Here is a 55,583-nt window from a genome sequence, read left to right on the forward strand (position 1 = left end):
GAAGGGCGCTGCCTCGAAGCGTGGAGCCAGCGCCGCGAAGAAGGGCGCTGCCTCGAAGCGTGGAGCCAGCGCCGCGAAGAAGGGCACTGCCTCGACGCGCGGGGCCTCCGTCGCGAAGAACGCCGCCGCGAAGAACGCTGCTGCCTCGAAGCGTGGAGCGAGCGCCGCGAAGAAGGGCGCTGCCTCGACGCGCGGGGTCGGCGCCGCGAAGAACGCCGCTGCCTCGACGCGTGGGGCCCCCACCGTGAAGAAGGGCGCCGCCTCGACGCGTGGCGCCGCCACGAAGGGCGCCGCCGCGAAGAAGGCCCCAGGCAAGGCGGCCACCGCGACGAAGGCCGGGGCCCGCAAGCCCACGGTGAAGAAGCCCGCGAGCCGGCGGTCCTGAGCCTCACTGGTGGATGGGAGGAAGCCCACGGGCTCCTCCCTCCACACGCGGTCGGCCACACGCGGCCAGCCCCCTGAAAAAACGGGCGCGTCCCACTCGGGGACGCGCCCTGCTGGAAACCGCCCGGTCGGGGCGGCAGTCATCAAGCTCCGGGCCGGCTACTCCTCGGGGAGCAGATCGGGCGTCTGCGCGCGGGGCCCCGGCTCGTCCGGCTGAGCGGTCAGCTCTCGCTCCTCTTCCTCCTCGCCCCGGCCGAAGCGCTGGATCTGATCCGGCAGGATGTCCCGCGCATCCGCCTCTTCCTCCATCGGTGGGGACAGGGCCATGTCCTGATCCGAGATGTTGATCTCGTCCTCCCCGGTTTCAGGGTTCCGGTGGCGCAGCGAGCTGGACTCGCCCACATCCTCGTCTCCGAGCTTGTTGAACCGCATGGGGGTCTCCTCGACAGGGACGGTTGAGAAAGCTTCCGTGTCCCCTCGAAAATGAGCCCCCCGCGGGGCACCGGCAATCCACGCCGCCCGCCTGCCTGCCGGGCCCTGCTCCGTCAGCGAGGGGCCGTCGGCGGCCGGCTGTCGGGGCTGCCGGGCTTCACGTCCAGCAGCACCATCCCCAGCGCGAGCACGCGGGAAAGCGTCTCGCGCAGCGTGTAGCGCCAGGGGGTCGCGCGGCCCTCGTCCGCCGCCACGCCCCACGCGTCGATGCCCACCGAATTGGCGATGAACAGCGCCCGCGACAGGTGGAAGCGCTGCGTGACGAGCACCGCCCGGGTCGCGCCGAACACCGTGTGGGCCCTCAGGCAGCTGTCATAGGTGGACAGCCCCGCCTCGTCGCCCAGCACCGCCGCCTCCGGCACCCCGCGCTCCAGCAGGTAGCGCCGCATGGCCCGCGTCTCGGCGTGGAAGGGCGCGGAGTTGTCCCCGCTCACCAGCAGCGCCTGCACCTTGCCCTGCCGCCACAGCGCGATGGCCGCGTCCAGCCGCTGCGCCAGCACCGGCGAGGGCACCGCGCCCGGCGCCAGCCCCGCCCCGAACACCAGCGCCAGGGGCGCCTCCGGGGCCACGGCCAGCGGCACGATGCGGCCCTGGTAGCGCAGGCGCACGAAGTGAGACAGCCCCAGCACCACGGCCAGGGCCAGCCCGAGCAGCCCCAGGCCCCTGCGCACCCACACCCTGGTCGTGCCGCCTGCCCTCATGGACCCCACGAAACGCTCGGAAGGAGCCATTCTCTTCCGGCGAGCGACCCACGAAAAGCGCACCGTGCGGCCCGGCGCCGGGAACTGTTCACGCCCGCCCGGCCCCTGGACGGCCGGTGGCCAGGCCCGTTCCGGGCACCCCGCCGTTGACCGGCCTCCGCCCCGCCTATATAGGGGGCCCGCCGTCCCATTAAGGCCAGCCCGGGCCGTTTCCGGGGCGCGCGCCGCACGTCGTCCCAGAGGAGTTTCCGGTCCATGGCGTCCCTTCGCGACATCCGCAAGCGCATCCGCTCGGTGAAGAACACGCGGCAGATCACCAAGGCCATGAAGATGGTCTCCGCCGCGAAGCTGCGGAAGGCGCAGGACGCCATCCTCGCCGCGCGCCCGTACGCGCAGACGCTGGAGCAGATCATCTCCGAGCTGGCCGTCCGCTCCGCCGACCAGGAGCTGGCCCACCCGCTGCTGGCCTCCCGCCCGGTGCGCCGCGTGGAGCTGCTGCTGCTCACCTCCGACCGCGGCCTCGCCGGCGGCTTCAACTCCAACGTCATCCGCCGCGCCAACCGCTTCCTGTACGAGCACAGCGAGCTCCAGGTGCGCGTCTCGACGGTGGGCCGCAAGGGCAACGACTTCTTCCGCAACCGCGGCCAGTCCATCCGCAAGGACTTCGCCGGCCTGTACGCGACGCTCAACTACCGCGCCGCCGCCAACGTCGCGGAGGAGCTGGCCGCCGCCTTCCTCAACGACGAGGTCGACGCGGTCTACGTCGTCTACAACGAGTTCGTCTCCGCCATCACCCAGAACGTCGTCGTGTCGCAGCTGCTGCCCCTGCAGCCCGCCACCACGAAGGCCGCCGAGCCCGCGCCCACCCCGGAGACGGTGACCGCGGAGCCCGCGCTGGTGGACTTCAAGTACGAGCCGTCCCGCCAGGCCGTGCTGGACCGGCTGGTGCCCCAGGCGGTCAACATCAAGCTGTACCGGGCGCTGCTGGAGAGCGTGGCCAGCGAGCAGGGCGCGCGCATGAGCGCCATGGAGAACGCCACCAACAACGCCACGGACATGATCTCCAGCTACACCCTGCTCTACAACCGCACCCGTCAGGCGGTCATCACCAAGGAGCTGATGGAGATCGTCTCCGGCGCGGAAGCCCTCAAGTAGCTCCGCCAGGGGGACGGTCCGCCGCCCCGCCTCAGCCCACGAGGGCCCGCTTCCCGCCTCACGGCGCGGAAGGCGGGCCCTTCGTCGTTCCAGGAGGGCGTCCGGGCAGGCGGAGGGCAAGGATGCACAGGGGGGGCTGGCGCGCCGGACACCGCTCCGCTAAGCGGGACTTACGTGCGCGGACCCGGGAGGCTTGACCCTGCCGGGCCCCCCCCGGTAAAGGGGGCCCGCCCACACCCCTCTTCGGGGTCGATTTCCTGACGGGCGGCGGCGCCCCGGCCGCTCGCCATACGAGACAAGGCAGAGGAGTCCCATGAGCGCTCAAGTCCCGACGACTGGCAAGATCACGCAGGTTCTCGGCCCCGTGGTCGACGTGGAGTTCCCGCCCGGCGGGCTCCCTGAGGTGTACGCCGCCCTCAAGGTGACCAACCCCAACCTGAACGCGGAGAAGGACAACCTCACCGTCGAGGTCGCTCAGCACCTGGGTGAGAACACGGTGCGCTGCATCGCCATGGACTCCACGGAGGGCCTGGGCCGCGGCATGGCGGTGCGCAGCACGGGCGCCCCCATCCAGGTGCCGGTGGGCAAGGCCACCCTGGGCCGCATCATGAACGTCACCGGCGATCCGGTGGACGAGATGGGCCCGGTGAACGCCACCGAGTACTGGCCCATCCACCGCGCGCCCCCGCCGTTCACGGAGCAGGACGTGCGCGTGCAGATGTTCGAGACCGGCATCAAGGTCATCGACCTGCTCGCCCCCTACACCCGTGGCGGCAAGATCGGCCTGTTCGGCGGCGCCGGCGTGGGCAAGACGGTGCTCCTGCAGGAGCTCATCCGCAACGTGGCGGTGGAGCGCGGCGGCTTCTCCGTGTTCGCCGGCGTCGGCGAGCGCACCCGCGAAGGCAACGACCTGTACCACGAGATGCAGGAGACCAAGGTCATCCAGACCGACAACCTGGAGAAGAGCCAGGCGGTCCTCGTGTACGGCCAGATGAACGAGCCGCCCGGCGCCCGCGCCCGCGTGGCCCTCTCCGCGCTCACCATGGCGGAGTACTTCCGCGACGTGGAGGGCCGTGACGTGCTCCTCTTCGTGGACAACATCTTCCGCTTCACCCAGGCCGGCTCGGAAGTGTCCGCCCTCCTGGGCCGCATCCCCAGCGCGGTGGGTTACCAGCCCACGCTCGCCACGGAGATGGGCGGCCTGCAGGAGCGCATCACCTCCACCACCAAGGGCTCCATCACCTCCGTGCAGGCCATCTACGTGCCCGCGGACGACCTGACGGACCCGGCGCCCGCCACCGCGTTCGCCCACCTGGACGCGACCACGGTGCTCAACCGCTCCATCGCGGAGCTCGCCATCTTCCCCGCCGTGGATCCGCTGGACTCCACCAGCCGCATCCTCTCCGCGGACGTGCTGGGCGCGGAGCACTACGCCGTGGCCCGCCGCATCCAGGGCATCCTGCAGCGCTACAAGGAGCTCCAGGACATCATCGCCATCCTCGGCATGGACGAGCTGTCCGAAGAGGACAAGCTGTCCGTGGCGCGCGCCCGCAAGATCCAGCGCTTCCTGTCCCAGCCCTTCTTCGTCGCCAAGGTCTTCACCGGCCTGGACGGCCGCTACGTGTCGCTGAAGGACACCATCCGCAGCTTCAAGGAGATCGCGGAAGGCAAGCACGACGACCTGCCGGAGTCCGCCTTCTACATGGTGGGCGCCATCGAAGAGGCGCAGGAGAAGGCCCGCAAGCTGGCGGCCGCCTAACCCCGCCGTCCGGGAACCCCATGCGCCTGACCGCCGCGCTCGTCCTGCTCGTCTGTGGTGCCGCGCCTTCCGCCCTGGCGGAGGAGCGCGGCAGCCGGGCACGGGTGAGCGCGAACGGCCTCTACAGCGTGCGCACGGTGGACGTGGGCGTGGGGAAGTGCCGGCTGGAGATGCTCAAGGAGAACGGGCCTCTCTGGGCGGCGGACGTGTGCGTGGGGACGGTGGATGACCTGTACTTCGCGTCCAACGACGGGGAGAAGGTCTGGGTGCTCTACCCGCTGGTGGAGAAGGGCAAGCCGCTCCCCAGCAAGAGCAAGAAGAAGAAGCGCGGCGTGGACCTGTCCTGGGCGCGGGTGATGGTGGCGGCCCAGTTCGACCGCACCGGGCAGAAGCTCCAGGAGCGCCGGCTGACGGAGCTGATGACGACCAGGCAGCTCCCGGAGGTGCGGCAGATGGCGCACCACCTCAAGTGGCTGGAAGGCACGCTGGGCATTCCGGGCAAGGGCCCCCGCCTGACGGACGCCGGGATGTTGGAGTTCGAGCCGGTGGGCGTGCAGACCCAGCGGCTGACTTTCTGATGCGGTAGCACGAGGACCTTCATGGCCAAGCTGACTGTCGAGATCGTCACCCCCGAGAAGCGCATCCTGTCCGTGCAGGCCGACGAGGCCATCGTGCCGGGCGGAGAGGGCCTGTTCGGCGTGCGTCCCGGCCACACGCCGTTCCTGTCGCTGGTGGAGCCCGGCACGCTGACCCTCATCGAGGCCGGCCGCCAGGACCGCTACTTCGTGGCCGGTGGCTTCGTGGAGGTGAGCAACGACAAGGTGCTGGTGCTCGCGGACGCCGCCGAGCACGTCACCGGCATCGACGTCTCCGGCGCCCGCCGCCGCATGGCGGAGGCCGAGGCGCGCCTCAAGGACCTGAACAGCGCGGACGCGCGCTACGCGCTGGAGCAGGCCGCGGTGCGCCGCGAGGCCGCGCGCATCGGCGCCGCCGAGTCCCGCTGAGCCCTCCCGCGCCCTCGCGTGAGGGCGCCTGATGGACCGGAAGGGTGGAGCCTGAGGCCCCGTGACACCGGGGCACGGCGCTCCACCCTTTTCGCGTTTCCGGGGGCGCCTGACGTACCGGAAGGGTGGAGCCTGAGGCCCCGTGACACCGGGGCACGGCGCTCCACCCTTTTCGCGTTTCCGGGCGCGCGCGCGCCGCCGCCGCGCCGAAGGCATGATGCGGCGCCGCCATGACCGACTCCGTCTCTCCCGTGCTGGAGCTGTTCCACCGCATCGCGGATCCCCCGTCCGCCACCGCGCGCCGCTTCGTCACCGACCACGCGCTGGAGGACCGCGTGCGCTTCCGCAACCTCACCTACGCGGAGGTGGAGCAGGACTGGCGGGAGCGCGGCGGCCACACGTCCCCCGCGCTGTGGGACGGCACGCGGCTGCACCAGGGCGCGGAGGCCGTGGTGGCGCGGCTGCTCGCGGTGGTCAACCTGGGCCGCGACGGAGGGTGAGCCGCGCGCCGCGCATGCGCCGCGTGGATGGCCTCGCGCTCCCCATGCGCGGCATGGATGGGCGGTGGCTCACGTGGGCAGCGGGAGGGCGCGCGCGTCAAGGTGAACACCTGATCCCGTGTGCGGTGCACGCGCACGGCGCCTTGCGCACCCACGCGCGGCCACCCGTGCGTTCCTTTCGGTCCATGCACAGCTTCCGAAGTTGGACATGGCGGGGAACTCGCGCACGTCATCGGGCTCGCCTGCTTGCTGAAACGCAGCGGGATGCGATAGCTACCGCGCCCCCGGTTGTGCCGCGGTGACGGCGGAGGAGGCGGACAGTGTCGACGCGCGCGGTGCAATTCGGCGGGACCTTTCTTGTCCATCGCTCCACCGCACCCGCTGCCTGCACGTCAAGGCCCCATGATCGAAACGCCGTCGCGTCGCGCGCCCACGCAGCGTTCATCTCGGTGCTCGTCCTTGGCTGAGGCTCGGGTAATCTCAACCCCTCCGATGCCGCTGACTCCCGCAGACCGCCAGGACAGGTTCCATGCGGCGTTTCTCGGGCTCGCCATCGGGGATGCGCTCGGCTTCCCGCTGAGGGGCATCCCCCCGGCGAGCCTGGCGCGGCTGCCAGGGCTCGCGGAGGACTTCGCCCCCCGGCCGCGCGGCAAGTTCGCCAAGGGCCAGTTCAGCGACGACACGCAGCTGCTGCTCGCCGCCGCGGAGAGCGTCATCCGCGAGGGCAAGGTGGACGGCCGCAGCGCGGCGGCGCACCTGGCGTGGCTGTGGCAGGAGGGCATCATCCTCCAGCCGCCGCGCAGCCTCTCCGAGTCGCTCCAGCGGCTCGCGGGCGGCACGCCGTGGATGAGCGCGGGCGCGCCCCTGGGCACGAAGTGCGCGTCGGTGCTCAGCCGCGCGCTGGTGGTGGGCCTCTTCGAGAGCGGCCAGCGCGCGCGCATGCCGCACGACGCGGGCGTGCTCACCGTCATCACGCACAAGGACCCCGTCTGCGCCGCCGCCGCCGCCGCGTTCGCGCAGGCGGTGGCGCTGGGCATGGAGGAGGAGGCCCTCACCCCCGCCGCCTTCTGCGAGGCCCTGTCCCTGGCCGCCGCGGTGCACGACAAGAACCTGGCGGAGGAGATCCGCCACCTGCCGCGCCTGCTCACCTGGGACACCCAGCGCGCCCTCAACCAGCTGCGCAAGGTGGGCGTGCCCCCCAGCGAGCTGAAGGGCGTGGACGGCCTGCCGTGCCACGTGGTGCCGGTGCTGCTCACCTCCCTGTACGCGACGCTGAAGGTGCCGCACGACTTCCGCGAGGCCGTCGTCCTCACGCTGCGCTGCGGCGGCGAGGCGGACGTGGCCGCGGCCCTCACCGGCGCGCTCCTGGGCGCGCACCTGGGCACGCGCGCCATCCCCGCCCGCCTGCGCAAGCAGGTCCTGTACGCGGAGAACCTGCTGGACACCGCGGACCGGCTGTTCCGGGCCCGCCAGGTGCGCGAGACGCTGGCCACCGCGCTCGCCCACCAGCAGCGCCGCCGTTAGCCGCCGCCCAGGCCCCCCGTCCCACGAGGCGGGGGCACCAGGCAGGCAGCCGGACGATGAAGGGGTGTGCGCCGGGACTTCTCCCGCCCACCCTTCCTGACCACCTTGAGGGACAGACCGGGGGCGGCCGGGATGCCTGTCAGGCGTCCGCTGGCCGTTGTCCCTGGCGCCATTCTGTCGGAGGCACGGTCGTGGACCTCGAATCGGAACGCCTGGAGCGCAGCCAGCTGGAGACGCTCTCCACCCCGGAGCTCATCCGGCACGCGCTGTCGGAGACCCGCCTGTTGGTGAGGGCGGAGGTCATGCACGCCAAGAAGGAGCTCAAGCAGGAGCTCCAGGCCGCCAAGATGGCGGGCATCTTCCTGGGCGCGGGGGCGGTGCTGGCCCTCACGTCCCTGGCGGTGCTCCTCGTCGCGCTGGGGCTGGCCATCCCCGTGGTGGCCGCCCTGGGCGTCGCCATCGTGGGCGTGGTGCTGCTGGCGCTGGCCGGCCTCCTCCTGTTCCTGGGCTCGAAGCGGATCCCCAAGAAGCCGCTGGTCCACACCCAGGAGCGCTTGAAGACGGACCTCCAGCTGACCCGGGAGACGCTGCAATGAGCCAGGGACCCGACACGGACGCGCACGCCGAACACGCCATCACCCGCCGCATGGGCGACCGCGAGCAGGTGGAGCAGACCGCGGACCGCATCCGCGACGAGCTGCTCCTCACGCTGGAGGAGCTGGACCGCCGGCGCGCCCGCGCCACCGACCTGCGCTACCACGTCAACCAGCACCGCGACCTGCTCCTCGTCGCGGGCGCCGCCGCGCTGGTGGTGCTGGGCGCGGGCGTGGGCTTCGCCCTCTACCGCGCCCGGCACCACGACGAGCGCGTGCGCCGCCAGCGCCGCAAGGCCCTGGAGCGCGCCTGGGCCCACCCGGACCGGCTGGCCACCAGCATCGAGGACCGGCCGCTGGGCACCGAGCTGGGCCGCAAGCTGGTGATGATCTTCGCCACCACGCTCGCCACCGCCGTGGCCCGCAACTCCATGCAGTCCCTGGTGCCCTCCAGGGCCCTTGCCAAGGCGCCTGTGAACACTGATAAGAAATCGTGAATGCGTGAAATGCGAACATAAAACATACTGATGCGCATGACGGACCTGCTCTATGCGCGTGCGCAGATGGGGCTGTCGCTCGCGTTCCACATCGTGTTCGCGGCGGCGGGCGTGGCGTTGCCGGTCTTGATGGTGTTGAGCGACCTGAAGCACCGGCGCACGCAGGACGCGGACTACCGGAGGCTCAGCGAGAAGCTGGCCAAGGGCACCGCCATCCTGTTCGCGGTGGGGGCGGTGTCGGGGACGGTGCTCTCCTTCGAGCTGGGCCTCCTGTGGCCGGAGTTCATGGGCCGCTACGGCGAGGTCATTGGCCTGCCGTTCAGCCTGGAGGGCGTGGCCTTCTTCACCGAGGCCATCTTCCTGGGCATCTACCTGTACGGGCGCGAGCGGGTGTCGCCGGGCCTGCACCTGTTCAGCGGCGTGATGGTGGCGGTGAGCGGCGCGGCGAGCGCGTTCTTCGTCACGCTGGTGAACACGTTCATGAACAACCCGTCCGGCTTCACGGCCACGGCCGCGGGGCCCACGGACGTGCAGCCGCTGGTGGCGATGTTCAGCCCCGGCTGGCAGTACCAGACGACGCACGTGCTCTTGTCCAGCTACCAGGCCACCGCGTTCGCGATGGCGGGCATCCACGCCTTCATCCTGCTCCGGCACCCCGGCGCGGCGTTCCACAGGAAGGCGCTGTCCGTCGCGCTGCCGCTGGCGTGCCTCACCGCGCTCGCGCAGCCGCTGGTGGGGGACCTGTCCGCGAAGCACGTGGCCCGCGCGCAGCCGGTGAAGCTGGCCGCGATGGAGGGGCAGTTCGACACGGAGGTGGGCGCGCCCCTGCGGTTGGGCGGCCTGCCGGACGTGGAGACGCGCACGGTGAGGGGCGCCATCGACGTGCCCAAGGGGCTGTCCATCCTGGCCTTTGGCGACCCGGACGCGGAGGTGAAGGGCCTGAATGCGTTCCCCCGCGACGTCTGGCCTCCGGTGGCGAAGGTGCACGTGGCCTTCCAGGTGATGGTGGGCACGGGCAGCCTGATGGCGCTGCTCGCGGCGGTGACGCTGTGGCGCCGGTGGCGGGGGCGCGAGTGGCCGCACGGCACGGGGATGATGCGCGCGTGGCTCGCGGCGGGGCCGCTGGGGCTGGTGGCGCTGGAGTCCGGGTGGCTGGTCACCGAGTGGGGCCGGCAGCCCTGGATCGTCCGGGGCGTGATGCGCACGGGCGAGGCGGTGACGCCGGTGCCGCACCTGGCCGCGCCCTTCTTCACCTTCACGGCGGTGTACCTGTTCCTGGGCGTGATGGTGCTCTTCGTGCTCTGGCGGCAGGTGGCGGCCACGCTGCCCAAGCCGCCCGGCGCCGTGGAAGGGGGAGGGGCCCATGCCCACTGAGGACGTGCTGGGGTTCGCGGTGGCGGGCACCTTCGTGCTGTACGCGCTCCTGGGCGGAGCGGACTTCGGCGGCGGGGTGTGGGACCTCCTGGCGGCCGGGCCGCGCAAGGCGGAGCAGCGCGCGCTCATCGCCCGCGCCATCGGGCCGGTGTGGGAGGTGAACCACGTCTGGCTCATCGTCGGGCTGGTGCTGCTCTTCAGCGGCTTTCCGCGCGCCTTCGCGGCGCTGAGCGTGGCCCTGCACGTGCCCCTGACGCTGCTGGTGCTGGGCATCGTGTTCCGAGGCACGGCGTTCACGTTCCGCGCCTACGACACGCGCGGCGACGCGGTGGAGCGGAACTGGGGCGTCGTCTTCAGCGTCGCGAGCGTGGTGGCGCCGCTGCTATTGGGCATGTGCGTGGGCGCGGTGGCCAGCGACGCCATCCGGATGCAGGGGCACGCGGTGGTGAGCGGCTTCTTCGCCTCGTGGCTGTCGCCCTTCGCGCTGTCCGTCGGCGTGCTGACGCTGGGGCTGTTCGCGTTCCTGGCGGCGGTGTACCTCACGCACGAGGCGCCCACGCGCGAGCTGGCGGAGGACTTCCGGCGCCGGGCGCTGGTGACGGGCGGGCTCTTGTTCCCGCTGGCGCTGGCGGCCCTGCTCTTGTCGCGGCAGGGCGCGCCCCGGGTGTGGACGGGCCTGTCCCAGACGCCGTTCGCGCTGGCGCTGCACGCGGGCACGGCCGTGGCGGCGGTGACGGCGTTCGCGCTGCTGTGGACGCGGCGCTTCCGGGCCGCGCGGGTGGCGGCGGCCACCCAGGGCGGGCTCATCGTGCTGGGGTGGGCGGTGTCGCAGGCGCCGTACCTGGTCTATCCGACCCTGACGCTCCAGGCCGCGGCGGCGCCGCCGGCGGTGCAGCGGGTGCTGTTCGTCGCGCTCGCGGTGGGGCTGGTGACGGTGGTGCCGTCGCTGGTGCTGCTGTTCCGCGTCTTCCGTCCCCGAGCCCCGGCCCCCGGCGCGCCTACGTCTTGAGCACGGGGAAGAGGGGCGGGTGCACGACGCGGGGCTTCTCGTCGCCCCGGGCCACCAGCACGCGCGCGCCCTCCAGCAGCTCCTCCGCGTCCAGCGCCTCCACCACCGTGCGGGCGGCCGTCTCCGGGTCCATCACGCGGCAGTGCACGCGCATGACGCCTTCCTCCGTCTCGCCGCCCTCCACCTCGCCGTTGCCCGTCCAGCCGAGCGCGTCCATCAGCAGCTCCTCCACGGCGCTGCGCTGCTCGAAGTCGTGGCCGGTGCCCTTGCCCTGCACGGCGTACTCCACCAGCAGCACGGCCATGGCGTCCGGTTCGGGCTCGTCATAGCCGGCGTCCACCAGGGACTCGGCCTCTTGGGCGATGACCATGTCGGGGTCCTCCTCCGGGGGGACGGGGACGGCCTTCTGCTCGCCGCCGTCGCCCACGGTGCCCCAATGCACGGTGACGACCCCCTCGTGCTCCCAGGCCTCCCAGTAGCGCAGGGTGTCGCCGTCCTTCTTGTAGAGCTTCAGCACTCCGTTGGCCTCATGCGCGCGGACTCTATCGCCTGCGCGGCGGAACGCGGCTCAGAAGGCGCGGCCCTGCCCGCCGTCCACGGGGACGGTGGAGCCCGTGACCCACTTCGCCCGCTCCGAGCACAGGAACGCCACCACGTCCGCCACCTCCTCGGGCGTGCCGAAGCGGCCCCAGGGAATCTGCTCGCGCACCATGCGGGCCACCGCCTCCGGGTCGTGCTGCTGGCGTTTGTCCCAGCTGCCCCCGGGGAAGAGGATGGCGCCCGGCGCCACGGAGTTGACCCGGATGCGGTGGGGGGCCAGGTCCACCGCCATCTCCTTGGTCAGCGCGATGAGGCCCGCCTTGGCGGCGCTGTAGGGCGCGCTGGTGGCGTACTCGCGGCCGAAGATGGAGCTCAGGTGCACGATGCTGCCGCCCCCCCGCGCGCGCATCACGTTCACCGCGCGCTGGCTGCACCACACCGCGGACATCAGGTTGCGCTGGAGCACGTCCGCCCACTGCTGCGAGCTGGCCGCGTCGAAGCCGCCCGCGCCCCCGCTGCCGCCCACGTTGTTCACCAGCATGTCCAGCGAACCGAACGCGCGCACCGCCGAGTCCACCGCCGCGTACGCGCCCTCCTGCGTCGCCACGTCCGCCACCACCGTGGCCACCTGCGCGCCCTCCGAACGCAGGTCCTTCGCGATGGCCTCCACCGGCTCCAGGTTCCGCCCGCACACGCACACCCGCGCGCCCTCGCGTGAGAGCACCGTGGCGATGGCCTTCCCGATGCCCCGGCTGCTGCCGGTGACGAGCGCCGTTTTTCCCGCGATTCCGAGTTCCATTCGCGCGTTCTACCGCCGACCCAGGCCGGGAGGGGCGGTGGATTCACGCGGGGGTCGGGCGCTCGACGGAAGGGCGTGTCAGAGGCGCTCGAAGACGTCCAGGCGCCAGGTGCCCTCCATCTCGCCGCGCAGGTGGCGCAGGGACCTGGGGGAGAGGTGGCGGAAGGCGTCGTGGACCTCATGGCCGTTGAGGCGCATGTCGCGCGTCTGGCCGGTCCAGTGGACCAGCACCAGGTGCCCGCCGGGCTCCAGGTGTTCGAGGATGTGCTCCTGCGCGCGCGCCAGCTCCGCGGGGCTCCAGTAGGCGGCGCGCTCGGAGAGCAGGGTGAGGTCGAAGGTCCCTTCCGGGTAGCTGTCCGGCACGGCCAGCCGCTGGAAGCGCACGTGGGGCAGGTGGCGGCAGCGGTGGATGGCGCGGGCCTGGGCGGACTCGGAGGACTCCAGGGAGAGCAGGGCGTCGCACCGGGCCTGGAGCTTCTCCGTGAAGACGCCGATGGCGCCCCCGATCTCCAGGGCGGAGCGGTAGCGCGCGCGGGGCAGCGCCTCCAGGGTGACGCTGTCGCGGCTGCGCACGCAGCCCAGCGCGTCGAAGCGCCAGGGGTCCTCCTCCGCCAGCAGGGGCGGAGGCGGAGGGGGCTGGAAGTCGGGCGGCGACGGCTTCATCAAGGGGCTCCCGGGATCGCGAGCCCGCACCATGCGTCCGCCGTGGCGCCTCCACATCCCGTCCGTCCGGGGCCGTGCGGGTGTCGGTCCTTCACACGGCGTGGGGGCGGCGTGGCACCCGGGGGCGGGCGGCGCGTCGGGATGCGGACGCGCGGCCACCCTGGGCGCTCAGCCGGCCTGGAAGCGGGCCTCCGCCGGACGCGCCCCGCCGGAGCGCTTCACGCCGTGGTCGCCGTTGGCGGACAGGTGCTCCAGCAGCTTGAACACCGTCTCCACCTCATCCGCCGCGCCGATGTCCTGGGCCAGCTGATCCGCCGAGCGCGCCTCCGCCTGGGCCGCCTGCAGCCGCGCCAGCAGCTTGCCCTGCAGCTCCAGCACGCGGCCCGCGGCCTTCTTGCCCGCCTCCACGCCCGGCTGGTGATAGGCATTGATGTTCACGAGGCTGGCGTAGAGGCCCACCGCCCGCTCGTACAGGGAAATCAGGGCCCCCACCGTGCGCGCGCTCACGTCCTGCACGGTGAGCGTCATGGACTCGCGGCCCTTCTCGAACAGCGCCCGGCGCGTGCCCAGGAGGAAGCCCAGCAGGTAGTCGCCGCTGGTGTTGTCGCCCTCCACCGCCAGCGACTTGCCGTCCCGGTCCTTCAGCACCTCCACGAAGGTGACGAAGAAGTTGTTCACGCCCTCGCGCAGCTGCTGCACGTACGCGTGCTGGTCCGTGGAGCCCTTGTTGCCGTAGACGGCGATGCCCTGGTTCACCACCTTGCCGTCCAGCGACAGCTCCTTGCCCAGCGACTCCATCACCAGCTGCTGGAGGTACTTGGACATCAGCATCAGCCGGTCCTTGTACGGCAGGATGACCATGTCCTTCTGGCCCTTGCCGCCGCCCGCGTGGAACCACATCAGCGCGAGCAGCGCCGCCGGGTTCTGGGCCACGTCATGCACGCGCGTCGCCGCGTCCATGGCCTTCGCGCCCGCGAGGAAGCCGTCCACGTCCAGCCCCTGCAGCCGCGCTGGCACCAGCCCCACCGCGGACATCACCGACGTGCGCCCGCCAACCCAGTCCCACATGGGGAAGGTGCGCAGCCAGTGGTGGGCCTTCGCGTACTGGTCCAGCTCGCTGCCGTCGCCCGTCACCGCCACCGCGTGCGCGCCGAAGTCCAGGCCCCGCTGCGTGTAGGCGGCCTGCGCCTCCAGCATGCCGTTGCGCGTCTCCTTGGTGCCGCCGGACTTGCTGATGACCACGGTCAGCGTCTCCGACAGCCGCTCGCCCAGGGCGCCCAGCACGCGGTCCATGCCGTCCGGATCCGTGTTGTCCAGGAAGTGCACCTGCATCGCGTCGCGGCGGGAGCCCAGCGCGTCCGCGACCAGCTGCGGCCCCAGCGCGGAACCGCCGATGCCCACCAGCAGCACCTGCGTGAACTTCGCCGCCTTCGGGGGCTTCACCTTGCCGGCGTGCACGTCCCGGGCGAACGCGGCCACCTGGGCCTGCATGTCGGTGATGGCCGTCTTCAGCTCCGCGTCCGGCGCCAGCTCCGGGGCGCGCAGCCAGTAGTGGCCCACGCGGCGCTTCTCATCCGGGTTGGCGATGGCGCCCTTCTCCAGCGCGTCCATGGCCTGGAACGCCGCGTCCATGCGCGGGCGCATCCCCTCCAGGAAGTCCGCGCCGAAGGCCATGCGGGAGATGTCCAGCGTGAGCCCCACGGAGGGGACGACGCACAGGTGCCGCTGGTACCGCTCCCACAACTCGCGCTCCGTCATGTTCCGACTCCCTGGCAGGAGGGCCCGGCCTTCAGCCCGCGGGCCCGCGAAAATCGTCGCGCCGCACCGTAGCAAGGCCCGCACGGCGCGGACGCAACGATGTCACCGGGCGCGTTGCCTGGAGGTCGGTTCACGCCCTCCGCGTGTCGGGGGCCTCACGGAGCGGGGTGCGCGGCCTCCATGGGCGGCGGGAGCGCCCCCTTGGGCTTCCACGCCGGGTTGCGGAAGATGTAGCCCAGCCGCTGGCCGAGCGGGCCCGGGCGGGCCGCGTCCTTCGCGATGGCGGCGTACTCGTGGAACGCGATGCGCACCGGGTTGTACGTGGAGAGGTTCTTCGTCAGCCCGTAGACGGGGCGCTCGCCCTCCGGGGTGAAGGTGCCGAAGAGCCGGTCCCAGAGGATGAGGATGCCCGCGTAGTTGGTGTCCAGGTAGGCCGTGTTGGACGCGTGGTGCACGCGGTGGTGGGAGGGCGTGTTGAACAGCCACTCCACCGGGCGGGGCAGCTGGCCAATGGCCTCCGTGTGGATCCAATACTGGTACAGCAGGCTCACCGCCTGCTGGGTGACGATCATCTCGGGGGAGAAGCCCAGCAGCGCCAGCGGCGCCCAGAACGCCCAGCCCGACATCGGCGTCCACGTCTGGCGCAGCGCCGTGGACAGGTTGTAGTGCTGGCTGGAGTGGTGCACCACGTGCGACGCCCAGAACAGGCGGCTCTCGTGGTGGACGCGGTGGAAGGCGTAGTAGCAGAGGTCTTCCAGGAAGAAGAGCAGCACCCACGCGAACACCCCCGCGCCCATGCGCAGCGGCGTCAGGTGGTAGAGCGCCGCGTAGCCCGCGAACGCCACGCCCTTCCAGAACACGCCCACCGCCACGTTGCCCAGGCCCATGGAGAGGCTGGCGAAGGTGTCCTTCCAGGTGTGGCCCTTGAGGGTGCTGGCGCCGCCCTCCTCGCGCTGCTTCTTCACCCACAGGGCCTCGGCGATGACGGTGAGGACGAACACCGGGATGGCCGGGGTGATGAGGTCGGGGATGTGCGTCATGTCCATGGAAGACCTCCTGCCGTGCTGCTCCTGAAGCTCAATCCCTGGGCGCGAAGGCGGTGCGCATGAAGCGCGCCAGCGTGTCCAGCATGCGGCGGTGCGCCGGGTCTGAAGGACGGGCCGCGCCGCCCACCGCGGCGCCCTGCACCGCGTCCAACGCCAGCTCCACCACGTCGTCGAAGTCCGGGTGCGTGGCGGCCACGTCCGGGAACAGCTCGCGCGCCACGCGGTGCAGGTTCTGGCGGTGCGGGCCGTCCACCACCGCCAGCGCCTTCTGCAGCTCCGGCACGGTGCGCGCCGCGACGTACAGCTCCACGGCCGCCTGCAGCTCCGGCCGCTGGTACACCGCCCACAGCATGTCCACGGCCGCCCCCACCCGGTCCTTCCCCGAAGGCCGCGCCCCCACGCCCGCCAGGTAGTCCTGGATGATGCGCGGGAAGAGGTGCTCCACCGCCACCGCCAGCAGCTCCTCCTTCGTGTCGAAGTGCGTGAAGAGCGCCCCCTGGGACACCCCCGCCCGCTTCGCCACCTCCACCGTCGTCAGCCGCGCGTAGCCCTGCTCCACCAGCGCCTCGATGGTCGCGTCCAGCAGCTTGCGCCGCGTCGTCTCCCGGCGCTCCGCCTGCGTGCGGCGCACCGGCCTCGCGGCCTTCCTGGGAGGGGACTTCGGGGGCATGCCTGGGAGGATAACCGGTCACTTAAAAAGTGACCAGTCACTTTGTTGGGGCCGGGCCGTGGGGGTGGAGGCGCGCCGCGGAAGGGGGAGCCCGGGCCCGCTGGCGGGGCGTGGGAGCGGGCGAGCGTCTGTCTTTGCGGCCGTACGGATGACAGGGATTGGGATGGCTTGAGTTCAGAGACAAACGGCCCGCCCATCAAGCAGGCGGAGAGGCAGGCGCTCTTGTTCTTCGGACCCTTTTCTCCTCTGGAGTGTGGTCAAGGGTCGCCCCCGTGAGACAGGGCGGGGCGCGGCTCGCCTGCTAGTGATCCGTTCGGGATTGGGCGAAAATGGATGGGAAATACCGCAAGCCCTTGCGCCGGTTGTCCGCCCGCCCCGATATGAACTTCTCCGCTCTTCTCGTCGGCTCCCTCCTTGCTTCGGCTCCCGCTGTCCCCCCCGCCGCCCGGGCGGCCTCGAACATGCCCGAGGTGGGCGTGCCCTTCGCCTGTGGACGCATCTACACGGTGAGCCAGGGCCATGAGACAGGCAGCCACCAGCACAACGACACCTTCGCGTGGGACTTCCGGATGCCGGAGGGCACGCCCATCGTGGCGGCGCATGACGGCCTGGTGCGCATGGCGCGCGGCGACAGCAAGCAGGGCGGCTGCGGCGAGCAGTTCGCGCCGATGGCCAACTACGTCGTCATCTCGCACGGCGACGGGCTGGAGACGCAGTACCTGCACTTCAGCGCCGTGGTGGTGAAGGCCGGTGAGCGCGTGAAGGAGGGGCAGCTCATCGGCTTCTCCGGCGCGACGGGCTGGGCGTGCGGCGCGCACCTGCACTTCAAGGTCGCGAAGGAGCAGGGCTCCGGGTGGAACAACCCGTCGGTGCCCGCGCGCATCGTGGGCTTTGGAGATCCGGTGCGGGACACGCTGGTGTCGGCGCCGCTGTGCAAGGACTCCGCGCAGCCGATGCTGGCCTCCAACGGCGGCGTCCACGTGCCGGGCCAGGCGGTGATGTCCATGTCACCCGACAGCCCGAATCCGCTCCAGGATGCGTCGCGCGGCCTGCCGCCCGGTGCCAAGGCCCTCATCGACGGCCTCTCCCAGCCTCCCGCCCAGGGCGGCGAGGGACTCGACAAACCGGCGCCGGCCCGCGCTCCCCGCATGGCGAGTGGCTCCGACGAGACTCGCTGACGCGAGCAGCGCTCCGGCGCCCGCGAGCAGCCCGAAGAAGGCCCCCGCGTTGACGAAGTACTCCAGCGGCAGCAGGGGGCCTTCCACGTAGCCCCGCACCACGCGGTAGCCCACGTGCCCCAGCAGCGCGAGCAGGGGCAGGTTGATGAGCGGCAGCACCAGCCACCGGGCCGTGCGCCACCAGCGGGCCACGGCCTCCGCGACGGCGGTGGAGGCCGTGTAGCGCCAGGCGCCCGCGCGGGCCAGGCGCAGCTCCGCCAGCATCGCCTCCACGTCGGGCACGCCGAGCAGCCCCGCCTCCAGGCCCTGGGTGCGCGCCACGCTGCGCGCCTCGGCCAGGGCGGTGCGCGCGGCGGACTCCGCGAGGAAGTCGTCCTCGAAGGGCTCCACCACGGCGACCTCCGCGGCGCGGGCGCGGGTGCGGTCCCTCACGGCGTCCACCACGGTGGAGGCGGCGGCCACCGCGAGCCCCGCGGGCAGGCTGCGGCGGGCCACCAGCGCGCCGGCGCCCATGCCGGAGGCGCCCCACAGCGACAGGCGCAGGCCCCACGCGGCGGGTCCCCAGAAGCGGCCCGCGGCCTGCCGGCGCACCTCCGACGCCAGGTGGCCGTGGGCCAGGGCCAGCCGCGCGTCGAAGTCTCCCTGGAGCGCCTCGGCCGCGCGCGCGAGGCCCGTGTCGAGCGCGGCGCGCGTCTTCGCGAGCAGGGCGTCCGTTTCGCTGAGCGCGGCCTGGACGGTGGAGGCGATCTCCTCCAGCGCGCCCAGGGCGTTGGTGTGGCGCACGCGCGCGGCGACGGCCTGGGTGGCGAGGCCGCGCAGGTGGAAGAGGAGCGGGCCGAACTCGCCGGAGACATCCTGGCCGTCCTTCGCGGCGCGGGCGCTGATGGCGAAGACGGGGACGTCCTCCGCGGCGAGGCCGTAGTGCTGGGTGGCGACGCGGCGGACCTGTGACTTCAGCGCGTCGCGCGAGTCGGCGGAGAGCTCGTCGGCGAAGTTGAGGATGAAGACGAGGGCGCGGCGGCGGGCGAACTCGGCCAGGAACTCCACCTGGGTGGCCTCCGCGACGCTGCCCCGGTGCATGACGACGAGGGCGACATCGGCCTTGTCCAGCGCGGCGCGGGCGACGTCGCGGTGCTGGGTGGCGACGCTGTTGAGGTCGGGCGTGTCGATGAAGACCTGCCCGCTCCACAGGCCCTGGGGGCCGGGCGAGTAGCGCACGACGCGCGCGCCGGTGCGGGCCAGCTCCTCCACGGGCGTGCCTTCGGGCGCGAAGAGGGTGGACGCGGTGCTGGTGGGTCGGTCCACGCCCTCGCGGGAGAGGGACTGCCCGGCGAGGGCGTTGAGCAGGGTGGACTTGCCCGCGCCGGTGGCGCCGACGAGGGCGACGACGAGCGGCGCGTCCTTGCGGGCGACGCCCCGGGCGTAGTCCGCGAGCAGGCGCTCCAGGCGCGGGCCGTGGGGACTCAGCGCGGGCAGCGACAGCGCGTCGGTGAGCAGCGGGCGGAGGGCTTCAGGGTCGGGGAGGCGGGTGTCGTCCACGGAAGCGCCAGCGTGGCGCGACGGACGCGCGCTGGCTACCGCGATGCGAGGGGACGGTGCGCCAGCGTGCACTCTTTCTCATGGCGGGAAGGGGGGACCCGCTTCAGGAAGGTCAGCGGCGTTCCGGTGCGCGTTCGCCCGTTCAAACTCCGCGCCATGACCGTCGGTGCCCCCTGAAACACGGACGCCGGGCGGACGGCGCGGTGGCCTCCGCCCGGCGTCTGTCTTCACGGCCGTGAGGCCTACAGCGAGTTGACGAACTTCAACAGCGCGTTGCGATCCGCGGCGCTGAGGTTCACGAAGGCCTGCTTGGCGGCCTCGCCCTCGCCGCCGTGCCAGAGGATGGCCTCGGTGACGCTGCGCGCGCGGCCGTCGTGCAGGTACGCCTCACCGCCGCTGACGCCCGCCGTCAGGCCAATGCCCCAGAGCGGCGGCGTGCGCCACTCGGCGCCCGTGGCCTGCCCTTCCGGGAGGTTGTCCGCCAGCCCCGTGCCCATGTCATGCAGCAGCAGGTCCGTGTACGGGTGGATGGTCTGGTTGCGGAACTCGTTCATCGCGGCGTACGGGCTGGTGGTCAGCGTGGGCGCGTGGCACTTCGCGCAGCCCGCGTTGGTGAACACCGTCTCCCCCTGGAGCGCCGTCGCGTCCGAGTGGTCGCGGCGCGCCGGGACGCCCAGCAGGCTGATGTAGCGGGTGAGCTTGTCCAGGTCGGAGTCGGAGAGCTCCACGCTGCTGCCCGCGCAGCCCTGCTGCGACGTGCCGCAGTCCAGCGTCTTGAACACGTTGGACGTCACGCCCATGTCGCTGTTGAGCGCCTCGGCCACCTGGTGCTTCACGCGCGCGGACGCCGCCTTCCAGCCGAAGCGGCCCAGGCGCGTGACGCCCGTCTCCGGGTCCTGCACCGTCTGCATGCGGCCGGAGATGCCGTCGCCATTGGCGTCGTTCGGGTCCGCCAGGCCGGCGATCTGCGACTCCGGCACCGCCTCCAGCAGGCCCATGCCAATCAGCTGCGGCGTGATGCGCGGCGAGAAGTTCGTCGGCGTCACGTTGAGGAAGCTGTAGTTGGGCTTGCGCAGCTGATACCCCGTGCCGTCGCGCAGCGTGCCGCTCGTCGTCGTCCAGCTGGCGATGCGCACGTCCGCCTCCGGCGTGCCGCTGACCGCGCGCGACTGCAAGCGGAAGCCCAGCGCCGGGTCCACCGTCACGGTGGTGCCGTTCACCTTGCCCACCTTCACCACGTAGTTGTCGAGCGTGGTGTTCGTGGTCGTGGGCGGCAGGCCCCGGCCGTTCTGCTTGTGGCAGGAGACGCAGGACACGTTGACGTAGCTGTTGCCCAGCTTGCCCACCTGCGCCGTGAAGATGGGGTTGTCCGGCTCCGAGTGGCTGCCGTCGCGGAAGTTCGTGTGGTGCAGGCGGCGACCCTCCACGAAGGGCTGCGCGTTCACCGGGGCCAGGTTGGTGGCCATCTGGAGGAAGCGGTTGTCCGGCTCGTTGGAGAACGGCGTGTGCAGCGTGCCGCGGCCGCCCGCCCAGGCCTTCTCCGGCAGCGGGTAGGAGTCGCGCAGGCTGCCCTGGCCCTCGAAGGGCACGATGCCGCCCTGGCCCACGATGTAGAGCATCGCCGTGGCGTAGTAGTTGAAGCGGCCTTCCACCGGCTGCTGGAGGAACACGCCAACCTCCAGCTCCATCCGGTCACCCACGCGGATGGCGCGGCCTTCCTTGGCGTTGTAGTTCACCGACGCCGTGTACTTGTAGTCATTCACCCGCGCGAAGTCCGCGTTGTGCCAGTACTCCGCCACCGTGTTGATGCCGCGGAAGAACGCGCGGAAGTTCGGCGCGTCGTAGGGATAGATGGTGTAGAGGTTGACGGTGATGTTGCTGCCGCCCTTCGCCACCTCATCCACGATCTCGACCCAGTGGGTGCGCTTCTCGAAGTACAGCCTCAGGTAGTGGTCGTACGCCTGATACATGTCCTCGCGCATGTGGCGGTCGCGAACGCGGTCGCCCACGCGGGTGATGATGGCCGTGCCGGTGGTCTCGACCGTGGCCGGCTCCAGCGCCGTGGTGCTGGTGAACAGCGGCACCACGGGCCCCGCGTCTCCGTTGGGAGGAGGACCGGCGTCCACGCCCGTGCCCGCGTCGGTGCCGGTGCCCGCGTCGGTGCCACCCCCGGTGCCGCTGTGCGTATAGCGCGTCCAGGTCGTGTCTCGCGCACAGGCGCATGACACGTCCCAGTACGTGTAGCTGTAGTCGATGTAATTGCCAGCGCTCAGGCCGGTGACCGTGTACTGGTTGCGGCCACCCGTCACCGTCATGCGGATGTTGAGCTGCTGGCCGTCGTTCAGCTTGTAGTGGATGTCTGCCCAATCCGTCGTATCGACGTAGAAGATGGCGGACGCGCCCGAGGGCGTCACGCCATAGGTGGCGGCTTCTGATTCAACCGCCAGACAACTGACGGCCAGGAACGCGAGCACGGTTCCCGTGAGTCTGATTCGGCTCATGGTTGCGAACTCCAGTGGGGTGGATGGAGCGTGGGACGGCAGCGCTGCGAAGGGGACTTCGTAGCTCGTCCGAAGAAAGTCGGGATCGATCCCCGCTGCAAGGTGGGAGGTCGGAGAATTCGACTTAGGCGTGATAACTGATAAATAAGCGAAATTGATGTCATCCATGATGCGCCGCGTTGTCTTGGTTTGACGCGTCGTGTTGGGATTCCCTCCGCGAAGGGCGGCGTGCGAGGGCGGCGGGGGATGGGGCGGCGCGGCGGGGGTGGGTAGACTGCGGGGCCATGCGCTTCCAGCCACCGTGGGGTGGGGCCTTCCGGCTCGACACCTTCTTCCACCGCACTCCCGAGGCCCTGTCCGAGGAGACGACGGCGACCATCCGCTCGGCCATCCTGGGCTCGTCGCTCCTGGGAGAGTCGAACCTGTCGGGGCAGTTCTCCGGGACGTACGGCTTCTCGCTGACGTTCCGCCGGGAGGCGCTGCCGGACGTCACGCGGCGCTTCCCCGCGTTCGCGCCGTTCCTGGCGAAGACGCTCCTGCCGGAGTGCAACGCCTTCCTGCTCAACCCGCTGCTGGTGGGGCGGGGCCGGGGCGTCGCGGCGCACATCGACCGGAGTCTTGAATTCTACGGTCCGAGTATCGGCTGCCCGGTGGCGGTGAGTGTCTTGTATGTCCAGGTTCCGAAGGAACTCCGGGGCGGGGCGCTGCGGCTGTACCACCGGGGAGGTCCGGTGGCGGAGCTCGCGCCCCAGGAGCGGGCGCTGGTGATGTTCCGGGGTGACCTGCTGCATGAGGTGGAGGCCATCACCTCCGGCGTGGAGGGGCTGGGGGAGTCGCGGATCAGCCTGGTGGTGGAGCAGTACCGGGCGCCGGAGTCGGAGCTGTCCGCCGTGCCGCGCTATGAGCTGCGCACGCGCTCGGGGGTCCGGGCGTGAGCGACCTGAGGATGGAGTGGAAGCTGCCCGCGCCGCCGGACCAGGTGTTCCCCGCCTTTGAACGGCCGGCGCTCATCCGCCGCTGGTTCGGCGCGCCGCCGGGCTGTCACCGCACGCACGCGCCGGATCCCGGCGCGCTGGGCCAGCCCTACCGGGTAGGGCTGCGGGACGCGGCGGGTCGCGCGTTCACGCAGGTGGGCTGCATCATGGCGGTGGAGCCGGGGCAGTCCCTGGAACTGGAGATGGACTGGGAGGGGGGCCCGGTGCCGCCGGGGCGCACGCGGGCGGTGCTGACCTTCCATCCCGAGGAGGGCGGCACGCGGCTGGAGCTGCGCCAGGGGCCCTTCGCGGACGACGCGGCCCGGGACGCGCACCGCGGCTACTGGGAGGCGTGCCTGGGACGGCTGGCGCGCGTGGTGGGGGGCGAGCCGGTGCCGTGCTTCGAGGAGTTCTGGGAGGAGTCGCGCGGCTACGTGGGGCCGCTGGCGGTGGCCGCGTACGCGGTGCTGGCCGGCCTGCGTGAGGCGGGCGCCCCGAAGGAGGAGGTGGCCCGGGTGGAGGAGGTGCTCTACGCGCACCTGTCCCGGCTGCCGGAGGACACGGCGGCGGCGCTGGGCGCGGTGCTCCAGTCGCGTGTGGAGACGAGCGACCGCTGAGGCGGGGCTAGGGGTTGGTGCAGGCGCTCGGGAAGTCGCCGTTGCCCGCGATGGTGACGTTGCCCGGCTTCCCGCTGAAGGTCCGGTTCGCCAGGTCCCGCGCGAGGCACGTGGGCAGCGTGAGGTTGCCCGTCATGGTGAAGCCCTGCTCCACGGCCTCCAGCCCGTCCAGGCGCAGCTCCTTCAGGTTCACGTTGTCCGTCACGACGAGGAACTCGAGCCGGCGCAGGTCCATCAAGCGAGCCAGCGTCTCCAGGCGCTCGTTGTCGCGGACCGACAGGCGGTCCAGCCGCATCAGGTTGCCGAAGCCGATCAGGTCGTTGAGCATCGGGTTCTGCTCCACGCTGACGCTGTGGGCGAAGTCGAGCAGGTCCAGGCCCGACACCGTCCGCAGCTTCGGGTTGTTGAGGACCGTGAACGACTCCGACACGGTCCGCAGGAGGGGCATGCCGCCCGCGGACTCCAGCAGGGCGTTGTTGCTGATGGTCACGGAGCCCGCGCGGACGAGCTGGGGGAAGCCCGCCGTCGTCTGGAGCCTCGCGTTGTTGTCGAGCGTGATGGCGCCCGCGGAGACGAGGCTGTCCAGTCCGTCCAGGCGGGTCAGCGCGCCGTTGCCGATGAGGGACAGGCTCTCGACGGTGCGCAGCTCGGACAGCCCGGCCAGGGACTCCAGCGCCGTGGCGCCGATCAGCGAGACCGAGCCCGTGGTTTGGAGCCGGGGCAGGGACAGCGTGCGCAGCCGCGGGTTCTCCTCCACGGTGAGGGCTTTTGCGAGACCGATGATGGCGGGGAACCCAAGGGTCTCCAGCCGCGCGTTGTCCAGCACGGTCAGCGCCCCACCTGGCGCCAGGGCTCGCAGCCCATCGAGCGTGGTGAGCAGCGGATTGTGCTGCACGAACAGGTCCCATTGCACGGAGACCATTCCGGCCGGGTCGCCCATGGAGGCCGTGGTCAGCTCCGCGTTCCTGTCCAGGGCCACGGTCGTGGCGAAGCGGAGGCCGGGCAGGTCCACGCGGGTGAGCAGGGGGTTGGTATCGATGCGCAGGCTGCCGACCACGACGGACAGCTCCGGCAACGCGAACTCCGAAAGGGTCTCCGAGTTGACGAACAGGTCCCCGTTCACGCGGGTGACACCCCGGAGCGCCGCGAGGTCCGTCGCGTTGCGCACCACGTAGCTCCCCTCGTGGACGCGGACGGGCTGACACACCGGGAGGGTGATCAGCTCCTCCATGTCGGGGTCCCGCTGGCCGTTGTCGTTCAGGTCGATGAAGGCATCCACGCGGACGCCGGGTCGTCCGCAGATTCCGCCAGCGGGCTCGGGCTGGACCTGCACCTGCACTTGGCGCTGCGTGTCGTTCAGGAGGCAGAAGTGATGGGAGGCCTGGACCTCCGAGGTGCCGAGGACGCCATTGCCATCCACGTCCTCGCCCACCTCCAGGATGGTCGCGGCGGAGCGACAGACCTCGCTGCTCAGCACCGTGCGGGTCCGGGTGCGCACGGTCGCGGAGCGCGTGCAGGCGGGGACCTCGCGAGTGACCTCCGTGTCGTCCAGCACGCCGTCGCCGTTCAGGTCCAGCCCCGCCTGGGTGACCTGCCCACCCTCCGGGCACTGGGCGCCGGGCGCGAGCGGCACCGTCCGCAACAGCACCGCGGTGGCCTCCGCGCAGACGTACTCGGTGTGGGTGACCTCATCGTCCCCCAGCACGCCGTCCCCATCGCGGTCCAGGCCCGTCTGGATGGCCTTCCCGCCGTGGGGACACGCGGTGCCCGGGGGTTCAACCAGGACCCGGGAGCGGGCCTGGGGGGTGAAGGGCGTCAGGTCGAGCGGCGCGCACCCCGCCGCGATGAGGCAGAGGGCCATCCAGGTGTTCCAGGTCCGCCGCATGGGTCGCTTCTCCTGCGCACCGGTTCGCTCGCGACGCCGCGACGACACCGGGCCCGGTTCCCTTCATACGACGGGAAGGGCCCGCCCGGGTCGTCGGAGCGAAGCCCTGCTCAGGACGCCAGCGCCTCCGGGGGAGGGGCGTGGGCGTCCTCCAGGGGGACGTGGGCCTCCGCGTCCTTCGCCTTCGAGATGCGCTCGTCCAGCTCCGCGGTGAGGTGCTCGAAGACCTCTTTGTTGAGCGTGCCCTTCTGGTAGGCGCTGAAGAGGGCGTCCTTCTCCACGATGAGGACGCGGCGGATGGCCTCCTGCTGCTCCTCCTCATGGAAGCGGTTGGACTGCTGCTTGAGCCCCGTGAGCTCCTGGGTCACCGCCTGGGCCTTCTGCTGGTAGTCGCGCTCCAGGGGCTCCAGCACGTCCACCGGAATCTCGCGCGAGCGGCGCATGGCCTCCAGCGCCGCGAGCGCCGCGTGGATGGCGCCCAGCTTGCCCCGGGCCAGCTCGTACTGCTCCTGGTACACGTCCTTGAGGCCGGTGATGCCCAGCTTCTTGAGCACCGGCGCCATGGTGAGGCCCTGGAAGATGATGGACAGCACCACCACGCCGAACGTCATGTTCACCAGCAGCTCCCGGTGGGCGAAGTCGTCCGGGAGGCCGAGCACCAGCACCATGGACACCGCGCCGCGCAGGCCGCTCCAGGTGAGCACCGCGCTCCACTTCCACGGCATGCGCTCCGGCGTGAGCCGCAGCAGGCCGGACACGCCGTAGACGACCACCGCGCGGCCCAGCATCACCGCCCCGTACGCCAGCAGGATGGGCAGCCATGACGCGAGCAGCGAGCTGAGCTGCACCTCCAGGCCAATGAGCAGGAACACCACGGAGTTGAGCGCGAAGGCCAGATACTCCCAGAAGCTCTCCACCGCGATGCGCGTCGTGGGGCCCATGCCCTCCTGCGCCGCCCAGTTGCCGCACAGCATGCCGGCCACCACCGTCGCGATGACGCCCGAATAGTGGAAGTGCTCCGCCACCACGAAGGACCCGTACGCGGCGATGACGGTGCAGGTGATCTCCACCATCGCGTCCTCCACGCGCAGGATGACCTTCGCCACCGCGAAGCCCACCGCGATGCCGATGAAGGCACCCATGCCGGCGACCTTGATGAAGTCCAGCACCGCGCCGCCCGCGGTGAACTGCGCGCCGTTGGCCACGCCCACCACCAGCGTGAACAGCACCACGGAGGTGCCGTCGTTGAGCAGGCTCTCCCCCTCCACCAGGATGGCCAGCCGCTTGGGCGCCCCCAGCGCCTTGAACAGGCCCACCACCGCGATGGGGTCCGTTGACACGATGAGCGACGCGAACACCATCGCGTGGATGAGCCCGAAGCCCTCCAGCGCGTTCATCCCCTTCATCGCCGGGGACAACAGCAGCGCCGTGAGCCCCATGGACGCCACCACCCCCGGAATCGCCAGCGAGGTGATGGCCAGCTTGTTCTTCCAGAACTTGCGGAAGTCGACGTGGAAGGCCGCCTCGAACAAGAGCCCCGGCAGGAGGACCGCGAACAGCAGCTCCTTCGTCAGGTGCGGCGGCTCGAAGACGTGCACGATGCCCAGGCCCAGGCCCGCCAGCACCAGCGCCACCGTGTACGGAAACTTGAAGTAGCGCGCAGCGATCGCCACCGCTGTCGCGATGGAGAAGAGCAGCACGAAGGCCAACTCGAAGTGCATGAATCCCCAGCCACGTTTGTGCTCAAAGAGGGCGAGGATGCCATGCACGCGGGGCGTTTGAGGACCCCCTTCCGGTGAAAAACGAGAGGGTGCGGGGAGGCTGGCGCTGCCCCTCGTGGGCGGGGGGCCCGGTCGCCGTGCTCCTCCCCCCGACGGATTGCACGCGCTTGGTCACCGAGGAGTCTCCGCCGTCGTCCAGACTCGCGTGGTTCTCGGTGAGCGTCGCGGCAAGGTGCTGGCGCACGCGACGGAGGCGGGAGGCGTGTCTACCGGCGCAGCCCGGTGAACAGGTCGCCACTCCGCTGGATGTTGAGCCGCAGGTTCGTGGCGGCATTCGCGCAGGCGCCCCGTCCGGTCTCGAGCCGCAGCACGTTCCCGTCCAGGGTCAGGTCCCCAGCCGCCAGGCAGCCCGAGATGTCGATGTCCGCGAGCCAGTCGCCCATGTCCAGACTTCCGCCGAAGGCGGCGGGATGCTCCGAGAACTCCTCGGGCAGTCCCGTCGGCACGCCCCGGTGTTCGAAGCGCATGGGCTCGTCCGACTGGAAGGCGAACTCCAGCACGTGGAGCTTCGCCCGGTAGATGAAGTATGCGCGAAGCTGGAAGCTGGGGTGCTCCGGTGTCCCCGGGACCCACCGCGTGTCGATGGCGCGATAATAGCCGCGGGGGATGAACACCTGCTCGCCCCCCAAGGACAGGGGCTTGCCGGTGCCCAACTCCACGGGGCCCGGGAGGTGAAGCACGCCAGGCCGGCTCACGGGGGCCTCGCGAGGGCGCTTGCCAGGGGGCTCCGGCACGGAGTCCTGACAGGACATCTGCGGGGAGAGCACCTCCTCGTAGTCCTCGCAGCGCGCCGTGGGCGGAAGGTCCATCCGCAGGTCCTCCAGCCTGAAGGTCAGGGTCTCCAACGTGAAGAAGGTGCGGTCGAGCGAGAAGAAGGTGCTCGGGGCCAGGGTGAAGCTGCTGTAGTCCGAGGCCACCAGGAGGGTGTCCGAGTGGTAGCCGAAGTCGAGCAGGTAGGTGTTGTCGGGACCTCCGCAAGCGCAAAGGCCCAGGGTGGCGGCGAGGCCGACGATGCGGTGCCAGGAGCATGAAGGCATGGGCATATGGGAAGGGAATCGATGCTCGGAAGAGGGTGCGTTCGCCGGAGCCGGGCGCGTCGATGGAGGAGCCCGGGAGGGTTCACGCTATGCCGGTGGTGAGGCAAAGGGACGGACATCCCGGTCGTGTCACGGATCACCCCTGAAATAGAATTGTTGCCGCGTGAACGTGAGTTTGAATTCCCTCTCAAGGACGTCCCTTCGCGTGGCGACCGGGTCGTCGTCTCGGGTCTCCGGTCGTGCTTTCCGGCGGAGAGCGGCCTGCGCGCTCCACGAGATGACCGGCGATGAGCGGTCCTGTTACCTCTGACAGGACCTGCCCCGGGTGGCCTAGAGTCGAACGGATGATGGACCTCTTCCTGATGTCGCCGCCGGGCCGGGGCTGGGCGCTGCGAGGCCGGTCGAACTTCCGCAGCCGCGAGGCCGCCCCGGCGGATGCGCGCGGCGCGCGGCGGGAGTGGCTGACGCTGGCCCGGCACATCGAGTCGCGCGGGGGCACGGTGGTGGCGCTGCCCTCGCCCTCGGACGCGCTGACGGGCATGCCGTACGCGGCCGAGTGCGGCCAGGTGGTGGCCCGCGAGGGGCAGGCTCCGCTGTTCCTGCTGCCTCGCATGATGAGCGCGCACCGCTTCGCGGAGCGCGACCACTGGACCCCGCTGGCCCGGCGCATGGGCCTGGAGGTGGTGGACCCGGGCGTGGGCATCTGGGAGGCGCACGGGGACGTGGCGACGTTCGACGGCGTGACGCTGCTGTTCTGGGGCGGGCGCACCACGCTGGACGGCCTGGCGGCGGCGGAGCCGTTCTTCCCCGGCGAGGTGCTGCGCGTCCAGGTGCGCGAGCCCGCGTTCCACGGGAACATGGCGGTGCTGCCCTTGCCCGCGGTGGACCGGCTGGTCGTCTGCCCGGACGTGATGGCGCCGGAGTCCGTGGCGCTGCTGGAGCAGCGCTTCGGCGCGAACCGGCTGGTGCGGGTGACGGAGGCGGACATCCGCCGCTACGCGACCAATGGTCTGCCTTTGGGCCGGGACCTGCTCGCGCCCACGGTGATGCCCGCGCACGTGGTGGCGTTGTTGGAGGGGTTGGGCATGCGCGTGGTGTCCATGCCGATGCCGGAGCTGACGGAGAAGGGCGGTGGTTCGTCGCGCTGTCTGGTGTCGCGCGCGTCGGTGGACGCCTCCCGCCTCCACCTTCCTCCCGAGTGCCGGCTGGACGTCGTGGCGAAGGACATCGAAGCCGATGGCGGGTGAGCTCGCGTCGCTGGCTCAGGCGTTCTTCGCCGCGAACCCGGAGCTGTCCTTGCAGGCGCTGGGCTCCGGCGTGCACGTGCCGTCGCTGGACCTGGCCCCGCATGGCATCCCGGTGACGCACCTGCTGGCGGAGCACAACGCGGAGCTGGCGCGGCAATACCTGACGCTCAACCAGCTCGCGTTCGGTGGCATCGGCGTGCCGCGCTGGGTGCTGTCGGACTTGTACCTGCTGCCCGGCGCCATCGGGCTCTTGCGCTGCCCCGCGCGGCTGTTGAAGGCGCCGGCGCGCGAGCGGCTGCTGCTGGCGGACGAGGAGCTGGCCATTGGCGCGGCCTGCTACGTGGCGCCGTCGCTGACGCCGGGGCTGTTCGTGGGCGTGTCGCTGTTCAGCTTCCTGCCGGGGCGGGGCGCGTCCTCGTGGGTGAAGACGCTCACGCTCGGCATGGTGCGCGCGAAGCGCCTGCGGGGCGTCACCCAGTGGGACAACCCGGCGGTGCGCGTGCACACGCGGCTGGGGCCCATGCGGCTGGTGGGGCGCGTCCCCGGCGGGCACGACTACGACGAGCGCACCTTCGTCTACGAGACGGACCTCGCCGACGAGGCCCGCGTGGCCCAGGCGATGTCGCGGGGCGAGGAGCAGGCCTTCGCCACCCGCATCCCCGTCACCGACCTGGTGGCGCTGGGCACGCTGCTGGACCGAGCGGAGGCGGGGGCCCGGTTGGAACTGGTGCCTCCCGGCCAGGACGGCGGCCACGTGCTGGTGCGTGAGCTGGCGCCTTAGGGCGCCGGGGCGCTGGGGAACTCCTCGTCCTGCTCCAGCGCCTTGCGCAGGGCCGCGGCGCCCTCCTTGAGGATGGGCGCGCCGTGCGCGAAGCAGACGGTCTGGAGGGGCAGGTGGTCCAGGATGCGCTGGACGCTGGTGCGCGTGCGCAGGGGTTCGTCCTGGTACTCGCTGGGGACGAACGTCGGCGCGCCCCGGCCCTCGCGTGACAGCAGGTCGGAGATGAAGACCACCGCGTGCGGGCTCTTCTGGAGCCAGAGCGTGTACATGGCCTCCGTGGGCCCTGGCGTCTGGAAGGTGTTGAGGCCGCCGGGCAGGATGGTCCCGTTCACGTATTCGAAGTCCGGCTTCTCCCCCAGGCCCAGCGCGCCCTCCGGGGCCCAGACGGGCACGCCGAACGCCTTGCGCAGGCGCCACGCGGAGCGCTGGTGGTTGCCCGCGGTGAGCACGATGGCGTCGATGTCGCCCAGCTTGCGCAGGGCCTTCTCGTCGATGGGCAGCGGGTCGATGAGGGTGACGGTGCCGTCGTCGTCCACCACCGCGTAGGCGTCGCTGCGCAGGCCGCCGAGCCGGTCGTCGGCGACGGTCCAGTGGTGCACTCCCGGGACGATCTCGTCCGTCTTCTTCGCCTGGGCCTTGGGCTCGCTCATGCGGACAAAGCTAGGCACCGGCGCGCGGATGACACGGGCGCCCGCCCCTCCGCCCGCCTGCTCCTCCAGCGGCCCCTCCCACCCCCTTCGCATCCCGCCCGCCGCGCGCACCTTTGTCGTTGGACGTCAGGAGAGACGCGATGCGCGCGATGACCCGACCGCTGGTGCTGTTCGATGGGGACTGTGGCTTCTGCAAGCGCTGGGTGGCGCGCTGGCGCGGGGACACCCAGGGGCGGGTGCGCTTCGTGCGCGCCAGCGGATGGCTGCGCGCGCTCCTGGGCATCTCCCGTCAGGACATGCGGCGGGCCCTGCAATTGGTGGAGCCTTCCGGGCGCCGCTCCTCGGGCGCGGAGGCGGTCTTCCGGATGCTCGCCTGGTCGCCTCGCTGGGGCACGCGCTTCGCCGCGCGGCTGGGGCTGCTGCCCGGCATCCAGCAGGCGGCGGGCGCGGTGTACTCGGTCATCGCGCGGCACCGGGGCCGCGCGGCGCGGTGGGACACGTGGTTGTTCAGCCGGGTGACGGAGCCCGCCGAACACCGGCGCGTGCGCTGGCTCTTCCTGCGGCTGATGGGCGGCACCTTCCTCATCGCCTTCACGTCGCTGGGCCGGCAGGTGCTGGGGCTCTATGGCGAGAAGGGCATCCGCCCCATCCGCGACCTGGCGCAGTCGGAGCGCTGGGCGGCGCAGGGCCGGTGGCGGCGCCCCTCCGTGTTCTGGAGGGACGCGTCCGACGCGGCGCTGGTGCGCGGCTGCCGCGTGGGACAGGGCCTGTCGCTGGCGCTGCTCTTCAACGTCGCCCCGCGCCTGAGCGCCGCGGGGCTGTGGGGGCTGTACCTGTCCTATGTGTCGCTGGGGCGCGAGTTCCTGTCGTTCCAGTGGGACGTGCTGCTCCTGGAGATGGGGGCGCTGGGCGCGCTCACCGCGCCGGGCGGCGTGCGGCCGGGGCTGGGGAAGCGGGATGTGTCCGCGTTGGAGGTCCTCCTCTTCCGGATGCTCGTGTTCCGGCTCTACTTCGGCTCGGGGATGAGCAAGTTCCACTCGCGCGACCAGACGTGGCGCGACCTGAGCGCGTGCGACGTTTACTTCGAGACCGCGCCCCTGCCCACGCGCGGCGGCTGGGCCGCGCACCAGCTGCCCCGCCCGGTGCGTCACGCGGGCACGGCGGCGGTGCTGGCGGCGGAGACGGCGGTGCCCTTCCTCGCCTTCGGTCCCCGGCGCGTGCGGCAGGTCGCCTTCGGCATCTTCTCCGCGCTGCAGGCGGCCATCGTCGCCACGGGCAACTACGGCTTCTTCAACGTCCAGTCGCAGGCCCTGGGGCTGTGGCTGCTGGACGACGCGGCCCTGCGCCGCGTGCTCCCCTCGCGCTGGTGGCGCGACGCCGGACCCGCGCGGAGGCCGTCCGCGCTGGGCACGGCGCTGTCGGCGGCCACGGCGGTGCCGGTGCTCGCGCTGGGCTCGGCGGAGCTCCTCCGCCGGATGGGGTGGTGGCCGAGGGGCCCCGCGCGCCTGGTGGCGGCGGTGGACTGGCTGGAGGACCGGCTGCTGCCGTTGCACTCGGTGAACTCCTACGGCCTGTTCTCCGTGATGACGGTGGACCGGCCGGAGATCACGCTGGAGGGCTCCGATGACGGCGTGCACTGGGTGGAGTACCCGTTCCGCTACAAGACGTCCGCGCTGGACCGGCCGCCGCGCCAGGTGGCGCCCCACCAGCCCCGGCTGGACTGGCAGATGTGGTTCGCCGCGCTGGGGTCGCCGCCCTCCTGGTTCATCACCCTGATGGAGCGGCTGCTGGAGGGTTCACCGGAGGTCCTGAGGCTGTTCGCCGCCAATCCCTTTCCAGACCACCCGCCCCGCGTCGTGCGCGCCGTGCTCCACGACTACCGGATGACGTCCCGGGAGGAGCGCCAGCGCACCGGGGCGTGGTGGAAGCGGGAACGGCATGGGCTGTATGTGTCGCCCCTGACCCTCACGCCCGGCACGTCCGAGCAGGGCGGCCGGCTGACCTGGCACGTCTGAGAAGCAGCCCCGCCCAATCCCAACCACGCCCGGTGCGTGGGCCCCCCACACGGCATGGGCCCGGCCGGACGGTGGGCATGGAGCAAAGGGAGGGGACGGGGACTGGCGGGGGATGGCGATCGGTAGGTACGGTGGCAGTCGCGATGGTGTCCGGTGCTTCCCCGTCTTCCCTCATCTTCGGCAGGTACGCGGTCCTCCGCCGCCTGGCCGTGGGGGGCATGGGCGAAATCTTCCTGGCCCGTCAGGTGGGGGTGAGCGGCTTCGAGCGCCCCGTCATCCTCAAGAGCCTGCTGCCGGACCTGCTGGAGCACGAGGGGTCGGTGGAGATGTTCCTCGACGAGGCCCGGGTCGCGGCGCACCTGAACCACCCGAACGTCGTCTCGCTGTACGAGGTCGGCGCGTGGCAGGGCACGTTCTACATCGCCATGGAGTACATCGAGGGCGAGAACCTGGGCCGGCTGGCGAAGGCGGCGCAGCGGGCCGCCACGCCGCTGCCCCACCGGGTGTGCGCGCAGTTGATCCGCGACGCGGCGCTGGGCCTGGACCACGCGCACCACGCGCGGGACAACCAGGGCGCGTCGCTGGAGCTGGTGCACCGGGACATCAGCCCACAGAACATCATGGTGCGCCTGGATGGCGTGACGAAGGTGGTGGACTTCGGCGTGGCCAAGGCGACCATCCGCGCCAGCCGCACGCGCACCGGCGTGCTCAAGGGCAAGCTGCGCTACATGTCGCCCGAACAGGTGCGCAACGAACCCGTCGCCGGCACGAGCGACCAGTTCGCGCTGGGCGTGGTGCTGTGGGAGCTGTGCACGCGCCGGCCGTTCATCGACACGGACAACCCCGCGGAGGCGATGCGAAGGATTGCCCTGGCGGCGGTGCCCAAGCCGTCGCAGTTCGTGGAGGGGCTGTCTCCGCTGTTGGAGCAGATCATCCTGCGCACGCTCCACCGCGCGCCCGCGCAGCGCTTCGCGAGATGCGCCGACGTGGCGCGCGCGCTCCAGGCCTATCTGGACGAGGTGCCGGAGGCGCCGGGGGAGAGCGTCTCCGCGGTGGTGACGCGGCTGGTGGGCGAGTCGGTGCTCGCGCGGCTGCGCGACGCGGGCAGCGTGGAGCCGGGGCTGCACCCGGCCCGTGAGCCCTCCAGCGTGTCGTGTCCGCGCTGTGGCCAGTCCACCAGCGCGACCAACCGCTTCTGTCCCGCGTGCGGCAACTCGCTCACGCCCGCGGCCGGTGCCGTCGCGCCGCAGCTTCCGCTGATGCCCGTGTTGAGCGAGCCGCCCGTGCACCTGGGCGACGAGGAGCTCCCCGACGCGCCAACGGCCAAGGCGCCCGCGGCCCGGCGCGACGACGGCGCCGTGCACGAGCCGCCCACGGACCCGACGATGGAGGTGCCCGCGCCGCTGGTGTCCGTGCTCTCCGCGTCGCCGCTCACCTCCGACGAGGACGACGCGCCTCCGGCGCTGGGGGACGAGGCCCCGGGCCCCACGGTGAAGATCCGCGCGCTGGACGCGCAGGCGCTGATGCGCCGGCTCACGCTGCTGGTGGTGGCCTGCGAACCGGCGGACGCGGCCCGGCTGCGCGACGCGGTGGCGTCCGTGGCGGTGCGCCACCAGGTGGAGGCGATGGCGCTGTCGGGCACGCACTGGTGTCTGCCTTTCGGGCTCCAGCAGGCCCGCCAGGACGACGCGTCGCGGGCGCTGACGTGCGCGGAGGAGCTGGGGCTCGCGGGGGTGGCGGCGCGGCGGGGGTTGGAGTCCGGCGTGGTGCGGGTGAGCGCGGACGCGGACGGCGCCCGGCTGTCCGGCATGGGGCTGGCGCGGGCGCTGGCGCTGGCGGACGCGGCGGCGCCCGGAGAGCTGCTCGTGGGCGCGTCGGTGAAGGCGCTGCTGGTGGAGACAGGGGGCGTGCGCATCGGCGCGGCGCGCGAGCTGCCCGGGGGCCCGGCGTGGCGGGTGGAGTCCGGCGTGCCCGCGTCCCGAGGCGACGCGCTGGTGGGGCGCGACGAGGCCCTGGCCCAGGCGCGCGCGGTGGTGGAGTCCGCGCGCAAGGGCGAGGGCGGCGCGCGGCTCTTCGTCGGACCCACGGGGGTGGGCCGCAGCCGCTTCCTGGAGGCGGTGGCGGAGCTGGCGGCGGGCGCGTCATCGCCGCGGGTGGTGTACGCGTGGGGCGGAGACCCGCGCTCCGCGGGCGCGCTGGGGCTGTGGCGCACGGTGTTCGCGTCCCTCTCGCGCTCCGGGCCCGGCGCGGACGCGAGTGCGGCGTCGCTCGTGGGCCTGGGCTTCTCCGAGCCGGAGGCCGCGGCGCTCTGGCGGCGGCTCGCGCGGGGCGCGCCGGTGGGTGGGCACCTGGCCGCGGGGGACGTGGCGGTGGTGGACGCGATCCAACGCGTGGCGCGGCCGTCCGGGCTGTTGCTGCTGGTGGACGACGTGCACCGGGTGGACGGCGCCTCGCTGGAGCTGCTCGCGGGCGTGTTGGGCGCGAAGGACACGCGCGTCGCGCTGGTGGGCACGGGCGACGTGGACGCGGTGCCCACGGCCCTGTCGCCCCTTCCGGTGACGGTGCTGGAGGGGCTGTCGTCCTCGGAGCTGAACGCGCTGCTGACCGCGAGCCTGGGCCTGCCCTTGTCGCCCTCGCTGGAGCGGGCGGTGGGGGACCGGGTGCGCGGCAATCCCGCGCATGCGCTGGCGCTGGTGCGGCTGCTCGTCGCGGTGGGCGTGCTGCTGCGCACGGAGGAGGGCTTCCAGACCAATGGGCCGCTGTCCGCCGCGGCGCTGCCGCAGGACCTGGGGCAGGTGCTGGGGGCGCGGTTGGAGCTGCTGCCCGCCGCGTCGCTGCGCTTCCTCCAGCGCGCCGCGGTGGAGGGGTCGCTCTTCTCGGCGGAGCTGGTGCGCGCGTCGCTGCCCGGCCCGGTGGGCGTGGAGGTGCTCGACGACGCGGAGTGGGTGGTGCCCGTGCCCCAGCAGCCCGGCATCTTCCGCTTCACGCGCGAGGAGGCGCGGCAGGTGCTGCGCGAGCGCCTCTCGCCCTCGCAGCTGCGGAGCGCGCACGAGGAGCTGGCGGAGGCGCTGGAGCGGGAGGCCTTCGCCCAGGAGCCGGCCCGCGAGGTGCGCGTGGCGGACCACCTGCTGGGCGCGGAGGCGCCGGGCGCGCCGGCCGCGTGCGAGCGGGCGGGAGACTGGTTCGCGGCGCGCGGCGAGTGGCGCGCGGCGGTGGAGTTCTACCGCTGGGCGCTGGGCCGCGCGCCTGGCGCGACGGCGACGGTGGTGCGCTGGCAGCTGGACGTGCTCGCGCGCGCGGCGGAGTGCCTGACACACGCGGAGCCCGCGGCCGTGGATGGGCTGGTGACGCCGTGGCTGGACCGCGTGCCGGTGATGCAGACGCCCGGCCCGTGGGCGGAGGCCGCGCGCAGGCTGGCCACCGCGGAGCTGAAGCTGGGGCGCGTGGAGGACGCGGAGGTGCGCCTGAGCATGGCGCAGGGGCCGGCGGGCGCGGACCCGGAGGTCGAGGCCCGCGTGCTGGGGGAGCTGGCGCGGGTGCGCGAGGCCAAGGGCGAGACGACGGCCGCGGTGGAGCTGCTGGCGCGGGCCTTCCAGCGCATGGGCAGCCGGACCCCTCGGGCGCCGGACTTCTACTGGGAGCACTACCTGCTGCTGGGGCGGTTGCAGCAGCGGCTGGGGCAGCTGGACCGGGCGCGGGTGGCCTTCACGCGCGCGGCGGAGCAGTCCCGGTCGGTGGGCAGCGCGGTGGGACAGGCGCGGGCGCTGTCGCAGCTGGCGGGTCTGCGCGTCCTCTCCGGCGAGCCGGGCCAGGCGCTGGCGGACCTGGAGCGCGCGCTCACCCTGGCCGAGCAGGGCGGCGACGCGCAGGAGGCGGCGCGCATCCACTTCAACGCCGGGCGCCTGCTGGTGGTGGGAGGCCGGGGCCCGGAGGCCCGCGAGCGGCTGGAGCAGGCGAGGGAGCGCGCCCGGGTGGCGGGATGGCGGGAGGGGGAGGCCCTGGCCGCGCAGGTGCTGGAGACGATGGAGGCCCGCACGCCCCGCCGCTGAAGTGGGCAAAAGGCGTCAGCAGGCGTGCAGGCGGCAGGACTTCGTCGCCCGGGGGCGCGGTTTTCCCGCTCCCGGGAGGGTCTGTCGATAGACTCACGTCTCCCCCATTCGCCCGCGTGCCTGCCTTCGTGAAGACCTCACGTCCCTTCTCCTTTTCCCTGTTGGGTCTCCTCTCGCTGGGCGTGCTCGGCGCGTGTGGCCCGTCGCCCACGACCATCACGCTGGAGCCGCCCGAGCTGCGCTACCTGCGCACGCAGGGGCAGAACCTTCCGCTGAACTACACGGTGCTGGACGCGGATGGACGCAAGATGATGGACGCGCGGCTGCGCTGGACCAGCTCCGCGCCGGAGGTGGCCTCCGTGCAGGAGGACGGCACGGTGGTGGCGCGCAAGTCCGGGAAGACCATCATCGGCGTGCAGGGCGGGCGGGCGAAGGCGGCGCTGCCGTTGGACCTCACCATCCTCGCCTCGCTGGACGTGCGCGCGCCGGGCGCGGACTTCGTGGAGGTGGGGCGCACCATCAAGCTGCGCGTGGTGGCGCGAAACGAGGCGGGCCACGTCATCGCGGACGCCGCGCCCCTCTTCCGCTCCAGCAACGACGAGGTGGCGCGCGTGGAGAACGGCGAGCTCATCGCCGCGTCGGCGGGCGTGGCCACCGTCACCGCGACGCTGGGACACCTGAACCGCGCCATCGCCGTGCAGGTGGTGCCGCCGGACTTCTCCCGCCTGGGCCTGAACCTCACCTCGTACACCTTCAAGAAGAAGGGCCAGTCGGTGATGGTCCAGGCGAAGGCGTACAACCGCAACGGCGTGGCGTTGGACCGCGTGCCGCTGGAGTGGTTCAGCTCGAACTCGGCCGTGGTGACGGTGTCGCCCGAGGGCCGCGTGACGGCCGTGGGCCCGGGCCGCGCGGTGGTGTCGGTGGTGGCCGGCCGGCGCCGCACCGCCGCGGACTTCATCGTCGAGTAGCGCCCGCGGACCCGGCCCGCCGCCCTGGAGCGGCGGGCCCGGCGACTAATTCTTCGGCGCGGGCGTCTTGGGGGGCGCCGGGCGCTTGCCGCGGCCCTTCTTGGAGGCGGCCTCCGCGTCATCCGGGCAGGGCGGGCGCGGGCCGTCGGACGGCGGCTGGATGGTGAACTCGACGCGGCGGTTGAGGGCCATGCCCTCCTCGGAGGCGTTGTCCGCCACCGGCATGCTGCGCCCGAAGCCCTGCGAGCACACGCGCTCCGCGGCGACGCCGCTCTCGATGAGGAAGCGCTTCACGCTGGCGGCGCGGCGCTTGGACAGCTCCAGGTTGTACTGGTCGCTGGCGCGCGAGTCGGTGTGGCCCTCGATGAGGATGCGATCCATCGCCGGGTTCACCTCCATCACCCGGGCGACCTCCTCCAGGACGGGGTAGGACTCGGAGAGGATGACGTCCTGGTCGGTGGCGAAGTTCACCTGCTCCAGGATGACGATCTTGTTGCCGGACGTGCGCGCGAGCGGACAGCCGTCACGGCCGCGCTTGCCCATGGGGACGTCCGGGCACTTGTCGATGCGGTCCACCACGCCGTCGGAGTCCGTGTCGATGTCCGGGCAGCCGCTGTTCTCCACCGGGCCCGCGACGTCCGGGCAGCGGTCCTTCTCGCCAATGACGCCGTCGCCGTCGGGGTCCACGGGCGGCGGGGGCGGCGGAGGCGGAGGCTGCGGATCCTTGAAGCGCTCGATGGCCTCCCACTCGCGCGTCTTGGCGGGCACCCAGATGATGGACGTGAAGAAGCTCAGGTTCGGCGACGCCAGGGAGCAGCCGCAGCCCAGGCCGCCGCCGAAGGTGAAGGTGACGCCCAGGGAGCTGTACCAGCGCAGGCCGATGAGCAGCTCCGCGGGGATCTGCCGCTCCTGGCCGGGCTCCTTCTTGAGGCCGAAGGCGCCGTTGACCATGCCGAGCGCGGTGATGCCGCTGCCGCGCAAGAGGGGCACCTCGGTGCCCAGGCCGAAGGGCGCCATGTCCCCCAGGCGCACGCCGCTGAAGATGCGGTCCGGCCGCTTCCAGAAGCCGCCGTTGAAGGCCAGGAGGATGCCGGACTCGAAGCGGTAGTCGAGCACCAGGCCCGGCGCCCAGGTGAGCTCGCCGTCGCCCGCGAAGGCATCCTGCACGCCGGTGGGGAAGCTGACGTTGAGCGTGAGCGCGGCGCCCCAGCCATGGCCCTCCGCGGGGCGGCGCAGGCCGGGGATGGCCACCTTGCCGGTGAGGCGCAGGTCGCCCAGGGCGAAGCTCTGGACGGCGCCCTCCGTGCCGATGACCTCCAGGTTCTGGCCGCCCTGGAGGAGCACGAGGGGCATGTCCACGCCCACCTCGGCCCAGTCGAAGAGGCCCACCGCGGCCATGACGTCCAGCTGGAGCCGGTTGCCCACGAGGCTGATGGAGCCCAGGTCTCCGTCCTTGGGGACGAGCGAGAGCGGGTTGAGGGAGTAGCTGAAGTAGGGCCCGGCGGCGACGGACAGGTGCGACAGGGGCCGGGACTGGGTGACCATCACCAGGTCCTGCGGCGCTCCGGAGGGGCGGAAGACCTGGATGTTGAAGCGCGGATCCGGCGCGGCGCTGGCGGCGGCGGACAGGCCCAGGGCGAGCAGGAGCGCGAGGAGCGGCGTGCGGGAGGGCTTCATCGGACGCGGCGGGCGGAGCGCAGGAAGAGGAAGCCCAGGGCGAGGGTGAGCAGCATGGCGGTGCTGCCGGTGGGGGTGTCCTCGGCGGTGGTGCCGCAGCAGAAGGCGCCGCCCTGGGGCTCGGTGCCGGGCTTGCGGCGTCCGCGCTCGCACTGCTGGGTCTGGGCGGAGCAGAACTCGACGCCCAGGCAGTCGCCGCTGTCGGTGCAGGACTCGAGGCAGCGGTTGGTGCTCAGGTCGCAGGTGCCGCCGCAGGGGCAGTGGGCGTCGGCGAAGCACTCGACGCACGCGGTGCCATCGCAGACGAGGTTCTCGGCGCACGTCACGGCGCAGGCGCCGGTGTTGGAGCAGGTGCGGGTGGTGGGGTCGCAGGTGCCGCTGCCGCAGTCGGAGTCGTTGACGCAGCCCACGCAGACGCTGTTCTGCACGGTGCCGTCGGAGAGGCAGAACGGGGTGGCGCCGTCGCACGCATCGCAGCGGGAGCCGCAGCGCTTGTCGGTGGTGCACGAGCTGCATTCACCGCTCAGGCAGAACTGGCCGTTGCCGCATTCCAGGTCGTTGCGGCACTGCACGCAGACCTGACCGTCGAGGCAGAAGGGGCGCTCGCCGGGGCACCTGGCGCAGCCGGGGCCGCAGCGGTCGGAGGTGTTGCACTGGGGGAGGGTGTCGACGCAGGCGCCATTGAGGGTGTCGCAGCGCTTGCCGCTGGCGCACTGGCTGTCGGTGGTGCACTCGACGCAGGACGGCGGGGCGCCGGGGGTGGGCGCGGCGCACTGGGTGCCCTTGGGGCAGCAGTTGCAGGAGTTGCCGGCGCAGGCGTCGTTGGTGTCGCAGGGCGAGCAGACGTGGTTGGAGCACGTCTCGCCGCGAGCGCATTGGGTGTTGTCGTTGCACTCGACGCAGGTGTTGGCGGCGAGGTCGCAGACCTGGCTGTTGGGGCACTCCGCGTTGGAGGTGCACTGGACGCAGGTGAAGTTCGGCTCGTCGCAGACCTGTCCGGAGCCGCAGTCGGAGTCGCGGACGCAGCCGGTGCAGGTGTTGGTGGTCTGGTCGCAGCGGCCGGTGGCGCAGTCGCTGTTCTGGGTGCACTGGACGCAGGCGAACTGGCCGCTGACCTGGGCGCAGATGGGCGCGGCCGGTCCGCAAGGCGAGCAGGTGTCGCCGCACAGCAGCGACGTGTCGCAGGGGGCGCAGAGCGCAGCGGAGTTGCAGTAGTAGGACGGACCGCAACTGCCATTGCCGGGCTGATTGGCGAACTGGCGGTTGCACTGGACGCACTGGTCCAGGTTGCCCGGGAAGGAGGGCCGGCCGGTTTCCGTCTGGTAGAGCTGGATGGGCTCCACGAGCTTGAAGCGATCGGGATCAAGCGGAACGACAGGGGGCTGGTTCGCGGGGCGGTCGAAGTCCGTGAACGTCGTCCCCTCCAGCACCGCGAACTCCAGCGCCGCGTGCTCCACGATCTGTACGTAGAGCAACTCCACGGGATAGAGCCCGGACTGGGTGAAGGTGACGGAGTTGGTGGTGCGCCGTGTCGGCGCGCCAATCTCAGGGGGCCGGATGACCACGTCGTAGCGGCGACCGGTGCGGTCGAAGATGACGAAGCTGATGGCGTCATCGGCGTAGAAGCCGAAGTGCAGGACACGCCCGACCTTGTCCTGGGTGACGTTCAGGTAGCCGCGGAAACGTGAGACGAACTTGATGTTCGGGTCGTTGTAGTGGAAGGGGCAGCCGCCCTGGGCACAGCCGGAGACCCTGTTGATGAAGTCGCCGTAGCTCAGCACGCGACCATCGTTCAGATTGTTGGACAGGTCGAACGCGGAGCGCAGCACGGAGGTCACGCGCGTCGCGCTGGTCTCCTCCATGTATGCGTTCAGGTTCTCCGTGTAGCTCGTCTGACTCTGCGGAAACTCATTCGCCGTGCGCGTCCACACGTTGGACGCCATGCAGATGCCAGTGCCCTGGTCGCTGCTCGGCGAAGGCGCCACCGGTGCTCCCGTCACCACGACATCCGGCAGCTTCTGCGCGACGGCAGGCGCGCTCGCGAGGAACACGGCGAGCAGGAGCAGCGCGGCATGCGCGCGGACGGAGCGGGGAGCGGGGCGCAAAGCGCCGCGCAGCCTTTCAGATTTGCTTGATGTTCTCAACTTCCCGCCCACGTCATGCGTCCCCGCGCGGGATGCGACCTGCAGGGTCCACTTCTCCTCGGACGACGTCCGCCCGGAGCAGAACCAACTCAATCTGCGCAGTCAGCAAAACAGGAAATCATCGCGGCGCCAGGCGCATCACGTCCGACGGCACGCGACATCGCCATCCTGCGAGCGGATGAACGCCGCGGCGAGTTCGTTGCCCAGCGCCGCGCACAGCACCTCGAACGTGCGCCGCCGGGCTCCGCCAAGGAAGGCCGGCTGTCGGGCCAGCGTCTCCGGGTGACGGACGAAGACGTTGTACCCGAGGATGCACCCGTCCGCGCGCAGCACCGTGATGCCGTCGGTGGCCATCATGCCGCGCAGGAGCTGCGCGGCCGCCCGCACCGCGGACGCGGCGCTGCCGTCCTGGGTCGCGTGGTGCCGGTCCAGCAGCGCCACCACGTCCATCGGCCGGGGCAACAGGATGCCGTCCACGAAGAGCGCGGACCCCGCGCGCTCCCGAGGCAGCACCGCCACCAGCGTGCCGTGTGACGACTGCATCACCTCGAAGAGCACGCGGCGGAAGAAGCCCCGCGCATGCTCGCGGCTGGAGGGCAGCACCTGCTCGGTCACGGCGCTCGCCAACGTATCCAGGACCACCGACGGCGGCTCCACGTCGATGCGCGCGCCGGACAGGTACACGTGTCGGCTCAGCCCGCCGCCGCCGCGCAGCTCGATGATGTTGTCCGCCAGCTGCAACACCCCCACCACGTGCGCGCCCCGGTCCGGCGCGTGCCGCAGCCGCTCCAGCGGCGTCTCCGCCAGGGGGAACGGGTCGGTCCGGAAGATGCCGTAGGTCAGGCCCTCCGGCTCGCGCAGCAGGTACAGCGCCCACCAGCGCCCCTGGCCCAGCGGCGCGCACTGCTTGAGCGCCCGCTGGATGGTGGCGCGGTTGCGCGGCCCCGAACCGATGGGAATCGGGTCGTGCCCGCCCAGCAGCTCCAGCATCGCGCCCAGGTCGTCGCCCAGGAACGCGGTGGGGAACAGCAGCGCGCCCTCCTCGCGGTAGCGCGACAGCGTCACCAGCAGCTCGCTCAGCGCGTCCGCCGTCTGCGGGCACGTCATGTCCGCCTCGTCCAGGAACGCCGCGACGGACTCGGTCAGCAGGTGACGGAACGAAAGGATGAGAGGGGAGCCCGCCTCCGGGTCCAGACCGGTCATGGCGGACCCAGCATGACGCATCGGTGGCGGCGTGGCACGAAGTCTTGCCTCCACCTGGAAGGCGGGGTGCTGTCCGGAACCGGCCGCCTACTCCGTCGCCCGGCGCGCCGCCTCCAGCGTGGCCGCGGTGCGCAGCCAGCCCTCCGCCTGGGCATCCAGGTGGGACAGCAGCTCCGCGAAGAAGCGCGTCTCCAGCGCCTGCGCCAGCGTGGCCCCGTGGGCATCCGCCCACTTGCGCGTCACCGTCGCGCGCACCTGGGCGCCCAGCAGGTCCACGAAGCGCTCGAGGAGCGGCGTGGACAGCAGCGTCCCCGCCCACACCACCGCGTCGTGGCCCAGCCCGCCCGTGGCCACCGTCACCACCGCCGCCGCCCCCGACGGCACCGAATACACCAGCGTGGTGAAGGTCTGGAGCAGCTCCTCGCGCATGCCGCCCTGGAGCTCCGTGCCCACCAGCTCCCGGCAGAAGTCATACAGCGCCACCCGGTCCGCCGCGTGCGCGTGCAGCGAGCCCAGCTCCAGCGGCGCGTCCAGCCGGCCCAGCATCGCGGGCCCGAAGGCCTGGGTCAGCTTCTCCCGCGTCTCCGCGTCGCCGCGCCACGCGGCCACCTCCGGCGCGAAGGCATCCACCAGCCGGCGCAGCCCGTCCTTCAGCGCGTCGTCCACCGCCTGCGTGGGGAGCGCCTCGCGGGGCTGGGGCCCGGTGAAGGACTCGCGCACCTTGCGGCTCACGAACGTGAGCGCCGTGGCCAGCCCACGGAAGGGCAGGCGCACGAACCGGTGGAAGGTGCTGCGCGCGTCCAGTTCGTCCCGGAACGCATCCACGAGCACGTCCGCGGGCACGGCCTTCAAGGCCGCCTGCGCGCCAAGCCCTCGCAGGTCGTGCCGCAGGCGCTGCCGCAGCCGCTCCGGCTCCCGGGCCGCGCGCGTCGCCGAGCGCGAGACCGCGTCCAGCTCCGAGCGCGCATCCGACAGCGAGGCCTCCAGGGCCCGCGCCTTCAGCTCGCGCGCGTGCTCGGCCTGACCCAGCAGCGCGGCGAGCGGGGGCTGTCCGTCCAGCGGCTCCGTGGTCAGCGGCTTCAGCCCCGCCTCCACCTCGGGTTGGTGGGGCGCCAGGTAGCGCGCGAGCGGGGGATGGCCCACGTCCTGGGCCAGCTTGTCCAGGTGGCCGCGCGCCACGTCCTCGCGCGTGGCCTCGTTGTAGACGAGGAGGTACGGCTTGCCGTGGCCCACGGCCGCGCGCAGGAAGTCCACCAGCGCCGCGTTCTGGTACGTCTGCCGGCTCACCACGAACACCAGCACGTCCACGGTGACGAGCAGCGCCTCGGCCCGCTCGCGGTTGTCGCGGTACACGCTGTCGAAGTCCGGCGTGTCCATCACCAGCAGGCCGCGCGGCACCGCGCCCGACAGCACCAGGTACAGCCGCCCCGCGGGGCCGGCCTCGTCGACCGGCGCCACGGTGCCGTCGGCCACCGGGAGGATGTCGTAGCGCTGGGTGAGCATGTCCTTCAGCGCGCCCGTCCATGTCTCCGGGTTCGCCGCGGCCAGGCACTGCTTGGTGAGCCCGCCCTCGGGCCGCGCGGGGGACAGGGCCGCCTTCGCCAGCGCGTTGAAGAGCGTGGACTTGCCGACGTTGTTGGGCCCGGCGATGGCCACGAGGAGCAGCGGTGCGTCCTCCGCGCCGGAGCCCAGGCGGGGCAGCAGGTCGCGGCGCAGGCGCTCAGCCAGGCGGCGCGCGACGTCGGCGTCACTTCCATCGGGGAAGCGCTCGGAGGCGGGCAGGGCGTCCAGGGCGGACGCGAGGGCGGTGCGCAGGGCGCGAGGGTCCTTCATGGGCATAAGGGGCCATGCGCAAGACAGCACGCACGCCGCGCGCTGCCCAGACAAGTGTGCGCGCACTGTCGGAGAAGGACACCCTGGAGGAGGCGCGCTAGGGTGCGCCGCATGCGCTCCCTCCTCGCCTGCCTGCTCCTGTCGGGGTCCATCGCCTGCACGGCCACGAACGCCAACGCGCCCGTGGCCTCGGAGGCCCATGCGGATGGCCCGCTGCCCTTCATCCCGGACGACTACGCCCGCGCGCTCGCGGAGGCGAAGGCGAAGGGCGTGCCCCTCTTCGTCGACACGTGGGCGCCGTGGTGTCACACGTGCCGCTCCATGCGCGCCTACGTCTTCACGGACGCCGCCCTGGCGAAGCACGCGGGCCGCTTCGTGTGGCTGGAGCTCAACACCGACCTGACCCAGAACGCGACGTTCCAGGAGAAGTACCCGGTGGAGTTCTGGCCCACCTTCTTCATCATCGACCCGCGCGAGGAGAAGGCCCTCCTGCGCTTCGCCGGCAGCGCCACGGTGCCGCAGCTGGAGCGCCTCTTCGAGGACGGCGAGCGCGCGTACCAGGGCGGTGCCACCGGCGCGGACGCGCTGCTCGCCCGGGGCGACGCGCTCTACGGGGAGGGCAAGCCCGCGGAGGCCGCCGAATCCCTGTCGCTCGCGCTCGCCGAGGCCCCCGCCGACTGGTCCCGCCGGGGCCGCGCGCTGGAGTCGCTGCTGATGGCCCAGTACGGGGCGAAGCAGTACGTGCCCTGCGCCCAGAAGGCGGTGGCGGAGCTGCCGAAGGTGCAGCGCTCGCTCAACCTGGCCAACGGCGTCCTCAACGGCCTCACCTGCGCGCTGGCCATTCCTGGTGGCACCCCTGAGGCCGCGGGCCTGCGCCACGCGCTGGAGGCGAAGGCGCGCGACGTGCTGTCGCCCCCCACCATCGCGATGTCGGCGGATGACCGCTCCGGCCTGTACGAGGTGCTGGTGGAGGCGCGCAAGGAGGACGGCGACTCCGCGGGCGCGAAGCAGGTGGCCCAGGAGTGGCTGACGTTCCTGGAGGGCGAGGCCGCGAAGGCGCCCAACCCCGAGTCGCGCACCGTGTTCGATTCGCACCGCATGCTCGCGGCGATGACGCTGGAGGCGCCGCAGCGGGCCATCCCCGCGCTGGAGCAGAGCGAGCGGGACCTGCCCCAGGACTACAACCCGCCCGCGCGCCTCGCGACGCTGTACCGCCTGTCGGGCCGGCTGGACGACGCGCTCGCCGCGAACGACCGGGCCCTGGCGCGCGTGCAGGGCGCGCGGAGGCTGTCCGTCCTCTCCGGCCGCGCGGACATCTACGTCGCCCGGAAGGACCCCGCCGCCGCGACGAAGACGCTGGAGGAGGCGCTGACCTTCGCGAAGTCGCTGCCCACGGCGCAGGTGTCGCCGCGTCAGGTGGAGGGGCTGGAGAAGAAGCTCGCCGGCCTCAAGGCTCCGGCCGCCGTTCCGGGCGCGGCGCCGTAGCACCCGCGCCCTCCGCCGTGCGCGCGGCGACCGCTACCGGGCCAGCGGCACCGCGCGCCGGGCGTCCAGGTCGAACAACTGGAAGTCCTCCGCCGCGCCCTCGCGCATGGCGCCATCGGTGAAGACCATCACCGCTTCGTCGGGGCCGGTCGCGGGCGGCGGGCCGTGCGCGTAGTCCACGCGCGTCCCGTCCGTCACCAGGGAGCGCAGCACGCCGTCGCGCGCCGGACCGGGCGACACCAATTCACGCACCCGCTTGTCGCGCGTGTGGCCCACCACCTGCGTCAGGCCCAGGGGCAGGCGCCGGGGATCGAAGCGCCGCCGGGGCATGCCCCGCACGCGCTCCGCGTCCTCCGCCTGGAGGCTGGGCCGCTGGTAGAAGATGCCCAGCCCCTCGCCGTCCTTCGCGTTGCCGGGATGGTGCAGTCCCGGCAGCACGAGCGGCCCGCCCGTCCAGTCCGCCACCGCCCGGTCCATCACCCCGTTGAGCGCCGCCGCCACCGCGCTCGCGTCCGCCCACCGTTCAGGCGCGAGCCCCACCCGCTGGAGATCCTCGCGCGTGACGCCCGCGTGCAGCACCAGCAGGGAAGGGCCGGCCGCGTGCGCCACGCGGAACCGCCGCGCGCGCAGCAGGTGCTCCACCCACGCGCGCTGCGCCTCGGTCCAGGTGCTGAAGTCCCGCGCCGCCAGCTCCGCGGTGGGCAGTCCAGGCCAGCGCTGGAGGAAGGCCCGCTCCGCCGCCGCGTCCGTGGCGTCCCCCGCGTAGACCTGGTCCGCCTGGGCCTGGGCGGCGCGGAAGGTCGCGTCCGTGAAGTCCGCCAGCTCTCCCACGCGCCCCAGGTCGTGATTGCCCAGCAGCAGCACGGCTTGATCCGCCGGATGGGACGCGAGCCACGCCACGAACCGCAGGCCGCTTCGGGCCACCCGCTCGCGGTCGGCCGCGGGGCCCCAGTCGAAGTGGTCCCCCACCGACACCAGACACACGTCCGGGCGCAGCCCTCCGTCCCCGCCCAGCAACCCATGCAGCGAGAGGATGGACATCACCCGGTCGAAGTCCGCCTGCGGATCCCCCATCGCCACGTGCAGCGTGCGGGGGTGCCCATCCCCAGGGACCGCGTGCGGCCCCTTCGCCACGGCCGCGTCGGCGCGGGCCAGCGCCTGCTTCAGGAGCGCGTCATCCATGCCTCCATCCTACTCACGCCCCGCGCCGTGCCCACCGGCGCGAAGGGGCCGCGTCAGGACTGGAAGAAGCGCGAGATGAGCGCCGAGCGGCTCTCCACCTGGGCCTTGTTCAAGAGGTGCGTGACGTGCACCTCCACCGTGCGCTCGGCGCAGCCCAGGTGCAGGGCGATGGCCTTGTTCGTCTCTCCCTGCACCACGTGCTCCAGCACCTGCGCCTCGCGCGCGGTGAGCCCCCAGCGCTGGGTCAGCACCGGCAGCCGCGACGTCGGATCCATGGGCGGGCCCGGGTCCAGCACCAGGTAGTGGTCCGGCAGCCCCGGCGTGCGCAGCGGCCCGGAGGAGAACAGGGGGCCCGTGCCCGGCGGGCTGCGCAGACACTCGCGCACCTGCGCCGCCAGGCCCTGGGCGTCCTGCTCCCACCGCGCCTGCCCGGCCTTGTTGGTGTGCATCACCCGGCCGTTGAACGTGACGACCCACGCGGGCCGCCCCAGCACCTCCAGCGCCGCGCCCAGCGCGGGGCCCAGCAGCCCCGCCTCGCGCAGCCGCCGCTCCTGCGCCATCCGACGCTGGAAGGCGGGCGTCAGCGCTTGCATCAACCGCTGGTCGCGCTCCGTGAACGGCTCCGTCCGGAAGGCGCCCACCCAGCCCAGCAGCGTGTCACCCTCGCAGACCAGCACCCGCAGCTGCGCCATGTGCTCCAATCCCAGACGCCGGTACAGCTCCAGGATGCGTCCGGAGAACTGGGTCCGGGACTGCTCCCACTCCGCCTCGCTCAGCTCCAAACGCTCCCACAGCGGCCCCGTGCCATCTCCCGTGATGGGCAGGGCTCGCAAGGACTCCGACATCCCCACCGGAGAGAGGCGGAGCGGCCGGTTGCGCTGCGCCGGGGGCGGCTTCTCCGGGTCGTAATAGCCAAAGCGCGTCCCGGCCGGCGGCAGCGACGCGTCGAACATCTCGAAGAGCACCGACGCGGACTGGGTGAAGCCCACGCCATGCACGAAGGTCGTGTGATACCGGTCGGAACCCACATCCACGCCGTAGGCGGCTGTCCGCTCCGCGCGCAGCGCATGCCGGAGCGCGACCAGGGCCGCGGGCAGCGGCCTGTATTCGCCCGCGCTCTTCGACGGCTACCAGGGCTTCCACCACCAGCCCGCGGCGGCCTTCGCGATCCCCGTCACGCGCCGTCCCGGCCCGGGCCTCTTCACGCTGCAGGGCGGCGGCTACGTGGCCTCCGGTTCGGCGGGCTCGGACAAGCAGCCCGTGCCCTATCTGCCGGAGGGCGCGAAGCTCCTGCCGCTGGAGGGCGCGGGGGAGGTGCAGACGCCCATCGCGTACGCGGGCCCGGTGCCGCTGCCCCTGGGCGCGCCGGTGTTCTTCCGTCACGCGAAGGCGGGCGAGCTGTGTGAGCACTTCCGCACGCTGCTGCTCATCTCCGGAGGGCGCGTGGTGGACGAGGTTCCGACCTACCGGGGCGAGTGGGGATGACGGCATGACGACCGACGCGGTGAAGGTGAAGACGTGGCGCAACTGGTCCGGCGCGGTGGTGGCGCATCCGTCCGGCTTCCTCCGGCCGGACTCCGTGGAGGCGCTGAAGGCCGCGCTCCGCGATGCGGGAGCCACCGTGCGGGTGGTGGGCAGCGGCCACTCGTTCCCGCCGCTGTGCGCGACGGACGAGACGATGGTGTCGCTCGAAGCGCTGCACGGCCTCGAGTCCGTGGACGCCGCCGCGCGCGAGGCCGTGGTGTGGGCGGGCACGAACCTGCGGGAGCTGGGGGGGCTGCTCGCCTCGCACGGCCTGGCGATGGAGAACCTGGGCGACATCAACAAGCAGTCGCTGGGCGGCGCGCTGGGCACGGGCACGCACGGGACGGGCATGGGGCTGGGCATCCTGTCCACGCAGGCGGCGGCGATGACGCTCGTCACCGCGAGCGGGGACGAGGTGACGTGCTCGGAGGACGCGTCACCGGAGCTGCTCCAGGCCGCGCGTGTGTCATTGGGGGCGCTGGGGGTGGTGACGCGGGTGCGGCTGCGGTTGCTGCCCGCGTACCGGCTGCGGCTGACGCGCCGGAACCTGGGGCTGGAGGAGTGCCTCGCGGGCCTGGACGAAGCGCGGACGCGCCACCGGCACTACGAGTTCTTCTGGTTCCCGCACTCGGACCGCGTGATGACCAAGGCGATGGACCTCACGGACGAGGCCCCCTACGGGGTGGGCGTGGGGCGCTGGCTCAACGAGATGGTGATGGAGAACGCGCTCTTCGGCGCGGTGAGCCGCGCGTGCCGGATGCGGCCCGCGTGGTGCGCGCCGGTGAGCCGCTTGTCCGCGAAGCTGGCGTCGGAGGGGGTGCTGGCGGGTCAGAGCCACGCGCTGTTCGCCACGCCGCGCCTGGTGCGCTTCCAGGAGATGGAATACGGCGTGCCGGTGGAGCGGGGCCCGGACTGCCTGCGCGAGCTGTCCGAATACATCACGCGCGAGAAGCTGCCCGTGCACTTCCCGGTGGAGTACCGCTTCGTGCGCGGGGACGACGTGTTCCTCAGCCCGGCGCATGGCGGGGACCGCGCCTTCATCGCGGTGCACCAGTACCGGGGCATGCCGCTGGAGCCATACTTCTCTGGCGCGGAGGCCATCTTCCGCAACCATGGCGGCCGGCCGCACTGGGGCAAGCTGCACACGCAGACGGCGGCGACGCTGAAGCACCTGTATCCGCGCTGGGATGACTTCCAGCGCGTGCGCGAGCAGCTGGACCCGGAGGGACGGTTCCTCAATCCCTATCTGCGTCGGCTCTTCCTGGAGGAGCGGTCCGGTCATACGCGGCGCGAGCCCGGCGGCGCACGGCTCGCGTAGCACCGGGGGCCGCCGTGGAAGCCGCGGCGCCCGGGTGCCTCGCCGCCGCTCCGACGCGGACGCGGGTGACCTGGAGCGCGTCACTCCCCGCGCACAGGTCCGTTGGGAGGAAGGGCCGTCGCCAGGGGGAGGTCCCGGGAGAAGTCCCTAGACCCTTCCGGCAGGGCCGGCTCGACTTCGCCCTCCGCCAGGAGTGGCGCGGGCGGGGCGTAGACGATGGGGATGTCGCCGCTGAACAGCGGTCGGCTGGAGGCCCCGGCCAGGGCGCCAATGAACACGCAGATGGCGTGCAGCACGCTCCAGGCGGTGAAGCCCAGCCCGGAGAAGATGCGCACGGTGCCCACGCCGAAGACATCGAAGGCCACGTAGAGCGTCACGGGCACCACGACGGCGGTGACGAGCGCGGCGCCCAGCGCGCGACGTGGCTGGCCCGCGTGGAAGCCGCCGAACGCGCCGGCCAGCAGGCCGTTGAACATGGGGAAGAAGAACGTGCTCAGGCTGATGAGCACCATCGTCAACACGCTCACCTTGAATCGGTTGTGCTTCCACGCGACGGAGCTGTCCTCCACCACGCGGAGGTTCGCTGGAACCTCCACGTAGTTGATCCGCTCGTGCGGCAGGGCTTCCACGCGCTGCGCCAGCTCCCGGTTCGCGGGGACGTCCGTATCGGTCTCATCCATGGAGCCTTGGCCTCCGTACGGGCGGGGGTAGGACGGTGCCCGGACATGGTTGAGATGGTGCTGGAAGCGGGCAGGTGGAAGGGCCGAGGGTTCCACCGGTCCCCGGGGAGGAGGGCGCACGCCATGCCTGCTCGCCGGGAATTCCGCGACGCGGCGTGAGGGCGGATGCCGCACACGGCGACCGTGACGCACGGGAGACTTGGCGTCCGGTGGCTGGCGGCTATGCTGCCGCGCCCCTGTCTTACCGTCTTCACAGCCTGGATGGATTCCATGAGCCTTCGCCGCAACCTGCTGACCGTCGCCGTCCTCTCCTCCGCGCTGCTGTCGGCGTGCTCGCTGCGCCCGCGCTACAACGACATCGTGCACGCGAATGGCGCCACGGCACTCCAGGAGGATCAGCTCGTGGTGCTGCGCGTGACGGATGCGCAGACCGGCCAGCCGGTGAAGGGCGCCAAGGTGCTGGGCGGCGAGTACCGCAACCACCTCAACGCCGTCAGCGATGAGAACGGCGAGATCTCCCTCAAGGTCTCCAAGGAGCTGGCGAAGGAGAACCCGCTGGTGGAGGTCGTGCTGCCCAAGGGCGTGCACGGCTACAAGCTCCAGCTCGTCCCCTCCGGTGAGGCCCCCGCGCCCGAAGGCGCGACCATCGCCCCCGCGGAGACGGCGCCCGCCACGCCCGAGCAGACCGGCTCCGACGCGGGCGTCTGAGCCCCGGTTCAAGGCAGCCCCTGAATCAGGCGCCTGCTCCGTGGGCGCCTGAGCGCGGCCCCCGCCGGTGAGCGCCGCCCCTGGAGTGCGGGCGAGCGGGCGACCCTCGCGTGCGAATCCCGGGAAAGGTTGAGAAGTCTCCTGGGAGGAGGTCGGGCCCATGTCGAAGGCATTCACGAAGGAAGATGGGGGCGGTGACGAGGGGCTGACCCCCGAGCGTCCCCGGCCGGCGTCGGCGGCGCGGCGCTACATCACCCCGGAAGGCTACCGCGCGCTCCAGGAGGAGCTGCTGGCGTCCCAGGGGCCAGAGCCCCGGGACTGGCCGGAGCTGGAGGCCGCCGTGCGCAGGCGCGAGCGGGAACGCCGGGCGCGCGAGCTCGCGGCCATCCTGGAGGACGTGCGGGTGGTGGAGCCGGATCCCTCGCAGGCGGGCCGCGTCTTCTTCGGCGCGTGGGTGGTGCTGGAGGACGAGGACGGCGCGCGCGTGCGCTATCGCATCGTCGGCCCGGATGAAGCGGACGTGAAGGCGGGCCGCTTGAGCGTGGAGTCCCCGCTGGCGCGAGCGCTCCTGGGCAAGGAGGCGGGCGAGGCCGTCCAGGTGGAGCGCCCGCGAGGCACGGTGGAGTACGAGCTCCTCGCGGTGGAGTACGCGGAGTCCGAAGCCGCGGTGTCCGCCCCTTGAGCGGCGCGCTCAGCGCTTCGTCGCGATGACGGTGACGAGGCGGCCGAAGGGCTCCGGCATGTCGCCCTCGCGCACCTCGACGTCGAACCCCTCCGCCTCCAGCAGGGCGCGGGCCCGGGGCACGAGGAACGTCAGGTAGTACATGACGAACGGCGGCTTCCAGAGCGCGTTGCGCACGCGCATGGCCGCGTTGAAGCCCTTCGCCACCCAGTAGCCGGGGTTCAGCGCGGACGGCGGCTGTCCGGTGACGAAGACGAAGCGGCCTCCTGGCTTCAGCGCGCGAGCGATGCCGCGCACGAGCCGGGGCTCGTCCTCCTCCAGGATGTGCCCGAAGGCGCCGAAGCTGGTGACGAGGTCGAACGCCGCGTCGAAGGGCAGCTCCCGCGCGTCGCCCCGCACGAAGTCGAACGCCGCGGTGCCCGGCGCCTCCGCGACGCGCTGGCGCGCTTCGTCCAGCATGCCCTGGCTCAGGTCGAAGCCGACGACGCGCTCGCGGCACAGCGGGCGCAGCACGCGCATCGCGGCGCCGGTGCCGCAGCACACGTCCAGCGCCGCCCCCACGCTTCCAGGGGGCCCCACCCGCGCGAGCGCCGCCTTGAGCACCGGATCCGGCGTGCGGAACGGCGTGTGCTCGAACTTGGGCGCGAGCAGGTCGTAGCCCTGCTCGACGGAGGTGAGGGCCTGCCGGGCGAGTTCCCGGAGGGTGGGGCCGTCTCGGTGGAACATGAACCTAGGTGTACCCACATCCCCCCCGCCCCGCCACCCGGGTTCATGAAGACCCGAGCGGATTTGAATGTTCGGCTGGGGGCTGCGTCAGTCAGGACAAGCAACTCGGACGGAGGATGGAAGACATGGCTTTCAAGCTCGGACTCGCGACCCTGGCCTTCGGTGCACTGCTGCTCGGTTCCTCCACGTCGTTCGCGGCGGACTGGCGCGGCCCGACGCAGGCGGATGCGCGGTGGGGCGGCCAGGAGCACCGCGGCGGCTGGGAGGTGCCCCAGGGCCAGGCGTTCCGCTACGACGACGATGACGCGAAGACGCGCCGCTTCATGGGCTGCCGCGGCCCGAACTGCAACTACGGGCCCATGCCGCGCCCGGTGGACGCGCGGGGCCGTTACGAGCTGCAGACGGTGGAGCGCTGGGTGCCGGCGCGCTACGAGCAGGTCTGGGTCCCGGAGCAGTGCGTGTCCCGGGGCCGCCACGGCCGCCACACGCGCTGCACGCCGGGCTACTACGACCAGCGCTACGTCCCGGGCGGCTACCAGGCGGTGACGGAGTGGGTCTGGGTGCCCTACAGCGGGCGCCGCTGGGTGACGGTGGTCTACCACCCGTAGCGAGGACTTCAGGGGGACGAGACGCAGGGCAGTGAACGCGGGGCGGTGCCTGGAGAGGGGGTTCTCCAGGTGCCGCCCCGCGGTGTTTCGTGCGTGAAGGTGCCGAGCGGGCCTGTTAGGCAGGGCCCGCATATGGGGACCGCATTCATCACGGGCGCGGGCGTGCGCATTGGAAGCGCGGTGGCGCGCGCGCTCGGCCGGGCTGGCTACGACCTGGCGCTGCACGCGCACCGCTCCCTGGCGCCGCTGGAGTCCCTGGCGGCCGAGCTCCGGGCGCTGGGGCGCGAGGTCACGCTGTACAGCGGCGACCTGTCCGACCCGGACGCCGTGGACGCGCTGGGCGCGCGGATCCGCCAGGCGCATCCGGCGCTGGACGTGGTGGTCCACAACGCGGGGCTCTACGAGCGGGTGGACTTCGCCGCGGTGAACCGCGAGCAGTACCGCCGCATGCTCGGCGTGAACCTGGACGCGCCGTTCTTCCTCACGCAGGCGCTGCTGCCCTCGCTGCGCGCGGGGAGGGATCCGGTGGTGGTGCACCTCACCGACATCGGCGGGGAGCGGGCGGTGAGCCACTATGCGCACTACTCGGTGAGCAAGGCGGGGCTCGTGATGTTGACGCGCGCGCTGGCGGTGGAGCTGGCGCCGCACGTGCGGGTCAACGCCATCTCCCCGGGGGTGGTGGCCTTCCCGGAGGACTTCGACGCGGCGGCGCGGGAGGCGGTGCTCCAGCAGGTTCCGCTGGGGCGTGAGGGCAGCGTGGAGGACGTGGCGCGCCTGGTCGTGTTCCTCGCGCGCGAGGCGCCGTATCTCACCGGGCAGGTCATCGCCGTGGATGGCGGAAGGAGCGCGCGGCTATGAGCGAGGAACCGGCGTTGATCCACCCGATCGTGACCGACGCGCAAGGCCGTCCGCTGGATGTGATTCAGCTGCGGGGGCTCACGGCGGACTGCATCGTGGGCGTCTACAACCGGGAGCGCGTGACGCCCCAGCCGCTGCGCCTGGACGTGGCGCTCTTCCTGGATGCGCGGCAGGCCGCGGTGGGGGGGAAGCTGGCGAACACGGTGCATTACGGGCGGCTGGCCGGAGAGCTGCGCTTCCTCCTGGATGCGTGCCGCTTCGAGCTGCTGGAGTCCGCGGCGGAGGCGGTGTGCCGCTACCTGCTGGCGCCGCCCACGGACGCGGCGCCGCACGCGCGGGTGCGAGCCGCCACGGTGCGAGTCACCAAGCCGGAGGCGCTGAGCGGGTGGGCCATCCCCTCGCTCCAGATGCACCGGACCTCCGATGAGATGGTGTACCGGACGGAGGAGCGGCCATTCGGGCGGGTGGATGTCATCCACGAGGGGGCCACGTACGGGGTGTACCGGCTGCGGGTGGATCCGGGTGGGGTCATCCCGCCGCGCGCGGACGGGCACACGGAGGGCAGCGAGCTGGTGCTGGGCGCGGGGATGCTGCTCCAGGGGCAGGGGGTGGGGCGGGGCATGGCGTTCCAGGGGCCGGGCGTGTTCGCGCACCGCTACGGCAACCCGACGGGGACGGAGCAGACGGTGGTGGGGGTGTACCGGCCGCGGCTGGTGTTCTCGGAGGGGCGGGGTGGGGAGGCGGTGCTGCCCGTGGATCCAGGGGCCCAGTACTACCTGCCCGAATAGGGACAGCGGGCGGGCGGGCGGTGGGTGGCGGAGCGACGGAGCCTGGAGGGTGTGCTAGCTCTAGGGGCGGCTCGCTGTTGAAGGACGCATGGATGAACCTGGACCGGCGGATTCAGCTGTTCGTGGCGCTCGCGGGGCTGTTCGTCACCTCGCTGGTGGTGGGTGACATCATCGGGGTGAAGCTGTTCGAGGTTCACCTGGGGCCGGTGGTCGCGGTGATGTCGATGGGGATGTTGCCGTTCCCGGTGACGTTCCTGCTGACGGACATCCTCAACGAGTTCTACGGCAAGAAGGCCGCGCGGTTCGTGACGTGGGTGGGCTTCTTCATGGCCATCTTCACGTTCGCGATCGTCTCCGTGTCGGTCGAGATTCCGTGGGCGCCGATGACGGAGGCGAAGGACTACATCGGCACGGTGGCGCCGTCGTTCAACAACGTGTTCGGTGGTTCGCAGCGCATCCTGATGGCGTCGATGGTGG

At 72.1% G+C, this 55,583-nt stretch carries 49 protein-coding genes and 1 pseudogene (2 of these 50 cut by a window edge); 28 read left to right on the forward strand and 22 right to left on the reverse strand.

Translation table 11 applies throughout. The features are described 5' to 3' along the window. On the forward strand, positions 1 to 385 hold the 3' end of the coding sequence (locus tag GTY96_RS13550; protein ID WP_161664933.1) for an SMI1/KNR4 family protein. It extends 1,100 nt beyond the left edge of the window; the window shows 385 of its 1,485 coding nt (coding positions 1,101-1,485); the start codon falls outside the window, past its left edge; the stop codon is at positions 383 to 385. A gap of 158 nt (positions 386 to 543) precedes the next feature. Here GTY96_RS13550 and GTY96_RS13555 read toward each other — a convergent pair whose 3' ends face one another. Both GTY96_RS13555 and GTY96_RS13560 read right to left on the reverse strand, forming a co-directional pair. Further along, positions 544 to 816 (reverse strand): hypothetical protein, encoded by a 273-nt coding sequence (locus tag GTY96_RS13555; protein ID WP_143903236.1) that lies wholly within the window; start codon positions 814 to 816, stop codon positions 544 to 546. 113 nt (positions 817 to 929) lie between these two features. Continuing rightward, the gene (locus GTY96_RS13560; RefSeq protein WP_143903234.1) at positions 930 to 1,607 is read right to left on the reverse strand and encodes a SanA/YdcF family protein; all 678 of its coding nucleotides are present in this window, start codon (positions 1,605 to 1,607) and stop codon (positions 930 to 932) included. A 225-nt stretch (positions 1,608 to 1,832) separates the two neighbouring features. Between GTY96_RS13560 and atpG the strand changes: the two genes are divergently transcribed. The 10 genes from atpG (at position 1,833) to GTY96_RS13610 (ending at position 10,992) form a co-directional block, all read left to right on the forward strand. Further along, positions 1,833 to 2,732, forward strand: coding sequence for an ATP synthase F1 subunit gamma (atpG, locus tag GTY96_RS13565; RefSeq protein ID WP_143903232.1), 900 nt, complete (start codon positions 1,833 to 1,835; stop codon positions 2,730 to 2,732). Positions 2,733 to 3,045: 313 nt separating this feature from the next. Continuing rightward, the gene (gene atpD, locus GTY96_RS13570) at positions 3,046 to 4,491 is read left to right on the forward strand and encodes a F0F1 ATP synthase subunit beta (protein ID WP_143903230.1); all 1,446 of its coding nucleotides are present in this window, start codon (positions 3,046 to 3,048) and stop codon (positions 4,489 to 4,491) included. 20 nt (positions 4,492 to 4,511) lie between these two features. Continuing rightward, a complete protein-coding gene (locus GTY96_RS13575) occupies positions 4,512 to 5,069 on the forward strand; it encodes a hypothetical protein (protein ID WP_143903228.1) in 558 nt (185 codons plus the stop codon). A 21-nt stretch (positions 5,070 to 5,090) separates the two neighbouring features. Continuing rightward, positions 5,091 to 5,495, forward strand: coding sequence for a F0F1 ATP synthase subunit epsilon (locus GTY96_RS13580; protein WP_143903226.1), 405 nt, complete (start codon positions 5,091 to 5,093; stop codon positions 5,493 to 5,495). 230 nt (positions 5,496 to 5,725) lie between these two features. Then, positions 5,726 to 5,995 carry a hypothetical protein gene (locus tag GTY96_RS13585; RefSeq protein ID WP_143903224.1) on the forward strand — a complete coding sequence of 90 codons (270 nt, stop codon included), beginning with the start codon at positions 5,726 to 5,728 and terminating at the stop codon, positions 5,993 to 5,995. A 492-nt stretch (positions 5,996 to 6,487) separates the two neighbouring features. Beyond that, on the forward strand, positions 6,488 to 7,519 hold the full coding sequence (locus tag GTY96_RS13590) for an ADP-ribosylglycohydrolase family protein (protein WP_143903222.1): 1,032 nt from the start codon (positions 6,488 to 6,490) through the stop codon (positions 7,517 to 7,519). Between the two features lie 191 nt (positions 7,520 to 7,710). Next, a complete protein-coding gene (locus GTY96_RS13595; protein WP_143903220.1) occupies positions 7,711 to 8,115 on the forward strand; it encodes a phage holin family protein in 405 nt (134 codons plus the stop codon). Next, a complete protein-coding gene (locus GTY96_RS13600; RefSeq protein WP_161664934.1) occupies positions 8,112 to 8,609 on the forward strand; it encodes a hypothetical protein in 498 nt (165 codons plus the stop codon). Before GTY96_RS13595 ends, GTY96_RS13600 begins: the two co-directional genes overlap by 4 nt. Positions 8,610 to 8,645: 36 nt before the next feature. Further along, complete coding sequence (locus GTY96_RS13605) at positions 8,646 to 9,983, forward strand: cytochrome ubiquinol oxidase subunit I (RefSeq protein WP_235685613.1); 1,338 nt, start codon at positions 8,646 to 8,648, stop codon at positions 9,981 to 9,983. Beyond that, entirely contained in the window at positions 9,973 to 10,992 is a 1,020-nt protein-coding gene (locus tag GTY96_RS13610; protein WP_161664935.1) for a cytochrome d ubiquinol oxidase subunit II, read from the forward strand. Before GTY96_RS13605 ends, GTY96_RS13610 begins: the two co-directional genes overlap by 11 nt. On the opposite strand, the gene GTY96_RS13615 is transcribed toward GTY96_RS13610, so the two are convergent. The 6 genes from GTY96_RS13615 to GTY96_RS13640 all read right to left on the reverse strand — a co-directional run bounded on the left by GTY96_RS13615 (position 10,982) and on the right by GTY96_RS13640 (position 16,468). Continuing rightward, the gene (locus GTY96_RS13615; protein ID WP_161664936.1) at positions 10,982 to 11,509 is read right to left on the reverse strand and encodes a hypothetical protein; all 528 of its coding nucleotides are present in this window, start codon (positions 11,507 to 11,509) and stop codon (positions 10,982 to 10,984) included. The two genes, GTY96_RS13610 and GTY96_RS13615, sit on opposite strands and share 11 nt — an antisense overlap. A 51-nt stretch (positions 11,510 to 11,560) precedes the next feature. Beyond that, complete coding sequence (locus GTY96_RS13620; RefSeq protein ID WP_143903210.1) at positions 11,561 to 12,331, reverse strand: SDR family NAD(P)-dependent oxidoreductase; 771 nt, start codon at positions 12,329 to 12,331, stop codon at positions 11,561 to 11,563. Between the two features lie 78 nt (positions 12,332 to 12,409). Next, entirely contained in the window at positions 12,410 to 12,994 is a 585-nt protein-coding gene (locus tag GTY96_RS13625; RefSeq protein ID WP_143903208.1) for an SAM-dependent methyltransferase, read from the reverse strand. Positions 12,995 to 13,162: 168 nt separating this feature from the next. Further along, complete coding sequence (locus GTY96_RS13630) at positions 13,163 to 14,752, reverse strand: glucose-6-phosphate isomerase (protein WP_161664937.1); 1,590 nt, start codon at positions 14,750 to 14,752, stop codon at positions 13,163 to 13,165. A 155-nt stretch (positions 14,753 to 14,907) separates the two neighbouring features. Next, on the reverse strand, positions 14,908 to 15,798 hold the full coding sequence (locus GTY96_RS13635; protein ID WP_161664938.1) for a sterol desaturase family protein: 891 nt from the start codon (positions 15,796 to 15,798) through the stop codon (positions 14,908 to 14,910). A 31-nt stretch (positions 15,799 to 15,829) separates the two neighbouring features. Next, positions 15,830 to 16,468, reverse strand: a complete 639-nt coding sequence (locus tag GTY96_RS13640; protein ID WP_143903202.1) for a TetR/AcrR family transcriptional regulator — start codon at positions 16,466 to 16,468, stop codon at positions 15,830 to 15,832. 617 nt (positions 16,469 to 17,085) lie between these two features. Here GTY96_RS13640 and GTY96_RS38710 point away from each other — a divergent pair. Continuing rightward, positions 17,086 to 17,250 (forward strand): annotated as a pseudogene (locus GTY96_RS38710) (M23 family metallopeptidase); the annotation flags it as partial. A gap of 225 nt (positions 17,251 to 17,475) precedes the next feature. On the opposite strand, the gene GTY96_RS13650 reads toward GTY96_RS38710, so the two are convergent. Continuing rightward, positions 17,476 to 19,185 (reverse strand): GTPase, encoded by a 1,710-nt coding sequence (locus tag GTY96_RS13650; protein WP_161664939.1) that lies wholly within the window; start codon positions 19,183 to 19,185, stop codon positions 17,476 to 17,478. A 242-nt stretch (positions 19,186 to 19,427) separates the two neighbouring features. Further along, positions 19,428 to 21,686 carry a di-heme oxidoreductase family protein gene (locus GTY96_RS13655; protein WP_143903198.1) on the reverse strand — a complete coding sequence of 753 codons (2,259 nt, stop codon included), beginning with the start codon at positions 21,684 to 21,686 and terminating at the stop codon, positions 19,428 to 19,430. A gap of 284 nt (positions 21,687 to 21,970) precedes the next feature. Between GTY96_RS13655 and GTY96_RS13660 the strand changes: the two genes are divergently transcribed. Both GTY96_RS13660 and GTY96_RS13665 read left to right on the forward strand, forming a co-directional pair. Next, a complete protein-coding gene (locus GTY96_RS13660) occupies positions 21,971 to 22,621 on the forward strand; it encodes a 2OG-Fe(II) oxygenase (protein ID WP_143903196.1) in 651 nt (216 codons plus the stop codon). After that, entirely contained in the window at positions 22,618 to 23,277 is a 660-nt protein-coding gene (locus GTY96_RS13665; RefSeq protein WP_161664940.1) for an SRPBCC family protein, read from the forward strand. The genes GTY96_RS13660 and GTY96_RS13665 overlap by 4 nt, the downstream gene beginning before the upstream one ends. A gap of 7 nt (positions 23,278 to 23,284) precedes the next feature. Here the strand turns inward: GTY96_RS13665 and GTY96_RS13670 are convergent, their stop codons facing one another. From GTY96_RS13670 to GTY96_RS13680, 3 genes are all read right to left on the reverse strand, one after another. Then, positions 23,285 to 25,162, reverse strand: coding sequence for a leucine-rich repeat domain-containing protein (locus GTY96_RS13670; RefSeq protein ID WP_161664941.1), 1,878 nt, complete (start codon positions 25,160 to 25,162; stop codon positions 23,285 to 23,287). Between the two features lie 110 nt (positions 25,163 to 25,272). Next, entirely contained in the window at positions 25,273 to 26,883 is a 1,611-nt protein-coding gene (locus GTY96_RS13675) for a cation:proton antiporter (protein ID WP_161664942.1), read from the reverse strand. 266 nt (positions 26,884 to 27,149) lie between these two features. Further along, entirely contained in the window at positions 27,150 to 27,986 is an 837-nt protein-coding gene (locus GTY96_RS13680; protein ID WP_161664943.1) for a hypothetical protein, read from the reverse strand. A 338-nt stretch (positions 27,987 to 28,324) separates the two neighbouring features. On the opposite strand from GTY96_RS13680, the gene GTY96_RS13685 reads away from it, so the two are divergent. Next, entirely contained in the window at positions 28,325 to 29,227 is a 903-nt protein-coding gene (locus GTY96_RS13685; RefSeq protein ID WP_235685576.1) for a dimethylarginine dimethylaminohydrolase family protein, read from the forward strand. Continuing rightward, positions 29,217 to 30,008: a hypothetical protein gene (locus GTY96_RS13690; protein ID WP_143903186.1), complete on the forward strand. Its 792-nt coding sequence runs from the start codon at positions 29,217 to 29,219 to the stop codon at positions 30,006 to 30,008. Before GTY96_RS13685 ends, GTY96_RS13690 begins: the two co-directional genes overlap by 11 nt. On the opposite strand, the gene GTY96_RS13695 is transcribed toward GTY96_RS13690, so the two are convergent. Then, positions 30,005 to 30,658, reverse strand: coding sequence for an MBL fold metallo-hydrolase (locus GTY96_RS13695; RefSeq protein ID WP_201756033.1), 654 nt, complete (start codon positions 30,656 to 30,658; stop codon positions 30,005 to 30,007). The genes GTY96_RS13690 and GTY96_RS13695 overlap by 4 nt on opposite strands. A 140-nt stretch (positions 30,659 to 30,798) precedes the next feature. On the opposite strand from GTY96_RS13695, the gene GTY96_RS13700 reads away from it, so the two are divergent. The 3 genes from GTY96_RS13700 (at position 30,799) to GTY96_RS13710 (ending at position 37,690) form a co-directional block, all read left to right on the forward strand. Continuing rightward, positions 30,799 to 32,673: a lipase maturation factor family protein gene (locus GTY96_RS13700; protein ID WP_161664944.1), complete on the forward strand. Its 1,875-nt coding sequence runs from the start codon at positions 30,799 to 30,801 to the stop codon at positions 32,671 to 32,673. A 143-nt stretch (positions 32,674 to 32,816) separates the two neighbouring features. After that, on the forward strand, positions 32,817 to 36,722 hold the full coding sequence (locus tag GTY96_RS13705; protein WP_161665012.1) for a protein kinase domain-containing protein: 3,906 nt from the start codon (positions 32,817 to 32,819) through the stop codon (positions 36,720 to 36,722). A gap of 128 nt (positions 36,723 to 36,850) precedes the next feature. Further along, the gene (locus GTY96_RS13710; protein WP_143903180.1) at positions 36,851 to 37,690 is read left to right on the forward strand and encodes an Ig-like domain-containing protein; all 840 of its coding nucleotides are present in this window, start codon (positions 36,851 to 36,853) and stop codon (positions 37,688 to 37,690) included. Between the two features lie 45 nt (positions 37,691 to 37,735). Here GTY96_RS13710 and traB read toward each other — a convergent pair whose 3' ends face one another. From traB to GTY96_RS13730, 4 genes are all read right to left on the reverse strand, one after another. Next, positions 37,736 to 39,367 (reverse strand): outer membrane exchange protein TraB, encoded by a 1,632-nt coding sequence (gene traB, locus GTY96_RS13715; RefSeq protein WP_161664945.1) that lies wholly within the window; start codon positions 39,365 to 39,367, stop codon positions 37,736 to 37,738. After that, on the reverse strand, positions 39,364 to 41,472 hold the full coding sequence (traA, locus tag GTY96_RS13720; RefSeq protein WP_235685578.1) for an outer membrane exchange protein TraA: 2,109 nt from the start codon (positions 41,470 to 41,472) through the stop codon (positions 39,364 to 39,366). The genes traB and traA overlap by 4 nt, the downstream gene beginning before the upstream one ends. A gap of 177 nt (positions 41,473 to 41,649) precedes the next feature. After that, positions 41,650 to 42,714, reverse strand: a complete 1,065-nt coding sequence (locus GTY96_RS13725; protein WP_235685579.1) for a hypothetical protein — start codon at positions 42,712 to 42,714, stop codon at positions 41,650 to 41,652. Positions 42,715 to 42,801: 87 nt separating this feature from the next. Further along, on the reverse strand, positions 42,802 to 44,547 hold the full coding sequence (locus GTY96_RS13730; protein ID WP_161664946.1) for a GTPase: 1,746 nt from the start codon (positions 44,545 to 44,547) through the stop codon (positions 42,802 to 42,804). A 111-nt stretch (positions 44,548 to 44,658) separates the two neighbouring features. On the opposite strand from GTY96_RS13730, the gene GTY96_RS13735 reads away from it, so the two are divergent. Next, the gene (locus GTY96_RS13735) at positions 44,659 to 46,032 is read left to right on the forward strand and encodes a thioredoxin family protein (protein ID WP_143903173.1); all 1,374 of its coding nucleotides are present in this window, start codon (positions 44,659 to 44,661) and stop codon (positions 46,030 to 46,032) included. 33 nt (positions 46,033 to 46,065) lie between these two features. Here GTY96_RS13735 and GTY96_RS13740 read toward each other — a convergent pair whose 3' ends face one another. Together GTY96_RS13740 and GTY96_RS13745 are read right to left on the reverse strand one after the other, a co-directional pair. Continuing rightward, positions 46,066 to 47,214, reverse strand: coding sequence for a metallophosphoesterase (locus tag GTY96_RS13740; protein ID WP_143903171.1), 1,149 nt, complete (start codon positions 47,212 to 47,214; stop codon positions 46,066 to 46,068). Between the two features lie 53 nt (positions 47,215 to 47,267). Continuing rightward, on the reverse strand, positions 47,268 to 48,248 hold the full coding sequence (locus tag GTY96_RS13745) for a helix-turn-helix transcriptional regulator (RefSeq protein ID WP_328700865.1): 981 nt from the start codon (positions 48,246 to 48,248) through the stop codon (positions 47,268 to 47,270). A 190-nt stretch (positions 48,249 to 48,438) separates the two neighbouring features. Between GTY96_RS13745 and GTY96_RS13750 the strand changes: the two genes are divergently transcribed. Both GTY96_RS13750 and GTY96_RS13755 read left to right on the forward strand, forming a co-directional pair. After that, entirely contained in the window at positions 48,439 to 48,699 is a 261-nt protein-coding gene (locus GTY96_RS13750; RefSeq protein ID WP_201756034.1) for a type III PLP-dependent enzyme domain-containing protein, read from the forward strand. 4 nt (positions 48,700 to 48,703) lie between these two features. Then, entirely contained in the window at positions 48,704 to 50,056 is a 1,353-nt protein-coding gene (locus GTY96_RS13755) for a D-arabinono-1,4-lactone oxidase (protein ID WP_143903167.1), read from the forward strand. A gap of 80 nt (positions 50,057 to 50,136) precedes the next feature. On the opposite strand, the gene GTY96_RS13760 is transcribed toward GTY96_RS13755, so the two are convergent. Next, on the reverse strand, positions 50,137 to 50,736 hold the full coding sequence (locus tag GTY96_RS13760; RefSeq protein ID WP_161664947.1) for a hypothetical protein: 600 nt from the start codon (positions 50,734 to 50,736) through the stop codon (positions 50,137 to 50,139). A 270-nt stretch (positions 50,737 to 51,006) separates the two neighbouring features. On the opposite strand from GTY96_RS13760, the gene GTY96_RS13765 reads away from it, so the two are divergent. Together GTY96_RS13765 and GTY96_RS13770 are read left to right on the forward strand one after the other, a co-directional pair. Next, entirely contained in the window at positions 51,007 to 51,444 is a 438-nt protein-coding gene (locus GTY96_RS13765; RefSeq protein ID WP_235685580.1) for a hypothetical protein, read from the forward strand. A gap of 160 nt (positions 51,445 to 51,604) precedes the next feature. Next, the gene (locus GTY96_RS13770) at positions 51,605 to 52,126 is read left to right on the forward strand and encodes a GreA/GreB family elongation factor (RefSeq protein WP_161664948.1); all 522 of its coding nucleotides are present in this window, start codon (positions 51,605 to 51,607) and stop codon (positions 52,124 to 52,126) included. Between the two features lie 9 nt (positions 52,127 to 52,135). Here GTY96_RS13770 and GTY96_RS13775 read toward each other — a convergent pair whose 3' ends face one another. Continuing rightward, positions 52,136 to 52,852, reverse strand: a complete 717-nt coding sequence (locus tag GTY96_RS13775; RefSeq protein WP_161664949.1) for a class I SAM-dependent methyltransferase — start codon at positions 52,850 to 52,852, stop codon at positions 52,136 to 52,138. 125 nt (positions 52,853 to 52,977) lie between these two features. Here GTY96_RS13775 and GTY96_RS13780 point away from each other — a divergent pair, with 125 nt between their 5' ends. From GTY96_RS13780 to GTY96_RS13795, 4 genes are all read left to right on the forward strand, one after another. Continuing rightward, on the forward strand, positions 52,978 to 53,460 hold the full coding sequence (locus tag GTY96_RS13780; protein ID WP_143903159.1) for a hypothetical protein: 483 nt from the start codon (positions 52,978 to 52,980) through the stop codon (positions 53,458 to 53,460). Between the two features lie 132 nt (positions 53,461 to 53,592). After that, positions 53,593 to 54,318, forward strand: coding sequence for an SDR family oxidoreductase (locus GTY96_RS13785; protein ID WP_161664950.1), 726 nt, complete (start codon positions 53,593 to 53,595; stop codon positions 54,316 to 54,318). After that, entirely contained in the window at positions 54,315 to 55,106 is a 792-nt protein-coding gene (locus GTY96_RS13790; protein WP_161664951.1) for a dihydroneopterin aldolase, read from the forward strand. The genes GTY96_RS13785 and GTY96_RS13790 overlap by 4 nt, the downstream gene beginning before the upstream one ends. A 92-nt stretch (positions 55,107 to 55,198) precedes the next feature. Then, positions 55,199 to 55,583, forward strand: partial view of a queuosine precursor transporter gene (locus tag GTY96_RS13795; protein WP_143903153.1) — the 5' portion only. It continues 362 nt past the right edge of the window; the window shows 385 of its 747 coding nt (coding positions 1-385); the start codon lies at positions 55,199 to 55,201; its stop codon lies beyond the right edge, outside the window.

The organism is Corallococcus silvisoli, from assembly GCF_009909145.1.
Classification (GTDB): Bacteria; Myxococcota; Myxococcia; order Myxococcales; family Myxococcaceae; genus Corallococcus; species Corallococcus silvisoli.

Excerpts from the sequence above, each read along its gene's own strand:
- GTY96_RS13680 (WP_161664943.1), bottom strand. The coding sequence starts at position 27,986 with ATGCCCATGCCTTCATGCTCCTGGCACCGCATCGTCGGCCTCGCCGCC.
- GTY96_RS13765 (WP_235685580.1), top strand. The coding sequence starts at position 51,007 with ATGAGCCTTCGCCGCAACCTGCTGACCGTCGCCGTCCTCTCCTCCGCG.
- GTY96_RS13635 (WP_161664938.1), bottom strand. The coding sequence starts at position 15,798 with ATGGACATGACGCACATCCCCGACCTCATCACCCCGGCCATCCCGGTG.
- GTY96_RS13770 (WP_161664948.1), top strand. The coding sequence starts at position 51,605 with ATGTCGAAGGCATTCACGAAGGAAGATGGGGGCGGTGACGAGGGGCTG.
- GTY96_RS13780 (WP_143903159.1), top strand. The coding sequence starts at position 52,978 with ATGGCTTTCAAGCTCGGACTCGCGACCCTGGCCTTCGGTGCACTGCTG.
- GTY96_RS13675 (WP_161664942.1), bottom strand. The coding sequence starts at position 26,883 with ATGCACTTCGAGTTGGCCTTCGTGCTGCTCTTCTCCATCGCGACAGCG.
- GTY96_RS13790 (WP_161664951.1), top strand. The coding sequence starts at position 54,315 with ATGAGCGAGGAACCGGCGTTGATCCACCCGATCGTGACCGACGCGCAA.
- GTY96_RS13655 (WP_143903198.1), bottom strand. The coding sequence starts at position 21,686 with ATGAGCCGAATCAGACTCACGGGAACCGTGCTCGCGTTCCTGGCCGTC.
- GTY96_RS13740 (WP_143903171.1), bottom strand. The coding sequence starts at position 47,214 with ATGGATGACGCGCTCCTGAAGCAGGCGCTGGCCCGCGCCGACGCGGCC.
- GTY96_RS13700 (WP_161664944.1), top strand. The coding sequence starts at position 30,799 with ATGCGCGCGATGACCCGACCGCTGGTGCTGTTCGATGGGGACTGTGGC.
- GTY96_RS13730 (WP_161664946.1), bottom strand. The coding sequence starts at position 44,547 with ATGAAGGACCCTCGCGCCCTGCGCACCGCCCTCGCGTCCGCCCTGGAC.
- GTY96_RS13735 (WP_143903173.1), top strand. The coding sequence starts at position 44,659 with ATGCGCTCCCTCCTCGCCTGCCTGCTCCTGTCGGGGTCCATCGCCTGC.
- GTY96_RS13760 (WP_161664947.1), bottom strand. The coding sequence starts at position 50,736 with ATGGATGAGACCGATACGGACGTCCCCGCGAACCGGGAGCTGGCGCAG.
- GTY96_RS13625 (WP_143903208.1), bottom strand. The coding sequence starts at position 12,994 with ATGAAGCCGTCGCCGCCCGACTTCCAGCCCCCTCCGCCTCCGCCCCTG.
- GTY96_RS13685 (WP_235685576.1), top strand. The coding sequence starts at position 28,325 with ATGATGGACCTCTTCCTGATGTCGCCGCCGGGCCGGGGCTGGGCGCTG.
- GTY96_RS13610 (WP_161664935.1), top strand. The coding sequence starts at position 9,973 with ATGCCCACTGAGGACGTGCTGGGGTTCGCGGTGGCGGGCACCTTCGTG.
- GTY96_RS13620 (WP_143903210.1), bottom strand. The coding sequence starts at position 12,331 with ATGGAACTCGGAATCGCGGGAAAAACGGCGCTCGTCACCGGCAGCAGC.
- GTY96_RS13660 (WP_143903196.1), top strand. The coding sequence starts at position 21,971 with ATGCGCTTCCAGCCACCGTGGGGTGGGGCCTTCCGGCTCGACACCTTC.
- GTY96_RS13640 (WP_143903202.1), bottom strand. The coding sequence starts at position 16,468 with ATGCCCCCGAAGTCCCCTCCCAGGAAGGCCGCGAGGCCGGTGCGCCGC.
- GTY96_RS13560 (WP_143903234.1), bottom strand. The coding sequence starts at position 1,607 with ATGGCTCCTTCCGAGCGTTTCGTGGGGTCCATGAGGGCAGGCGGCACG.
- GTY96_RS13630 (WP_161664937.1), bottom strand. The coding sequence starts at position 14,752 with ATGACGGAGCGCGAGTTGTGGGAGCGGTACCAGCGGCACCTGTGCGTC.
- GTY96_RS13580 (WP_143903226.1), top strand. The coding sequence starts at position 5,091 with ATGGCCAAGCTGACTGTCGAGATCGTCACCCCCGAGAAGCGCATCCTG.
- GTY96_RS13775 (WP_161664949.1), bottom strand. The coding sequence starts at position 52,852 with ATGTTCCACCGAGACGGCCCCACCCTCCGGGAACTCGCCCGGCAGGCC.
- GTY96_RS13590 (WP_143903222.1), top strand. The coding sequence starts at position 6,488 with ATGCCGCTGACTCCCGCAGACCGCCAGGACAGGTTCCATGCGGCGTTT.
- atpD (WP_143903230.1), top strand. The coding sequence starts at position 3,046 with ATGAGCGCTCAAGTCCCGACGACTGGCAAGATCACGCAGGTTCTCGGC.
- GTY96_RS13755 (WP_143903167.1), top strand. The coding sequence starts at position 48,704 with ATGACGACCGACGCGGTGAAGGTGAAGACGTGGCGCAACTGGTCCGGC.
- GTY96_RS13600 (WP_161664934.1), top strand. The coding sequence starts at position 8,112 with ATGAGCCAGGGACCCGACACGGACGCGCACGCCGAACACGCCATCACC.
- GTY96_RS13705 (WP_161665012.1), top strand. The coding sequence starts at position 32,817 with ATGGTGTCCGGTGCTTCCCCGTCTTCCCTCATCTTCGGCAGGTACGCG.
- GTY96_RS13785 (WP_161664950.1), top strand. The coding sequence starts at position 53,593 with ATGGGGACCGCATTCATCACGGGCGCGGGCGTGCGCATTGGAAGCGCG.
- GTY96_RS13575 (WP_143903228.1), top strand. The coding sequence starts at position 4,512 with ATGCGCCTGACCGCCGCGCTCGTCCTGCTCGTCTGTGGTGCCGCGCCT.
- atpG (WP_143903232.1), top strand. The coding sequence starts at position 1,833 with ATGGCGTCCCTTCGCGACATCCGCAAGCGCATCCGCTCGGTGAAGAAC.
- GTY96_RS13690 (WP_143903186.1), top strand. The coding sequence starts at position 29,217 with ATGGCGGGTGAGCTCGCGTCGCTGGCTCAGGCGTTCTTCGCCGCGAAC.
- GTY96_RS13605 (WP_235685613.1), top strand. The coding sequence starts at position 8,646 with ATGACGGACCTGCTCTATGCGCGTGCGCAGATGGGGCTGTCGCTCGCG.
- GTY96_RS13670 (WP_161664941.1), bottom strand. The coding sequence starts at position 25,162 with ATGCGGCGGACCTGGAACACCTGGATGGCCCTCTGCCTCATCGCGGCG.
- GTY96_RS13555 (WP_143903236.1), bottom strand. The coding sequence starts at position 816 with ATGCGGTTCAACAAGCTCGGAGACGAGGATGTGGGCGAGTCCAGCTCG.
- GTY96_RS13695 (WP_201756033.1), bottom strand. The coding sequence starts at position 30,658 with ATGAGCGAGCCCAAGGCCCAGGCGAAGAAGACGGACGAGATCGTCCCG.
- GTY96_RS13585 (WP_143903224.1), top strand. The coding sequence starts at position 5,726 with ATGACCGACTCCGTCTCTCCCGTGCTGGAGCTGTTCCACCGCATCGCG.
- traB (WP_161664945.1), bottom strand. The coding sequence starts at position 39,367 with ATGAAGCCCTCCCGCACGCCGCTCCTCGCGCTCCTGCTCGCCCTGGGC.
- GTY96_RS13725 (WP_235685579.1), bottom strand. The coding sequence starts at position 42,714 with ATGACCGGTCTGGACCCGGAGGCGGGCTCCCCTCTCATCCTTTCGTTC.